Here is a 57,671-nt window from a genome sequence, read left to right on the forward strand (position 1 = left end):
CAGCGGTAAAATCATAAACGACGGCAAAATTACCTGGGATAGAAAATCACAGGATACGCTCAGCTACCGAATGCTGTTTGATGAAGCCCCGGCGGCCGTTTCTGAACCTGAGGAGGACGTCCCCGAAATTGATGTTGATGAAATCCTTCGGGAAAACAACGAGCAGTGGGAAGCAAAGCTTCGTGAAGCCCGGCAGGAAGCATTTGATGCCGGCGTTGAGGAAGGTCATGACCGCGGTTTTAAAGAAGCTGAAGTGCTGCTGGATCAAAAAGCGGCACGGCTTTCTGAACAGCTCAATCAAGCCCATGCCGATTGGCAGGAACAGCAGAAAATGCTCGATCCCGGCGTGTTAGACCTCGCGTTTGAGCTGGCAGAATCGATCCTGGAAATCCCGGTTGAAAATCCTGCCATCCGCGAAAAAATGAAGAGTGAGCTGGAGCCGATCATCCGGCGTATCGATGACTCAACCCGGCCTGTACTATGGGTATCAAAATCTGATGAGGATTTTGTGACTGCCATCAAAGAAGATAATGCCCCGCGGACGACAATTAATATTCGGATTGATAAAACCCTGAATCCGGGTGAATTTAAACTTGAGACCAGCCGGGAAAGCGTTGTTCATCAATTTAAAACCCTGCTTCAGGATCTCAAAGAATCTCTGAATCTCCCTTCATGGAAAGCGTAGGGTCGGCTCACATATCGAAGCATTTTAGCCACATCCGCAGTCACCTTAAATCGCACCGTCCGCGCTCCAAGCGATACGGAAAAGTCTCAACCGTTATCGGGACTATTATAGAATGTACCGGTCTGGAGGCGTGCGTGGGCGAAATATTTGGTATTCACACTATCACAGGAAAAATAGTAGAAGCTGAAGTGGTAGGCCTGCAGGAAGAGCGAACGCTGCTGATGCCTTACGACAGGGTTGAAGGAATGAAGTCGGGCTGCCTGGTGGAAAGTTTTGGCCAGGCGTTAACCGTACCGGTTGGCGAAGAGATGCTGGGCCGCGTGGTGGATGCAAATGCATGCCCGATTGATAACTTCGGCCCCATTCAGGCCAGCGGACACCAAGCAGTCCAAAACAGCCCGCCGGCGCCGCTCGAACGAAACCGAATTGAAGAGGTGATGTTGACCGGTATTCGCGCACTCGACGCACTAAATACAATTGGATCGGGCCAGCGCGTGGGACTCTTTGCCGGCTCAGGGGTGGGGAAAAGTGTGACGCTTGGCATGATCGCCAAACACTCGGAAGCCGATGTAAATGTCATCGCGCTGATTGGAGAGCGGGGCCGTGAAGTACAGGAGTTTATTGAAGACACCCTCGGAGAGGAAGGAATGAAACGGTCGGTTGTTGTGGCGGTGACGTCTGATATGGCCGCGATGAGCCGAATTAAAGGGGCGTTTACTGCTACAGCCATTGCGGAATATTTCCGCGATCAGGGAAAAAATGTCCTTTTGATGATGGATTCTGTTACCCGGGTTGCCATGGCGCAGCGGGAAATTGGACTGGCATCGGGCGAGCCGCCAACTACAAAAGGATATACGCCGAGCGTGTTTGCGATTCTACCCAAGCTCCTCGAACGGGCCGGCAAAACGGGTAAAGGCAGCATCACAGGAATTTATACGGTACTGGTAGATAACGACGATATGAACGAGCCGATTGCTGATGCGGTGCGGTCTATTTTGGATGGCCATATTGTGCTTTCAAGGCGTTTGGCGCATAAAAACCACTATCCGGCAATTGATATTCTTGAAAGTATTTCGAGAGTGATGCCAAATATTGTAACCAATGAACAGCGGGCTATATCTATGAAAGCCCGGGAACTCCTGGCTACCTATCGCGAGGCGGAAGACCTGGTGAATATTGGAGCGTATGTAAAGGGATCAAACCCAAAAATTGATGAAGCGATCAGAAAACATCCAAAGTTGGAATCATTTTTGATACAGGATATGAACGAAGCGGACTTCAGAGCAGACCTCTGGAGTGAACTGAAAAAAATTGTTGATTAATCACAGGCACAATGGCTTTTAAATTTTCACTGGAATCTGTTTTGAAAGTGCGAAAGCATGAGGAAAAAATCCAAAAGCAGAAGCTCGCTGAAGAGCTGATGAAGAAGAAGGAAATTGATGACGTGAAAGATGATGTTCACTCGAAATTAAAAAGCTATCTCAATAACGACAACATAGGGGAAGCTCAGAATATTCAGAAAATTCAGCGTCATGGGCGCCATATTCTCCAGGCTCATGAACTGATCCAGAAGCTTAACAGCGAAGCAGCAGAAGCTGAAAAGTTGGTCACCAGAGTAAGGGAGAATCTTGCAGCAGCACACAAAAACAGGCATATACTCGAGAAATTGAAAGAATCAGAACAGAGCGGATTTTCCAGAAAGCTACAGCGTGATGAACAGAAGACGATGGACGAAATAGCCACACAATCGTTTAGCCGGTAGTTATGAATAAGTCAGCACTCATTAAAATTGCGGGAATTCTGATTGGGTCATTTGCCGTGATTACGGTTGCCACATTCTTTCTCTACCCTTATATCAATGAAGAAAAGTATGAGCAGATACAGGCAGAGCGCGAGCAACAGATGCCGCCCGATGATTTGGAAAGGAGCAGCGATCCGGATTTGTCTGCAACTTATAGACCTGATGCAATACCTGCTGGTGAAAATGAAGCGGCTTCCGATTCAGTCTTTAGCCAGGTTGGAGGCCCTGAGATGATGAAAATTGATTCTCTATTCGCAGTGAATGACTCACTGACCCAGCAACTTGATTCAATTAAGAACAGTTTAAACAATCTTGAAAATGCACTGAGAGCATCCGGTGCGGAAGAGAGCCAGCTCGATAAAGTAAAACGTGGCGCAGAAAATGTGGACATTTTAGCTGCGTCTGACGTGCCGAAGGAAGAATTTGCTGAGCGCGTGAAAAGTTTGCTTAATCTCGATGAAGAAGATCTTACGCCCATTGCGAATCAGATGACGCAGCATGAGCTCGTGAAAATTTACAGCAGCTCAGGTAACATACAGCGTGAAAAACTGCTTCGCTCACTGTCGCCTGAACGTGCGACCAAACTAATGCAGGAGATTATGTTATGATAAATAACCAGATACAATCTCCCATTACGGGGAAAAACAATGTGGTGTCGGGTCAGGGTGGCGAGGAAACCAAGCGTGAATCTGGAAAGCAGCAGGGTGGTTTATTTAAACTGTTGATGAGTTCCATGCAGGCTGGAGATCAAGCCGGTAAAAAAGGACAGTCGGGAGCCGCTAATATATTAGGCGGAAATCTGACGCTGAACACATCAAAAGAGGATGAAGGCGATCAATCTGCGCTTCATCTGCTGGCCGGATCAGGCGAAGGAAGTAAGGAAGAAAAAATAACGCTGTCGAAACTTCTCGAGGGTGCAGACGCAACGGTCGAATCAACTGATGAGAAAGCGTCAGGCGACAATGTGAATGAAGACCAAGCGACAAATAGTGATGAGAGTTCGGCGGAATCCAACGGCCAGGGAGATATTCCTGTGGATACATCTGAAAGCGGAGAGGATAAACCAGATAGTGAAGCTACAGAATTGGCCGGTGATTTGGTTCAGCAATCTGCATCTGAGGCTCAAAGTAATGTAGAAGGCAGCTCAGCTGCTTCCAACCCTGAAAGCCAGGAAACGGAAAAAGTAGCCGGCAGTAGTTCCGGTGCGACAGGCGAACAAGCTGCAGTTTCTGGTCAGGCAGCTGCGCAGCAGCAAGCTGCGGCACTTGCGAGTGATGCCGTTTCAACCGGTTCAAAGGATGTAAATCAGCAAACAACAGCCGGTGATGCTAAAGAGCCGAACCCGTTGAATGGCTTAATTGCCGGGCAAGAATCTGCTGAAAAAGGCAAACAACCGGGTATTGGATCTTTGATTAACGGAGAGTCAGCAGCGGAAGGTAAAGGAATGACAGATGAACGTGCCCGTGGAGATGGTTCCGGTACCGTTCGTCCGGAACCGGTAAAGTCTGAAGGTCTTGTTAATGAATTACGGGCGCTTGCAGCAGCGAAGGGAGAACAGCTTAGAGCCGGGCAGCAGGAGCGGCATGTGCCTGCGGAACAGTTACACGACCCAGCTGCATCAGAGGAAGGGGCACTCATCCAGGAGATATTCTCCGCATTACAAAACGGCTCAATTGAACAGGTAGCAGCGGAGATCAGGAGTTTGAAAGCCAGCCAGCTGCGAGAAACAAGATATTCGAACTACATGTCGTCGTTCGCGAACCGGCAAGAGATTTCTAACAGCGGTTCCGCATTAAGTTCAGGTTCAGGAGCGTCTGCAGCTGCCGCGGCCGGCAGTAAAGCTAATATGATGCCGGTGTCGGCGATGGTTCCAACCGGTGCATCCGTATCGAGTGAGTTGTTTGATGAAAACGGCGCGGTTTTATGGAAGGAGCAGATCACCGAATATTTTGAATCTAATGAAAAGTCGTCGGCTGAAAACCAGGCGGCCGCCGCATTTGCGCGACTCGGTGATGTTCCGGTTACAAATATTTCAGTTCGGCGATCATTTGCAAAGGGGATCAGCCAGGCAATTATGAGTGCAGCCGGAGATGGTAAAAAAGGCTCCGACGTATGGCAAAAACACAATTTTGTACTTGAAGACGGAAAAAATATCCAGGTGTCGGCACGCGAGATAGAAGGCGTTCTTCAGCTGAAACTCAGCTCGTCGTATTCAGAGCTCAACAAGCTTCTGATGGAGCATGAAAATGAGATCCGGGACCTGCTTGAAAATGAACTTGAATTAAAGATCAATCTCCAGATGGACGGTGGGGCCGGCGGCAGTGCAGCTGATTTCTTCGGCGGCTCTTCGGGACAACAATCAGGCAGCGATAACGGCCCGCTTGATCTCGGTTCACTAAAGAAGACGAAAGAACAGACGGTAGACGAAGTGGTGCCCAAAGCAGTTCGGAAATTCGGGTACAATCAAATGGAATGGACAGTTTAAACCAACAGGACAACTATGGATGTAAGTAGTATAAATTCACTTACCGGCTTTGCGAATGCGCAGGGCGGCAGCAAAAAAAGCGAACTGGGGCAGCAGGAATTTCTGCAGCTTTTAGTTGCACAGATGCGGAACCAGGACCCCATCAACCCGATGGACGGCGCCCAGTTTGCCTCGCAGCTGGCTCAGTTTAACTCTGTAGAACAGCTTATTTCAGTCAATGGCGGTCTCAGCGATCTTAAAAACAGCCAGCAGCTGATGAGTGCCAGTATGACTAACTCAATGGCCGCCTCACTTACCGGTAAGCACGTAAAAGCACTCAGCAATGAAATTCACCTGGCATCAGGCGAAAGCACAAATGTGCAGTATAAGCTGAATAATTCAGCCACCGAGGTGGAGTTTGTTATCCGAAGTGAGAATGGCACCGAAGTCCGGCGTGAAACCGTAGAGGGCATTGCATCAGGTGATAATACCTGGGTGTGGGACGGTAAGAACGGAAATGGCGACCGCATGGCGGACGGGAATTATACTGTTGAAGTCCGGGCCACAAGCGACGGCACGAAAGTGGATTCCCTCGTCTATATAGAAGGGAATGTGGATAAAGTACGCTATTCAGGCAATGGGGTCTTCCTGTCGCTGAACAATGTACAGGTAGCGATCGGTGACGTGGAGGAAGTGGGTCCCGGCAAAAAAGAATAAAACAGTTTTTACCTGAGTTCGATTATTAAATCATAAAAGAAGGAGTCCCCCTTACAAAAGGGGGAAATAGGGGGATGTTTATCAGATTCTGTTAAAATCCGATGGACACCCCTCTAAATCTCTCCGCCAGCCGGCGGAAGACTTATGTTCTGAACTTTTAAATAAACTATTAATAGAACTTGGGCTTTAATTAACCAACGAATATAAACAATCAACAAAAGCGGCTTGCCATTGCGGTAAAACCAGCAGCGATTATGCCTGCCGCCGTTAACCAAACAAGGAGTACACTATGTCTTTAATCAGATCACTAAATTCCGGCGTAAGCGGCCTGAAAGCGTTCCAGACAAAAATGGACGTTATTGGTAACAACATTGCTAACGTTGAAACTGCCGGCTTTAAATCATCAAGAGTTTCATTTTCTGAAATGATGAACCAGCGCCTCGGCCGATCGGGAGCAGGCGGGGGAAACAGTCCTCAGCTGAGCAATGAAGTAGGTCTCGGCGTTCGTGTGTCGTCTATCGACAGGGATTTCAGCCAGGGAGCAATGCAGACCACCGGCCGGGAAACAGATCTGGCGATTGAAGGAGACGGTTATTTTATGGTGGGCGATGGAAACCAAAATCTGATGACACGGGCCGGTAACTTTGTATTTAATAAAGATGGACTGCTGGTTGACCAGGGTGGCCGTACCGTTCAGGGCTATAATGCCGACAGTAACGGTAATGTGCTTGGAGGCGGTGCAACGGAAGACATTCGCATCGATTTTGAAAATGCTCTCCCGCCTAAACAGACAGAAAATATTAAACTGGCCGGTAACCTGAATGCCACTACAAGTAAAGCACAAGTATCCCAGGGACAGAATGGCCTTACCGTTGACGGTGGCGGCTCTGCAAACCTGAATACTGAGATTAATGATCTGACACAGACGCTTGATGATCTTGCCAATGGTGATACCATTTCATTTGATGTGACTCTAAACGATGGAACCACCACCACGCTCGATTACACGTATGCGGCCGGTGATACAATGGAGAATATGATCAACTCTTTTAACACACAGCTTAATGGCGGCGGCGATGAAGGCCAGCTGACTCTTGTTGATGGACTGATGGTTCTCCGGTCATCAAATCTTGGAGACAGTGATCTTCAAATTAATGATGTGTCCATAAGCGGAACGGGTAACGTCAATTTCCCAAGCTTCCAGGTTACACAGGAAGGGGAAACCAACACCCGGACGATGAGCACCACCGTATATGATAATCTGGGGCGCGCGCATTCTATGACGCTTGAGTTCACCCAGTCAGATACAAACGAGTGGACATACGAAGCCAGTTTTGTGGATGGTGAGGAGATTACCAACGGTGCAACCGGAACTGTGGAGTTTGATGAACTGGGCCAGTTGTCTTCAGATAATATGCTGGAAATGACCTTTGAGCCCGGTAATGGCGCAAACGCAACAAGCTTCGAGCTTGAGCTTGGCGATTCAGCACAAGGCACACGGTTTACGCAGTATGCCGGAGCCAACACGGCAAAAGTAATTAACCAGGACGGATATACCCAGGGTGAGTTGGTCGACATCAGCATTGATGGCGATGGCCGCGTGCAGGGAATTTACGACAATGGAAACAATATGGTTCTGGCCCAGCTGGCTCTTGCGCAGGTACAGAACCGGAACGGTATGGAAATGGTAGGAAACGGACTTTTCCGTCCCACATCAGCTGCCGGTGAAACATTTATAAATACGGCAGACAACTTTGCCAACGCAAATATCAACTCGGGGTCTCTTGAAGGGTCGAACGTGGATCTTGCAAAAGAGTTCACCAATATGATCACCTCGCAGCGGGCGTACCAGTCAAATGCAAGGGTGATCAGTACATCAGATGAAATGCTGATGGAAGCTGTAAACCTGAAGAGATAATCAGGTCGTTTTAAATATTAGTTAGCGGTTAGGTTAAAAAAACGTTTCGTTCCGGCAGTGCTGAATATGGCAGGTCGGGCGAAGCGTTTTTTATTTTATGGGCGTTCCGATCGGCGATGATCCGGGGAAATTCAGGTTTAGGTTTTGATCCGCTACTTATCAAATAATTGTGATCCGAACAGTTTGTAAATATACAAGCAACTGTTTGACAGGCAATTATTTCGACGTTCAGAGATAGAAAAATATGTGTTAAAGCAGTACGATTTAAAATTAAGTTTCCAATTGCGGTACCGATAAGATCTATATGTTAGACAGATCAACAATTATCGGTTTTATCTTGGGCGTGGTGCTCGTGGTTCTCGCGATCGTAACCCAGGGAAGCTTGCTTATTTTTATAAGCTTCTCCTCTGCGTTGATTATTGGCGGGGGAATTATATCGGCCACAATGGTGAACTATAGTTTTGAGGATATCAAAACCAGTTTTACGGCTATTTTAAGCATGATGGGGGCCAAAGAGGTTGATCTGAGAACCGATATGGAACTGCTGAGTATGTTTGCGCGGCGAGTGCGAACAGATGGAATCCTGGTGCTGGACAGCGACATTCAGCACATTGAGGACCAATACCTGAAAACAGGACTTCAGCTTGCAGTGGATGGATTCAAAATGGAAAGTCTCGACAGCATCTTACGTGATGAGATTAAAAGCCGTGAACGAGAAGTAGACACGTCTATTAATGTAATGTATTCCATGGCTGAGTCTGCCCCCGCTTTTGGTATGATTGGTACGGTTATCGGGATGATTTTAATGCTTCAGAATATTTCTGACCCGGAAGCCCTTGGGGCCGGGTTGTCAGTTGCGCTCCTAACCACGCTTTATGGTGCTATTGTAGCCAATATGGTGATGGGGCCGCTGGCGGGTAAACTGGGCTATCTGAGTGAGCTGGATCTTAACAGGAAACAGATGTTTCGCACGGGTATACTGTCGATAGTTGAGGGTGAAAACCCGCGAATTATGGAAAAGAAAATGCTGATTCATATAGATCCAAAAAGCCGTGCAGAATATATAAAGTATCACGAAGGAGCTCGGATCAGCAAAGAGCGAGACGAAAAATTCTACAAACTCTGGATAGAACAACAAAATAAAGAATGGGACGATCTAAAGGCAATTCTGGAAGCTGGTTAGTTACCTACAGCGACATGGTGACACTGCTTCTGGTGTTTTTTGTTGTGCTTTACACAATGACGCCGGGGATCGACCAGTCACAGTTCGATAACTTTATCTCGTATTTTCAGAGTTCGGTGGGGGTTATCAAAAATAACTCGGTTGTAAAGCAGAAGAGCCAGGATAAAGATGAATACCGCAAAGAAATTGTAGAACAGTGGTCGGTTGTTGAAGATTTTCTTCAGCGACAGAATTTGAGCAGCCAGGTTGATATTGAACAGGTTGCTGAGGGTGTGAAGATTACATTAAGCGATTCACTGACCTTCAACAGCGGGTCGTCAGATTTGCTTCCGAATGCTGAACGTGTTCTCGATGAAATCGCCGGGGTTTTTACGGATGAAATTGTTGAAACGGAAGTTCAGGGCCATACCGATGCCGACCCGGTTGCCAGCAGCTCATATTATCGATCGAACTGGCACTTGGGAGCGGCACGAGGTGTATCGGTATTGAAGTATATACAGGACAGAAGCGGGCTGGAACCCGAACGTTATAAGGCCAGTAGTTTTGGTGAGTATCGTCCGATTGCTGAGAATACAACCCTTGAGGGGAAACGCCGGAATCGGCGGGTTGAAATTTACGTAAAATATAAAGGGTTGATGAGCCAGGATGAATTTGAGACGCCGGCAGTAAGCGGCGCAGAAAGTTCGGGCGACGTGCTGGCGGGGAAAGAAAATAACTAACGATTGGTTGCTATCATGGCAGAAAAAAAATCTGAAAAGAAGAAAAAGAAAACTAAAAAGGCAGGGGGATCAAAATTTCTACCCTTTGGAAAATATTTCCTGATTTTATTGGTATTGGCATCCCAGGTAATCCTTGCATATCAGATTGTCGACAAAAATTACGGCAGTGTGTTCAAAGTGGTCGACGACCTCACAGCACCAGAGGAAGGCACTTATCTTATGGAAGAGCTTATCGTGAACCCCTCGGGCTCGAACGGGCAGCGGTTTCTTGTTGTAGAAATAAGCCTTGAACTGCATGATGCAGCCCATATTGAACTTATTGATCAGAATATTCAACGTATTAAGCATAATATGCTGGAAGTGCTGTCATCACGCACAGTAGGGCAGTTGAGTCAGCTATCAGAGAGAGAAAAACTGAGGAGTGAACTTGCCGGAGTAACAAATAAAGCCATCGGTAAGCGTTCGGTACGCAATTTGTATTACACCAAATATGTAATGCAATGATGTTAACAACCGAACGGCACAACCCTTATGAACTCAGTGTCCCCCCAGCGCAAATCTGGGAAGCGTAAATATGTAGAACCCTACGATTTCAAGCAGCCCAAGCTGTTCAGTAAAGAGATTATGCGCACTCTGCGCACTCTTCACGATGTGCTTGCCCGGAATTTAAGCCGGGTATTCAGCAGTGCGCTTCGCCAGAAAGTGGATGTTCATATGAACAAGATCGATCAGATCTCCACAAGTGACTTTATCCAGAATATTGCCAGTCCAAGCGTTATATACCTTCTGTCTGTGAAACAGCTCGGAGGTGATGTGATCGCCGTAATCCCTCCTGAATTTTGTATTCATATGATCGAGAGGCAGAGCGGCGGACGAGGCGACAACCTGAATGAGCGGCGAACGCTTACTACAATTGAAGAGAAGATTATTTCCCGGATCATGAAGGCCGTCAACAAAGAGATTATTGTTGCATGGGAGCCATACATGGACTTTAGCATCGATTCCGCAACCTATGAGAGCAAACCGGAGAACATCCACCTCATGTCGGTTGACCCTACCATTGTTGCCAAGTTTGAGATAGATCTTGGTGTTCACAAAGTTGAAATCCAGATCTCTTACCCATACAGCCTTTTGAAAGAAGCGATGAATGAATCGGTTCTGAAAAAAGGGAATCAAGCTAAAACAGAAAAGTTATCTCCGGATGCGCTCGATTCCTACAAAAGAACCCTTCTCAACGCATCTGTGCGGATTCAGCCCCTGCTGGGTACCACAAGACTTTCGGTAAGTGATATACTGGAATTAAAGGAAGGGGATACAATCCCACTCAATCAGCGAACAGACAAGCCGCTTGCAGTACGTGTAAATAAAGTGGAAAAAATGAAGGCCTTTCCCGGTATTGTGCAGGGCAGAAAGGCAATTAAGATATTTGAAATCATCGAAGAAATTAACGAACAAGAACTACTGTAACTATGGAAAACTGGAAAGAAGAGCTTCAGAAATATTTACCGGATGTTGAGAAATTTTTGACATCAGTGCTTCTCGAAGATACAAAAATGGACATTGTATCAGATGAAAGCGTTGAACTGGAGGCGGTTCTCAGCAAAGGGGCCAAATCGGATATCTTTCTTTACACGAGGGATAAAGCACACAATTCCGAATGTATTATCGTACTTGAGGAGGAGTGGTTTGGCCTTCTCTCCAGTATTATGCTTGGCGTTGAAGAGAAGAAAAACAACGAGATTACCCGAGATCTACTGAAGAAATTTTCCTCTGAATTGTCGGAGACCATTGCAAAGCGGATGGAAGACAATGAGATGATTGTGGACCTCGAAGATGTTCAGGTATTGACCAGTGCGCAGGTTGAAAAACAGCTGTCGCATACGGAGTACTTTTATGCCAGGATGGAAATTGAAGGTGTTGCTGATGAAAATGTGCGAGCTGCATTGTTCGTGGGTAACCCCGAAGCAGTTATCGAAAAAGAAGAAGCTGAACCGGAAACCGCAGAAGAAGGAAACGACGAAGCAGATACAAAAAAGTCATCTTCCACGAGTAACGTGATTACAGCAACTGAGCAGCCTGAGGAGGATTTTTCATCTGTTGAAGCGGAAGAGATGGAGGAGCTTGGGCAGATGGAGGATATTATCTCCGGCCGGCATGTTGAGTTTGAAGACTTCGACGAGCCGTCGAACGGCAACGATGCACTAAATGGCAACAGCAGGAGCATGGATCTCCTTAAGGATGTGGAGATGGATGTGTCTGTTGAACTCGGCCGCATCGAACTGCCGCTTGGAAAAGTGCTTCAGCTTGCAAAAGGATCTGTGATTGAACTCGAGAAACTCGCTGGTGAGCCGGTAGATATTCTTGTCAATGGCCAGTGCATAGCCCAGGGTGAAGTTGTAGTAATCGACGAACATTTCGGTGTGCGGATTGCCAACCTGGTGACAACGCGTCAGCGAATCGCAAAACTTCAGTAATGGATTTCAAAAAATACCTGTCAAGCGGTTCGACCGATCCAAAACAAATACTAAAATTTGTCCTGGGCTTTGCAGCTGTGATGCTGGTACTCTGGTTGGTGATGGTGTCACAAATGGACTTCACCGGTTCGGGCGGCCCGTCAACTCCTGAAGACCGCATGAGAGCCGACAGCCTGCGATCTGCTATCTCACAAGACAGTGTCCAGGTTCAGCCGAGAGAGTCTGAAGAAGAGTCGCCGGATATTTTTTTCAACGCTCTTACCACGTTCCTGATTCTTATTACGCTGCTTGGCCTTGTCTGGATTTGGACGCGATCGAAAGGGAATTCGCCTCAGCAAAGAAGCAACATGTTCAATGAGGTGGGCGGACAAATGCTAGGGCAGGGTGCACAGCTAAAGGTTATAGAAATTAATGATGAAATATGGGTCATGAGTGTCACCGAAGGTTCCGTAAGCCTGCTACATCGCTATGCAAAAGAAGACTGGAAAGGGAAAATTGAGCACGGTGAACCCATCGAGTCAAGTTTTTATAAGATGTTTAAGGGGGAAAAGAAGTGAGTATTCCGCGAATGACCGGGTCTTTTGTCTCAAAAATAGTGTTTCTTTTAGGTCTCATTCTGCTTTCAGTTCCCATGGCATCCTATGGCTCATCAATGACTTTTACTATGCCGGTGTTTGCGCAGGCGCTGCCTCAGATTGATCTGTCGATAGGTGGCGAGGCCGAAGATTTTTCGATGGCTATCCAAGCGCTTATTCTTATTACGGTGCTGTCCTTCGGGCCGGCGTTTGTTACGATGATGACAAGTTTTACTCGGATCATTGTTGTGTTCTTTTTCCTTCGGATGGGGCTTGGTACACAACAATCTCCGCCAAACCAGGTATTGGTCGGGCTCGCCATTTTCCTAACGATATTTATTATGATGCCGACCTTTGACGAAATAAATGAGCAGGCCATTCAGCCCTATGTCAACGAAGAGATGACACAGGCGGAAGCTCTCGTTCAAGCGGCTATTCCGCTCAAAGAGTTTATGGTGGCGCAAACGCGCGATAAAGACCTGCTCTTTTTCATGGATATGGTAGAGATAGAAACAGTAAATAGTATTGCTGATCTGCCGCTATATGTAGTAGTTCCATCGTATGTGATGAGTGAGCTGCGGATCGCGTTCCAGATTGGATTTATGATCTACCTGCCATTTATGGTGATCGACCTTGTGGTGGCTTCTATTCTCCTGGCAATGGGTATTATCTTCCTGCCGCCGGTTCTGGTGTCGCTGCCATTTAAGATCCTTGTATTTGTACTTACCGATGGCTGGTACCTGCTGGTGCAGTCGCTTGTAAGAAGTTTTAATTAATAATGGGAATCTGCTCCAACTTGCAGTCAATCCTATAGAATAGATGATTTAACATGAATATTGATACAGGAATTTACTGGCTACAGGAAATGCTGACGGCCGTTGTAGTACTGTCGGCCCCGGTAATGATAGGTGCACTGATCATTGGACTGAGTGTTGCCATATTCCAGGCGGCCACGTCCATCCAGGAAATGACGCTAAGCTACATTCCAAAAATGATTGTTGTGGTAGTGATTCTCTTTTTCACATTCGGATTTATGCTTCAGTTTGCCATCGATTTTACACAGCGGATCTTTGAATTTATACCACAAATTGCCAACTAATTGATTCTCCTCTATCTGGGAGAGAGTTGTTTAATAGATTTTTAACCGTGCTGAGTAAACATCCCCTTAAATCCCCATTTATTCACCACGGACATCTTTTGGTGAAAGGAAAACTTTTCAAACCAATATTCATCAATAAACTGAAAACACAAAATATTCAAACCGGTATAATGAGCGGGGTATAATGAATGGAAATTCTTTCAGTTGACTATATACTTGCTTCATTTCTGATTTTTGTGAGAGTGAGCAGCCTTTTCCTTACTGCTCCATATTTCAGTTCGGCTGCATTTCCGGTACAGGTCAAAATCTTTTTTGCCCTCCTCACAAGCATTCTTTTGTACCCGGTGATTCCGGCTCAGAATGTTGGAATTGATCCGCAGTCGGGTGTAATTTTTATCACGACGGCAATCATGATAGAAGTGCTTGTAGGAGCTGGACTTGGTATGGTGGGGAAGATCGTGTTTGCAGGACTTGAACTCGCGGGCCGCCTCATCAGTTTAAAGATTGCACTTGGGTTTGCCAGTATGGTCGACTCCATGACCCAGCAGCAAAGCACCGTCGTTAGTAATCTGTTTAATATGCTGGCTGTGCTCATCTTTTTGTCCATCGGCGGGGATAAAATTTACCTAAGCGGTCTGATTCAGAGCTTCCAGGTTGTGCCGCTTCAGCAGGCCCAGATTGAGCTTGCCGGCCCCTTTATGCTGGAAATTGCAACATACCTGTTTGTCATAGGCGTGCAAATAACGGCGCCGTTTATAATTGTACTGTTTCTGGTTGATCTGTCCCTGGCTATTTTCGCCCGTATCATGCCGCAGGCAAACATCATGTTTATTGCACTGCCGATTAAACTTGGAGTAGGTTTTATACTGCTATACTTGGTAGCGCCCTATCTGCCAGTAGCTTTCGAAATGATGTTTACGAGGATGTTTGAGTTTCTCGAACAGTTTATTTTACTCATTATGCCTGAGTAGCAGCACTATTTAATTCAAATATGACATAGCTCCCGGATACTTGTTAATGGAAAGGAGGAAAGTCCGACTTTGCAGGTACACTAGTACACTAAGAAGCTAACTCAGTAAACTAACTCGGGCCAGCACCCAAGAGGCCACAACTTAGATTCCATAACTATTTGATATTTAGGGTTGATCAAAAAGAAGGTAATTCTGAAGTACCTCCTTTTCCGGACGGGATACTCACGGGATTAGGGAGCAATGGTGAATGATCTCGTGTGCTTTATAACCCGGAAATAGATAATTCTAAACTCTGAAAATCATCCCGTGCTCTCTCCGTTTGCTTCTTCACCGGCGAAGTGTCTTATCTTTTCCGGTCAAAAAAGGGGCTGGAAAATAAATCATTTATGATTACAACAAGAAAAAGAACCGTCGAAAACGTGATCAACAGATTGTAGCCGGTTGGGTTGGTATGGCCGACGTTTTTTTGCGTATGGGTAAAATTACTTTGAAAGAGGAACCGACTCCCGGCTCACTTTCAACTTCAATATCACCATTCATGGCTAGTATCTGGTACTTGGTAACAAATAGCCCAACACCCGACGAATCTTCTTGCTTGTGAAAAGTTGTGTGTAACCCAAAAAGTTCACTTCTGTATTTGTTCAGGTCGAGGCCCAATCCATTGTCTTCAACAGCGAACCAAATACTTTGTTCATCTTTATTACCGGCATTAATTATTACGTAAGGTTCTTTTTCAGGATCTCGATATTTTATGGCGTTGCTTATCAGATTGTGTAAAATGCTTTCAAGGTATCCTTCTACAGCATCGACCCGTAAATCTTCCGGAATCTGGTTTTTGATTTCGATACTGGAGAGCTCATCAAAATGCGTGATAGCTTTCAATGAGCTATCGGTAACTGATTTCAGGTTGATTGATTTATAATCTTCCTCACTAAATTCGTCTCCAAATGCAATGCCGCTTAATTGAACAACTGTTTCAGAAAGCTTTTCTGAAGCCATTTTTAAGTACTTAAATAGTTCATCTTCAGCAATACTTGAGTTATCCAACTCCAGCAGCTCTACAAAAGAATTCAAGGCACCTACCTGTGAGCGTAAATTATGGGAAATGGAATGGGCAAAATTGGTCAGCCGGCCATTTTGTACTTCCGTTTTTTTGAATAGCTCTTCAATCCTCATTGAGGCTTTGACCCTCACATCGATATCCCGGAGGGTTCCAAATAGTTTGGCACATTTTCCTGCCTGAAATTCGGGAATTATCAGTATCTCACACCACTTTTCGTCTCCCTTATCTGTCGATATCAGGGCTTCCGCTTTTTGTTCGGCTTTTAAATTTATTGCATCAGAGAAGGCTTTCTTTACCTTGGTCCTGTCTTCTCCCTCCTTGAAATACGCGACGGGGCCCGTTGGATCCGGGGCTGACTTATGTGGCACGCCGAGAATAGTATTCGTCATGTTGCTAAATGAAGCCTGACCTTTTTTAAAATTGACCTCCCAGTAGCCTATATTAGCTACGGTGTTACACCTTTCCAGTATCTTTTCATTATGTTTTGCAGCTGATACATCCGTATGAGCACCAAGCATTCGTATTGGAGCGCCGTCTTCATCTCTCATTATCATTCCACGACAACGGATCCATACTGTATGGCCTTCAGCATGAGTATATCGCGTAATCTGGTCATAAGGCCTGTCGGGATGTTCTATATGTTCCTTTATCTTTTGTTTGGCGATTTCCAGATCGTAAGGGTTAATAATACCCATCCAGGCACTGGACTTGGGCGGCATTTTTTTTGGATCATATCCCAGCCTCTCCCAAAAAGTATCATTCATCCACTCCTCCTCAGGATTTGTCAAATCCCAGTACCACAGCCCATCGAGTGATGATTCTTGAAGGAAATCAAATATTTTATCGTCATTCTTTACCAGTGCACGGAGTTCATTTTCCAGATAATTCATAGTCATACCTTCTCTTGTTTTCGATTAGTCTGCCGGATACGTGACTTCATTTCGCAATCAATTTGGAGTGTTTGCTGACGGCACTAAGAATTCTATCGGGTATATCATTCAACGGAAGCTGTTCACACACTGCCCCGATCTCGAAAGCCGCTTTTGGCATGCCATATACGACACTCGATAACTCATCCTGACCAATTGTAAAAGCACCGTTATTTCTCATCTTCAATAATCCTTCTGCGCCGTCTGATCCCATGCCTGTCAATATAATCCCGGTTGCCTGAGGCCCAAATTCTTCAACTACAGAATCAAATAGAACGTCCACACTCGGACGGTGGAAATTTATTCTTTGCCCGTCTGATACCCGCACATAATTTTTCTCCCCCCTTCTCTGAACGGTCAGATGCTTATCACCTTTTGCTATGTACACGCATCCGGGTGTTATTGGTTCGTTATCAGCTGCTTCCCTGATGCTTAATGGTGAGTGCTTATTAAGCCTGTCTGCAAAGCTCTTCGTAAAAGACTCGGGGAGGTGTTGTACAATTACAATTCCGGGTAACCCTTCTGGCAAGTTGTTCAGTAAAAACTCCAGCGCCTTGGTCCCCCCTGTAGAGGAGCCGATAGCTATAATTTTTTGGCCGGCATTTCCGACGCTGACCGGCGCCGGACTTACTGTCTTATTAATTTTTCCAGGCTGCACCCTGGCTCCCGCAGCCCCGCGAACCGTTTGCACAAGTCTTTCAGAAAACTGTTTTAGATTATATTCAAGGCCGGGTTTGGAGATTGTATCCAGGGCACCCATTCGGAGAGCTTTAAGAGCATAGGAACTCTCTTTGGGAGTGTAACAACTCACAATGATGACCGGATAAGGATGCGATTTCATGATCTTTCCTAAAAAGGTCAATCCATCCATCCGTGGCATCCGTAAATCCAGCGTAATTACATCCGGTTTTAACAGATTGATAAGGTCCCTTGCCACATAGGGATTTTCAGCGGTGCCGACGACCTCAATGCCAGGTTCATCATTTAGCGCGTAGGAAATAAGTTTTCGGTAAATCTCTGAGTCATCAACAATGAGCACTCTAATCATACTACTATAACAAGATCTTATTAACTGTTTGCGACATAAATAACCACAATAAGCTAAGGCAGTTTGAGTGCTATATGCGGATTTACTGAGGATTTAATGTGATAAACGTAATGTTATATTTTATCGGCTTTATCTATTTTTTCTGAAGAAAGGGGGAATAGGATTCCGGTAAAAAATGTTTTTTTGTAAGTGATTGGCGCTCTGTTGAATAGGTTGGTTTAAAATAACTATCCATCAAATGTATGATATCATTCAAGTCTATGTTTTTTTGATTTGTGCGGGTGGGTTTCCGGACGAGAATAATTATATCCGGTAAAAAAACATCACTCATTGCAAATGGATCTAAAACAGTTCGGTGATATTACATAAATCACCATGTACCCAAAACACCATGATGTTATCCTCAATTACATTATTTGAAAATTTACACATTGGAATACTGGAGGAAATGAACTCAAAGATACAATTGATCGAACACAGAGCTCGCAGATACAGAAACACGGCCAATTTTATCGACATGATTTATTTTACCAGTAGTAAACTTCAATTGGATTACTCACACCGATCAACATCGGCCTGTAATAAATCGTGTGTTAATAAAACGCGGGCCACCGAAAGTTCAGACGGGGTGAGCTCACTGAAAATAATCTCGTCAGTTGATTAAATGAATATCTCATCATTAATTACAGGATCGATTATTTCGCCCGCTCATATTTAATTCGCCAATTAAGCGTCCATGTATTGCCGGCATCACGAGACACTTCCCAGTCCCATGTAAATGAATCTTCCCGGATGTCGTAGAAAATCATGCGCTGCATGATCGGGTTGCCATTTAGATCAATTCCGGTTCGGGTAAACAATCGACGGTTGTCAACAAACTTACCGGTGAAATCCAGGTATCCGCCGTTGTTGTCCACCCACGTCTGTTTCCATTCGCCACTTGCCGGCTGGTATACCGAGTAACTCTTACCGATGAAGCCGGCATAAACGCCCGTTAGGCCTTCAAAGTTCTCTTTAATGACCGCATCATTCAATATCCGCTCTATTTTGTTGACTCCCGTTCCCGTGCTGCCGTCCGGATCTTCCCATGTCAGGTTCCACTCGCCAATCCAAAAATCGAAGTATTTTTCAGGCGGAATATCTTTAAGGCTCGTTTGGCTGTAGACCGGATCAGCAGACAGAACAAGAAACAGGGAGCTCAGAAGAATAGGCAGGAGTGATGGTTTCATGACGGAAAGCGTGTTGGTTTAGTAAAGGAACAGTGCATAGTATCTTGATTATACATCATTCCAATAAAAAATAACATGCTTGTGCCATTTACCACTTGCCGGGCCGATTTAAAAATGCATAAAGCTACTCAGATGCAGATCGCGATAAACACAGGAGGTCCGGCTTATTTAATCTTTTTTTCTTTTCCCGCTTGAAACCGCCAGCACGCCCGACCACAGCGCAATAATCATCAAGCCGCTAAATTCACGCGCCGCTTCCACGCCAATGTAGCTCATGCCGATTTCCTCCAGAATATTCTGAAAGCCTGATAGTGTAAGGTCCGGCGTGATGGTGAGCGCCCAGATACCGGTAACGAGCGCGAGAATTGCTGCAAGCATCCAATGTAGCTTCTGAAGGGCATAAAGCACAGAGATGACACAGGCCGCGGTATAGATAAACGACCAGAAAAACGGATCAGGATCGTTAATTTGTGCAATTGCAGAGAGACCGAAAAGAAAAGCCATCAGGTAGTTTGTGTAACGGAGTGCCATGGAACGCAGATGTTTATGTTCGTAGAAGTAACATTAATTCAAACAAAATTACGAAAGACACCGGACATACAGAAACAAGAGCGCGGGATTAATTCCGGTAAATTAGTTTGTAGAATCATAAGTGGTTTAATTCTGCGTCCTGGCGGGTGTGCGGCGAGGCAATCAATTTTCAAAAAACCCCGAACCGAAAACTCATCCGCTTGAGCAGATTTGTTATAAAGCGGGCTTAGAATTCTGTTTTATGTAAATTTCAATTATGATTAAATATTTTGCGTGTATTAGAGTCGCCGAAGTTGATTTGAATGATATCACAGCACGAACCAGATACGAGCTGTCAGGCGTTACGCCGCTATACTCATTTAATCAGGTAATATATGCTTTGCAACTACCACCCCAACTGGCAACCTCACCATAGACATTTTTGTTAAATCAACGATTTGAAAACCGACATCTTCCAAAGACTCCTGACAAATATCGGGCGGCAACCAACATACTTCGGAAGGTTCGCATGTATCCATTCATACAGCCTCATCATTACATTAGCCTATCCCTTTTTAAACATTGCCACAACAGAGATACGCCCGCAACTTTTAAGAACCCTTTGGCACTCGTGTAAAACAATAGGAATTTTCGGTGTATTGAATAGTTCTAACGTCATGACAGGCTTTAGAGTTATAACCACTGATGTATAGATGTGTCGTGACATACTGCAACAATCCTATCCGGACAGAGAAAAAACTTTATGATCTGTACAATTCAAATTATGTGGCTTTATTTGAACTATCCATAAAATCAAAGATCCGGGAGAAGTCTTCCCGATCCCGCCCATCACTTTTCGCCTGCCCAAACAGCTCCTTGGTAATATTATTCAGGAAATACGGATGATCCTGTTCATATGCTGAAAGAGCAGCAAGGTGAAGGTCTTTATGCATCAACTCAAGGGGAAATTGTGTTTCCTCATCACCATTTTTGATCATCTCAGCTTTGGCGTTTAGAAAAGGGGCTGAAACGGGAAGGTCTGGAAGGGTATTCAATAAAAAATCTTTAGAAATTCCCATTTCCTCACCCAGAAGAACGGTTTCAGAAAAAGAAGCCATTGCAACAGCCAATAAAGAATTTACAAGCATCTTCATGGCAGTTCCTTTTCCAGTTTCACCCACATGCACAATCTTCGATCCCATATATTCGATCAGCGAACGCGTTTTTTCCAGATCAGATTGATATCCTCCTATTAAGAAGGTCAGCTCTCCATTCTCGGCCGGGCCTTTGCTTCCAGCAACGGGAGCATCCATGAATCGCACGTTGTGTTTTTTAGCCTCCTCCGCCTCTTTCAGAGAAAAGGAAGGATTTACAGTCGTACAATCAACCCAAAGAGCTTGTTCCTTCATGAAAGATAGAAACCCGGTTTCTCCAAAAGCCAGTTGTTCAATGGCATCGGGATCTGAAACCATGGTGAATACAATATCTGCTTCCTCAACAGCATTTTCCAGTGATCCGGCGCCATGCGCACCGGACTCAACCAGAGGATCCATGGCCGAGCGGGTTCGATTATAAACCGTCAGATTTACATCATTCTTTTGAAGATTATTTGCCATTCGGCTTCCCATGATTCCTAATCCGATAAATGCGATTTTTTCGCCCATAATTGCAACCTGTTTTTTTATGAATATCTGTTTTCTAAGAACAAGCAAAAATGCAGGCTGATTCCATCTTCACGGCAACCAGCCTGGATTATTCACCAAGAAATTTGTTCGTGGGCATGGCGAAGTTGAAATGGAAAGTGTAGCGTATGAACATACGCCGAGTGCGTCATTTCCACTTCAATGAAGCAAACGGTCAAATTTCGAAGCTTTTTGGCATACACTCAAATTTCGGTTACGGCTCATTTGACACAAACTTAGTCAAATCAACTACCTAATTGTTCTATCTTTATTTTTCGTGAATTATTCGGGCCAGATGCCAGCAGAACTCAGCTATCTGGTGTCTCATTTCCCGACCGGGAAACCGGTATTTGGATCTTCGATAAGTTCACTTTCCCAGGATGTCCAAAAATGGTTGTCTGCCTTGCACACTGCTTATATTTTATGTCCAGAGATAAATTTTCATCGTTCTGGCTGCAGATTTACAATAACATAAATGATAACGCCATTGCAGTAAGTATTGGTAATCAGAACTATCGCGCAGGTAACCCCGATGTCACCTTCACCTATGCCATGCGAGGCATATCCGCGTTAATGCGTTGGTTATCCCGTCTGTTGTTGGCAAAATTGGCATCAATGCTGATTGCACAGAACAGGCTTTATATCAATTACAGGGGTGCCGTCGACTGCTTCTAAAGGACTTACTATTAAATTTACAGACTCAGCAGTCTCCAGTACCTGAACGCGGTGTAAACCAATGGGATTTGGTCGATCCGGCGCACGTGTAGCGAAGACTCCTTTCAGCGGATTATTGGGATTATTTCGGGGATGTACCTGTAATACATTACGGTCACTCAGGTGAAGCCATGTAAGCAGGATGATCTCGCTGCCGGCAACAATTCCATCAGTCGCCTTTGTAAACTCTTTATCTATCTTTATGCACGCTTCCGGTGCCCCTTCTGAACCTTGTTCAGGAGCGTCTTTTTTGTCAATAAGTTGAGAGTGAACAAAGCCGATTGGCCGTATTGAATAGGTGGTTGTAGAGTTCATTGGCTATATTTCTCTGTTAGGTGGTATAACGCCCTGGCGCATAAGGGGCGTGCAAAATGACCCTGAATTTGTTTCAAAATGTACTGCGGAAACTGACAAATTAAAACCGGTAGCCAACGGCGAGGCACGTTCAACTTAATGCGCGGGTTATATTCTCTTCCACAAGTTTACTGCTTGTTCAATAAACTCATCAATTTTGGTATCTGGAATAGCAACTGTTTTTTCAATCGAATACATCCTTTTCCTATATCTAATCCCTTAGTTAATTCACCAGATCCATCAATTTTCTCAATATTTCCAACATAAAGGCTCGCGTAAATTTTTGAGTGTTCAGATGAAAAACAGTTGTTTTACTATCGCCGTACCGTAGCATTTTATATTCAATGTTATCCGCTATTCAGGGTGCCTTAGAAAAAATCATTTCACGCAGAGCTAATAGTATTTCCTTTCTCCAATCCTCGTCCAGGGATTCTAAATATTCTGGAGGTGTTTCTACGTTATATTGAATTGGATATCTATGATTTAGTACTAAAAAGTTTGGTATAACGACAATGCGCTTATACTGCGACTAACCAATAATTGAAGCAACATTCTTTATCCCATTGCTCCTAATTGCATTATTAGACCCAAATTATCTACTATTCCTTTTTCTTCTACAACCTTTCCATTTTGAAATTTAAGCACAGTCATACCCTGCACAGCCACGTTCTTTCCTGATGCTTCAACGCCAAATAAGTCGCCATTTTCATGAGTTCCATTGTATTCCCAATTAATTGTGGCGCTACGTACATTTTCACTTGGAATTATTTCTTTTATTGAAATTTTTAAATCAGGAAAAAATTCGTGGGTTTGTTTTAGCATTGCTTTGTATTCAGAAATGCTGTTATAAGTTTTTTCAAAGTGTGTGTAGTTAACTTCTAAATCATCATCGGCAAATTCATTGAGTAAATTTTCCTTTCCGGCATTCCAAATTTCCATGTAACTCGATGATAGTTCTTTGATTTCTTGAGCATTCATAAATAAAAACCTTAAAAAATGATGTTTGATTTAATTGAATGAAAAATCTCAGTTGTTAATCTTGAAAGATTTACTATTTCTTTATTTTCAATTTCTTTACGTACTATTTCATCCGCAAACTGGAAATAGCATAACTGATCATTAACAAAGGCTATCTTGTCAAAATATTCATTCTTTAATTTAGTTTTTTGCATGAAAATAGATTTTGCTCAAAGATGCCTAACGGTTTGGCAATTATGCAGCGAGTCGATACATCCATATGGCCGCTTGCGAGCGACACCCTTAGTGCTGAGGAAAGGCTAAAAAGAATCAACCCACAAAACGAGCGGGAATTGTCAAGTTCGTTTGGACCTTCAAAAAAGGACGATGCATGCACTCACACTTCTACATTTTTGCAAGCCTGCTGAATAGCTTTGCGAACGACACCCCGACTAACGAGCTGTGGCTGAGACCACACCTGTCGGAGACGTAATCGCCTCTGGCTCCTTCTTGACGTAGAGGACCAAAATGATTGTGAAGGCATACTTGGCGATGATGTCCAGAATGCTGTATCCCCACGAGGTAACGCCCACATTCAGCAGGGCCAGGCCTTCGTTGCCAAGCGCCCAGATGACCGGATAGCCGATCCACATGAAGACGGTCAGGAGCTTAAGCGTGTTAAAGATATTGCCGGTTCCCTTGGCCTTGGCCTCCTTAGGCCACTCGGCGAGCAGATAGTACAATACCCCTACGAAGAAGGCGCTGCTGAGCAGGTACCAGAACCAGCGCATGGCGTAGCTGCTGGTAGTCAGCGCGGCGGCCAGGCCGGTCAGGCACATGAATACGTCCAGCACGATTGCTGAGAAAATCTTATCGCCTGTAGAGCCGGCCATGAGACCGAGCGCCAGCAGAATGAACGGAGTGGACAAGGTCCATGTCAAATACCGCCCCCACAGGGAGAGTGTCTCTTGGCCGGCCAGCGCGTGACCGTCCGGCATCACTAAGGTATCGATAGTGAGTCCAGAAGCAAGTCCCATGTAGCTGGAAATGGAGACCACCGAAATCATCATCGTAGCATAAGTGATCAGCCGGGCACGAGAGTTTTGGATACTGCGTGACCAAAAGGCGATGAGCATCAGGGTGATGCCGGCAAGTGCAATATTAACGTAGATTGATGAGGCAAGTGCAGTATCGTCGATTACAGCAAGATATATATTTTCCATGGAGTGATACCTGACTATTTAAATTTTTTTAATAAAAATAATATCTTAATAAATAACCGTTTAAACTTCAAATAATTGCAACAGCAGGGGTAGACACCGGCGAATGGATTTTGGTTATTCGGCAATTGACAACTTGTCCTCAGGAAGAAGAGAGACTGCCTGATGAAACAAGTTTGTACAGGGTTGTCCTGAAGCCGCTCAGGACTCGATCGAGCGATAGTGATGTCGCACGCAAACGGTCATATGGATGTCTTGACTCGCTGCATAACGACGAATTGTTATACCGCGGTTACTCCTTGATTCTCTTTCAATCAATTTCACCATTTTTAAAATGTGCAAGTTCTATAGCACCCATGCCGTAATCATCAATTAGGGAAATTTCCAGATTTCTATTTCTTACCAATCCATTAAACTTTGTCGAATTTTCTCTTAAATAGTTGAAAGTTTTCTCAGCTTCAACAAAATCTTTTTTAGCCTTTTCTCTATCTAAATTTGCAGGCTTCCAACTGCTTTGAATATTACATTGAACACTGCTATCGTCTAACAGTACAAAAGAAGCTTCTTGCATGTTTAGGTGGTCTCCCCCTAAAAAACGGTCAAGGGCTAAGTCAAGGCGTTCACCGGATAGTTTAGTAACTTGCATAATTGATGTATTTTGAAAGTATGTTATACTTCATGCCTTTCTATCGAACCTATTACCCAATAATCAACATCATCTGGAGAAAATTTTTCGCCAACTTTTATCTCTTTATCAGGTAATATTCTTGAAATGCCTATCATACATTCAGAGTCTATCATTTTAGATATTGTGTCCTCATTGTTTCATTGATGATGATGCCATTGTCATATTGGAGGTGTTCGCGAAGAAAACACAAAAGACGCCGCAGGAAGTAATTGATGTATGCAAAAAGCGGCTGGCTCGTTACAAACAGTAGCAAGGAATAGGAAATGTCATGGATAAGAAGAAACAAAAACAACTGGAAGATAAAGGATTTCTAGTAGGCTCTGCCGCAGATTTTCTGGAACTGTCGCCGGAAGAAGAAGCCTATATTGATATTCGATTGGATATCAGCAATTTGGTAAAAGCCCAACGTGCGAAAAGGGGATGGACCCAGGAATAACTCGCCCGTGCAATCGGATCAAGCCAGTCACGCATCGCCGAGCTTGAAGGGACTGATCCCGGTATTTCTCTGGATCTCATGATTAAAGCAATTCTACGGCTTGGAACATCAAAAAAGCAGATTGGAAAACTGTTAGAAGGAGAGTTAGAACCAGCCTAATTCGAAGAGTACTATACGTGGCGGCGTTTATGCAACGATGCGGGGTTTATTCTTTTGAGAAGTCTCTGTAGAAACCAGGACTATCCGTCGGTTTGAGTACCCTCGACTCAAAGCTACCCTTGTGTCCGTCGTTGTAGTCGATAGAAGCAGAAATTATTTTTAATTTCCCATCTTCATCGAACTCAAGATGATCATAAGTCAGGTCAATATTCTGTGATGCTAAATCTGCTTTGATCATACTAAGATCGTCTTTTGTTAATTCAGTAGTGAATTTCACATCAATGACTCCGCTACGCTCTTCGGTACAACTGTTGATGGTGATGATGATAAAAATTGATATAAGAATGCTAAAAACCTTATTCCACATGATTTATTATTTGGTTTTATTTTATGTGTTGCTTCAAATTACAGCCAGCATTGGCATAACGGTCTGGCGTTTAACCGGTTTAGCAATTGTAAACTATTAAAGTGATAAAAAGCAGGAATTACTGCAACTCTGATGATCTTTACTATCAGCTGTGAGCGGGCAAAATCCGGTTGAAACGCTTGTGTGTGCCCGGCATGGGTGCCTTGGCTTACAGGAATGTAAGTCATAAATCTTGAGGGTGCCACAACGTGATCCCTCGGGAAAAGTCCCTTATGGGCCCCGCTGAGGAGCGGGGAACCATTAGCAAGTCGCAAGGGCGTTGCGGGTAACCGTAAGTCTGCCCCGAAGGTATGGCCATGCCAAAGGAAGCGAGACTGCCCCGACGGGATGCCGGTGGCACAAACTCCGGTCCTGACGAACAGGAACCGCATAAGAGGCTTGATGAACTGGACGAGCAAACACATCATTGTGACGTCCGAAACACCGCGAGGTGCATGTTCAGTAAGTAGATGCGGCAGGCATTGGAGGAAAGAAGGCATCCTTACCCGGGGAGATCCCCGCCTTATGGTGTGGGAAGTCAGCCGACGTCATAGTAGTCCCAACTGGCTGGTTGGGATGAAGGACCGAATGTTACCAGGCATCCGATGGAGGCCAGAGTTCGGGCTCGCCAAGGATAGATGTCCTTGAGTCCGGATAGCTGCCGCTAAACGATGCCGCCTGAATAAACCAACGATGATAGAATACGTAATCCAACAATGGAATCTGAACAAAGCCTACCAGAAGGTCTGTGCCAATAAAGGAGCAGGTGGCGTGGATGGGGTGGAAACACCCTAGCTGAAAGCTCACCTGCAAACTCACGGCCCGACCCTGGTAGAGCACATCCGCAATGGAAGCTATCAGCCCAGCCCAATCAAAGGCGTGGAAATACCCAAATCCAACGTCAAGACACGGATGCTCGGCATCCAGACGCTGACCGACCGGGTATCCAGCAAGCCCTGCATCAGGTGCTTGAGCCTGTATTTGAGCCGGACTTCCAGCCCCGCAGTTACGGATTCCGCCCCAACCGCAACGCCCATCAGGCCGTGCAACAAGCCCAACGGAACATCAATGACGGCTATCAGCATGTGATAGACATTGATCTGAAGTCCTTCTTCGATCAGGTCGACCATGCCATATTGCTGGAACTGATCCACCGGAAGGTCACGTGCCGGCTGACGATGAAGCTGTTGCGAAAATTCCTGCGCGCCCGAAGCAGATCAACGGAAAACTACACAAACGCAGACAAGGAGTGCCGCAAGGCTCTCCTTTAAGTCCGCTGCTGTCCAACATTCTGCTCAATGAACTTGACAGGGAGCTGGAAAAGCGCGGGCATCGCTATGTGCGGTATGCCGACGATTTCAGCATCTACGTGCGCAGCAAACGCGCCGCCCGACGGGTAGGCAACAGCATCTACCTGTTTCTCAGGGATGTGCTTCGCCTGCCTATCAACCGGGAGAAAAGCGGGATTCGCCGCCCCTCGACATTCGACATACTGGGCTATCATTTTGTCCCGGTATTCAAGAAAGGGGTCAGAGGTCAATATCAACTGGTGGTGAGTGCGAAGAGCAGGAAAGCCTTCAAGCGAAAGCTTAAAGAAGCTGACCCCCAAAACCATTCCCATAAGTTTTGCCGAACGAATCCGGCGGCTCAACCGGCTGATACGAGGCTGGCTGAACTACTTCAAACTGGCCAATATCCACGGCAAATTACAAGCACTGGATAGTTGGCTGAGGAAACGGCTGCGGTACTGCATTTGGCACCACTGGAAGAATCCGGAACGCAAACGGAAGAACCTGATGCGTCTGGGAGTAAATCCTGAAGATGCCTATGCATGGAGTCGGACCCGGATGGGAGGCTGGCGAGTCGCTCAAAGCCCCATCCTGAAAACGACCATTACCTTAGCCAGACTGAAGAAACGGGGCTATATCGCTATGTTGGACCTCTATCACCAAATCAGGCCAACGTAACAAACCGCCGTATACGCGATCCGTACGTACGGTGGTGTGAGAGGCGCACCGTGAGCATATTGCTCACGGCCGTCTACTCGATTATAGCAACCTCTACTTGATTTCTAAAAATTTACCGGGTTCATAAGCCTTGATGACTGATGGTAATTTCTCAACCAATGGAAGTAAATCTTCATAGGTATTGGTTCTCGCTTTCAGAAGCACAACCTGGATAGAAGAGGAGGGGATAGATTGTTGAAAGCTCAGATTTTTGTCACTGGTAATAAAAACATCAAATTCTTTTTCGGCCACTGACAATAACTCTCCATTCGAAAGACTTGCCCATCCCATTTCAGGTGTGGTTTTTGCGAAGAATTCCCGATCTAATTCTTCAATTTGATACTTTAATTTTTTTGGAAGGCATTCATCCAGCAGAATCTTGATCATTGCGGCTGAAGTAGTTGATCCTTAAATTTTTCAAGCACCTGAATAGCTTGTTGTCTGGTTACGGTGGGAAAATCTTCCAGAAATTCGTTGAGGGAATGGCCAGCCTCTAGGTATTCAAAAAAGGTGCTTACCGGGACACGGGTTCCCTTAAACACAGGTGTGCCTCCGAGAACATCATTTCGCCTTTCAATAAGATTCTTTGGAGTAGACATTTCTGTAGAAAAAGAATTTATCGGTTATAAAGTAATATAGTTAACGAATGGACAAGTTGGAAATTTTTGGATACGACTGCTTTAGAGTTAGGGACATATTTGTGAAGTTGCTATAACGGCTCCGCAAATAACCGGCACCGTTTCAGATAGTTGATGAACGTTGATTCTTAAGCTACCACAGAATACCGAAAAAGCAAGGCGGTGTCCGGTAGATTTGCCTTGTGTGTGCCCGGCATGGGTGCCTTGGCTTACAGTAATGTAAGTCATAAATCTTGAGGGTGAAAGTCCCTTATGGGCAGGGGTGGGACCCTGAACCATTAGCAAGCCGCAAGGGCGTTGCGGGTAACCGTAAGTCTGCCCCGAAGGTATGGACATGCCAAAGGAAGCGAGACTGCCCCGACGGGATGCCGGTGGCACAAACTCCGGTACTGACGAACAGGAACCGTATAAGAGGCTTAATGAACCGGATGAGTAAGCACATCATTGCAATGTCCAAAACACCGACAGGTGATGGCTCATTAAGTAGATACGGCAGGCATCGGGGGAAGAAGGCATCCTTACCCGGGGAACGTTGTTCTCTTAGAAATTGAATTGGGAGCAAGATTGCAAAACGTATAGTTTTCCGGCAGTCATGTAGCCCAGTATGAAAGTAGGAGATAGCTTCAACCGGTGAAAAGAGCGGTTGGGATGATGAATAACGAACCGCCGTATACGCGATCCGTACGTACGGTGGTGTGAGAGGCGCACCGTGAGCATAATTGCTCACGGCCGTCTACTCGTTTATGCAACTTACTTAATTGCATTCTATATCCAATTATTCACCCTTAAAGTATTTCTTTGTATTATTCAATAGTAAATTCAACGATCTTGGTAACTTAACGGCTGCAATTTTTATTAAATTAAAGAATGATTCATCATGAATTTTACTAAAAAATTTCAGAATTACTGCTGTTATTACTATATAGTTCGTAAGAGAGAGGAACCATAAAATAGCAACTCTCCATGGTGAAGAAATAAGTGACTGTACATAATAGATCGTAATAAAAATGCAAAGGAATACAGTTAGAAAAAAACCTCCTATAACCCATATTTTTAGAGGACAATTATAAAGAATATCATCCAACGATTCAGCAAAAAACTCTATCTCGGAATCTGACGTACTATCTTCAATCAAAGAATCACCGCTCATAGAACCTACTAATCCTCCAACATCAGATCGTTCTGGTGAACCACGCATTCTGATTTTAACCTGTGAATGAGACCCTCTTATAGTGCCGCCCTCCATTCTTCCAACTAAGCCACCTACACTTGCTCTTGACTGATTCTTAACTAAATGAGAGGGTTTTTTCCAGAAAATTACTATAGCTGATAGAAGAATTAGGCAAGCTAAAAGAATAATCTCAATCATTAGTATTCCATTTTTTGTGTAAATGAAAAATATTTCGTTGATGCATAACGGCTCTTGGCTTGTGCTGCCAGTCCATTTATTATTAATCGACTCCGAGCCCTTAACTGGTCAGCACGAAGCCATGGTTATTTTTGATGATGACATTTATTAGCAAAACCCCAGTAATTTTTCACCAGATATGAAACATCAAGCTTTCGTGTCGAATAGTGTATACAAATGCAGTATCTGATCTATTAATCACATGACCTGAATACCCTAATCTAGATTCTAATCCTTCAGCCCACCAGAAATGTTTTAACTCTGTTTGATACGCATCTTCAGGTTTATCAGACACACATTCAACTGGTCGGATTCGATCAATTAACTGAATGCTTCTTCTCTTTGTCATTTCAGATAAATTAAGTTCAAAATCATCATATCTTGAGTCAAGTCCCATATATGGTACAAACTCACCGGCAGTATATTTGTCATTCATATCTATCCGAAAGCTCTTGGGACTTTCATATAAATCAAGCTCGATTTTGCACCCATTTTCTATCGCATCAAAATTCTCGAATGTCAAAACAGCCACGTAAGAGAAATCTGTAGTGTAGAACTCATAGTACTCATGTGGGTCTTCAATCGTATTGCCAGACAGTCCTGTATTTTCTTCACAAGCGACAAGAAAAATCAATAGAATGTAGAATAATCTTGTCATATTATATCAGAGAATATTTTTAAGAATAACCGTCGATTTAAAAAAATAACATGTATTTATGCCGCGTTGGAAATTCGCAGAAGTGATCATCTCACATTGTACTCTACCATTTGGCGAAGGGACACTCTAAAATAAATCAGGCAAATACGTCGAGCCGGCGTCCGATTCCGGCCCGGCGGGCACGAATGGTCTGCATCTCGCGTGCAGAGTCATAAGATTGGCTTGCACTGTAGCCATTTTGTTTCGTATTAATCCGGTGGTTGAATGGGAAGGGTGGGCGGTCGGAAGAATCTTCTTTTTTCTTTCTCTCTTGGAGTTCCGCTTCTCTCTTCTTGTTCAGAAGCTGGGGGATACGGTTGAGTTTTGATATTTTTGATATTAAAGCCAAAACGGTCGGTCTATGATTACCGGTACTCCGGAGTAGCGCTCATTTTTCCGGATCATAGTGATATCACCATGATTATTCTTCATCAGAATACTCATATTATCGGTTTAACCAAAGGGAACTCAACCGTTTGGCCATTAGACTTTTTTAAGGAAAGGCGGGTGCACTGAAGTGATGTGTGGTTTTGTGACAGTGGCGGGCTACAAAATTGATAATGTCATCCCGGGCCTGAGCCGGGGTCTCTCGTTCCGGTTCAAACCATAAACCTCGCAAATAGCTAACTTTTCACTGTTGCAAATATGGGAGATCGCGGATCAAAGTCCGCGATGACGGTGGTGACACTGGCCGGTGTTAAAAAAAAGACTTCTCAAAGATCAAAAACCGAATCAATAACTTTGAAAAACCTCTTCGCCCATCAGGTCAGATTTCAGCTGAATCAGCAGCTTGCCGACGATCTGCGAGATGCGCGCTTCGGACAACTCAAGAAGCAATGCAATTTCACTCATCGTCATATCTTCGTAATAGTAGAGGGTTAAAATGAGACGGTCTCGTTCTTCAAGCTGACCAATTTTACGCTTCAGGCTTTCGGCCACTTCCTTCCGCTCCAGGTTGCTGTCGGGCGTGACGCTGTCCGGATCGGCATGAATCTCGTAATAGGTGCCGGAATCTTCATCGAACGTGTTATCGAGGGAGAGCGCATTCCGCTGCTGCACGTAGGTGAGAAGCTGTTGGTATTCGTCAAGCGTCATATCCATCTCCGTCGCAATCTCATCTTCGCTGGGTTCACGCCCAAGCTCCTGAGATTTTCGCTGGATGATCTCCTGAACCTGCCCGTAATTCTTTCGCTGTTTACGGGGAAGCTGGTCGATCTTCCGAAGATAATCAATCACGCTGCCTCTTATGCGATAGTAGGCAAATGTATTAAACTGGATATTTTTTGTGCAATCATAAGAATCCAGCGCCTGTATGAGCCCGCTGATTCCGGCACTCTCCAGATCTTCCCGCTGCGTCAGCGGCTGATCGGGCCGGTTAATTTTGCCGATGATACTGCGAATCAGCGGCATGGATTTGCTTATAATTGAATTTCGTAATCCCGGTGCGGGATGTTTACAATATGAGTCGATGAGATCCTGTAATGATACATTACCCATGGCTACCCTCCGTTTTGGTTTGTTGCTTGTTCGCTTGTTCGCCGTTTGCTTCTGATTGTGTTGATTGTGTCTGTACTGAACTCCCTCTGATTACGTTCAGGAAAAAGATTCCCAGATAGACGACGGCAAATAAAATCGTAAAGACTAAAATACTCCTGTACAGCGCTGTTCCGGTATCGGTACCCGACAATAGAAGCAGCATAAACTGGAAAAGAGAAATAACTGATATAAGCCGTATCAACATGAGTATCTGTCTTAAAGGTTAAAGTGTTGGTTTTGCTTCAGTCTGAAGTTTGGGTGACTTCCCGGCGAGGCTTGTTATATTTTCCGCGATGAATTTAAAATCTTTCAGAATAGGGTCACCGGGATTCGATTTGATAATCGTCCGCTGATCTTTCACTGAATTTTTTATCGCTATACTGGCTGGTATATACCCGAGATACGTGATCTTTTTCTTCAAAAAGTAATCTAAAATGTTATTGAACCGCTCGCATGTACTTTGGGCTGACTCTTCGTCGTTCGCAAAGTTGATGATGCCCGCAAACTGGTAATCCGGATCGATGCCGTACACATATTTGCACAACCTGTAGACATCAGAAATGGCCGTGGGTTCATCTACAAGTACAAGCGAGCTTACGTGTGACCTGTCAAGTCCCCAAAGCGTCATTTCCCCTGCGCCCGCCGGTGTATCTATAATAATAAAGTCGTGATCCGCGGCGAGGTAACCGACAACCTGGTCAAGGGCGTCAATCATAAGATCGGAATCGAATGTATGGTGCGCGGGATCGTCTGAGCCGGTCACCAGCGTAATATTACCGCAGCTGTGCGGCAGATCCTCGAGGCCGCATTCGCCGCGTATCCAGTGGGCAACGCTGTAGGAAATCTGTTCATTAAAAAAGGTTGAACAGTTCGACAGGCCGATATCAGCATCGATCAGCGCCACACGAAACCCGATGCTTTCCAGCATTTCTGCCGTGTTCACACTGGTCATAGTTTTACCAACGCCGCCTTTACCGCTGACCACAGATACAATAAAAGGTTGATTCGATTGAGTTAAATTCTTCATAGACTATCAGTTTTTAAGCACGTTTTGTGCGAACCATGTCGGATCAAATTTATGGAGGCTTTCAGGCAGCGTATCGCCGTTGCTTACAAATCTCGATGGGCACCCCATCTGTTTCATAAATGGAATAATGGGTCCCCACTGGCTTACCTCATCCAAATGCGTAATCGCGATAAAATCGGGCTGCAGAGGATGATTAATGGCAGAAGACTCTTTGAAATAAAATTTGTTGAGTGATGCATTAACCACATAATGAACCTCCAGAGGCTTCAGTGATGCAAGCACCTGCCGTACTTTCCAATACTGCCGAAATGAGGTTTCCTGTTGTGTGCTGATGGATGGTGAGTCGATCAGGACATGATCATATGCTTCCCACTCTTCCTGGTACTCGGTCACGTCAACACCCGTTTTAATTGTGTAAAACGGAATATTGTGATCCTCGCAAAAAGGCCTCAAAATAGTGTAATAGGGAGACGTGGCTGCTGATTGGGGCAGAAGTGACACCACCGCTACATTCTTCTGCTTCAGGAATCCGGGATGCTGCGTCAGTTTCATGATCAGCTGCGTTTTGCCCGCTCCGGCCGGCCCTGTAAAGAGCAGGTATTTCTGTAATTTCTTATCTGTTTCGCATTGAATCGCATCACGTATAATTCCCGACAGGTTCGACATGAACAACTCGGTTTGATCATACGGGTCAATTCCTTCTTTAATAATGGAGCTAAACCAGCCTGCTACAACACTCGTGCTGATTCCGGTCTGTACCAGCTGCTGAAAGGCTGGATGAGAAGCGTAATCAAGGTTCGAGCTGATGAGTGACGATCCCAGCAATGCCTCAAGCTTATCAAATCGTTTGTGGAGTGCGGTAATTTCCCGCTGCTCACGTCGTGGGCCAGATGTTGGTACCGATGAGGTTCTGTTAATTTTCGGGCCGGCGCTTCCAAAACGGGACAGTAAGTCCGGTGTCTCAGATTGCGGACGGTGTGATGAATTCTTTGCAGGTTCAGTGACCTCAGCCTCAGATGCCTGCTGTTTTTCAGGCTGACTGGCCGGTTTCGGTTCCGATTCCGTCTGCGGTTGAGTTGGCTGGAAGGAGGTCGACGGACGGGCGCTTGCTCTGCTGTAAAGCGATTGTTTTTGGGGAGCTTGCGACCCATTATTTTGCGACGGAGAAAAAGCAGTTTTTTTGAACGGAGTTTTTTCTGAACTCCCTTTTGAACTGTTATCAGTGATATTTTTTCCGTTGAAGGGCTCATTTTTTTCCGCAAACTTCCGGAGCTTCTCCAAATTAGAGCTTACACTGTCTGATTGCTCGTCCTTTTGATCGGGTGTTTCGCCTGATCGCTCGAACTGAACACCATTTTGTTGCTCGCTCTCAGAACGCTTTTTGGGCTGCTCAGACTCACTATCGGTCTGATCAACAGCAACAGTAATCTGACTTTTGCCGTCGGTATCGTTGCTGTCCAAAATCACAAAGTCATCCCCGTACATCTGCTGGGCACTTTTTTTGGCCGCTTCAATTGTTTTACCTAAAAATTTCTTGAGTATCATGCGGGACTCGGTTCTTCAAGTTCTGCTTGTTGTATCCGGATTCTGTCAAATGTTTTGAACTGTACATCCGAACTGATGTCGTTATATGACAACACATTAATCTCAGGCAAAATGGGTGCCAAAAACTCAAAAAGAGTGAATCGGAGAACCGGTGAGGTCAGCAATAGCGGCTCGTATCCCTGCCGGATCATCGAGTCGAACACCTTACTTGAGTTCTGGTAAAGAACCTCAACCATGTCGGGGGTAAGTCCCAGCGTATTGCTGTTTAAGCTGCCCTGCTGAGCCTGCCCGATGAGGTGAGACTCCAGGTTAGAATCCATCATCACTACAACTACTTCATTGGTCTCAGTGGCAAACTGCCGCGTGATGGTTTCAGCCAGCGCCGCCCGTGAGTACTCCGTAAGTACATCGGTGTTGTTGGTTTTCTGGCAGTGATCAGCCAGCGTTTCCAAAATGGTAACCAGATCTTTCACAGGAATTCGCTCACGGAGCAGTCTCTTAAGCACTTTCTGGATGTCGCCAATCTTGAGGCCGTCCGGAATGAGTTCTTCAACCAGTGCGGGATGCTGCTCTTTAATATTGTCTATCAGGCGCTGTACCATCTGCCGGTCAACAAGCTTATGTGCATTTTTCTTCAGAACTTCCATCAGGTGGGTAGTGATAACCGCCCCGGCTTCAATAACTGAAAGCCCGTATTTTTCCGCCTGTGACTTATTTTTTCCGCTGATCCAGATTGCGTCCATTCCAAATGTCGGGTCTTTTGTTTCAATCCCCTGGATATCCGGTTTGAAATCAGCCGGCAATAGAGCGAGATGATACCCCGGCAGCAGTTCTCCTTTCCCCTGAACGATACCGCGCATTTTAATAACGTAGTTGTTGGCATCAAGCTGAACGTTATCGCGAATCCTGATAGAAGGGATGATGATCCCAAACTCAGAAGCCAGCTGTTTACGGAGCGATGTCATCCGTTCAAGCAGATCGCCGCCATTTTCTTTTTCTACCATGGGGATCAGGCTGTAGCCAATTTCCAGCTCAAGCGTATCAAGCAGCAGGTAATCCTCTACTTTATCTTCAGCGCTGTTTTCAATCTGATGACTTTCCTGCTCGTCACTTTCAATTTGTTCAATGGTCTCGGTTTTATGCTTTTTGTAAGCGAGGAAAGCGAATAATCCGGCGATCGACCAGAAGGGAATCACCGGCAATCCGGGGAGCGCACCGATTGCAAACACAAAGACAGCTCCGATCATCACGGTTTTTGGATTGCCCAGAAGTTGCCCCGTGATTTCATCACTAAGGTTACCTTCTGATGCTGCCCGCGACACAATAATACCGGCGGATGTTGAGATCAGCAGAGCCGGAATCTGAGAGACCAAACCGTCACCAATTGTGAGCAGCATGTAGAGCTCAGCTGCTTCCCCGATCGACATGCCCTGCTGGGCCGTTCCGATAATCAAACCGGCAATAATGTTGATGAAAGTGATAAGGAGTCCAGCAATAACATCGCCACGCACAAACTTACTGGCACCATCCATAGCTCCATAAAAGTCGGCTTCCCTTGAAATTTCTTCCCGTCGCTGCTTGGCCTCCTCGTCGCTGATCAGCCCCGAGCTCAGGTCCGCGTCGATCGACATCTGTTTCCCCGGCATAGCGTCCAGGGTAAATCGTGCAGCTACCTCGGCAATACGCGTGGCACCTTTGGTAATCACCACAAAGTTGATGATCACAAGCACAGCGAACATAATAATTCCGATCACAAAGTTACCCTGCACAATAAACCCGCCAAACGATTCAATAATCGATCCGGCGTACCCCTCACTCAAAATCAGCCGGGTGGTGCCCACGTTGAGGGAGAGGCGGAAAAGGGTTAAGATAAGCAGCATTCCGGGGAACACGGCAAACTGAAGCGGTTTGAGCGTGTAAAACGCCACCAGCACTACGATGAGCGAGAGGGAAACATTGAGGGCCAGGAAGAAATCCATCAGCGCCGCAGGCAGCGGCACAATCATAATCATCAAAATGATGATGACACTCGATGAGATCAGCACGTCCGTTTTAAAGAACATGCCTTTCATATTATCAAAACTAAATCCTTGTGCTGCCATGGAGGAGCTTAAATGTTGGTTTTATTCTTCAGTTTGTAGATGTAGCCAAGAATCTCGGCTACTGCCTTATAAAGATCAGCCGGGATGTACTCGTCTTCCTCGGCTGTGGCAAAAAGTGCTTGTGCAACCGGTTTGTTCTCTACAATTGGTATGCCATAATGCTTAGCGAGTTCTTTTATCCTCAGTGCTTTCAGCCGCTGGCCTTTCGCCATCACGATCGGCGCATCATTATTGTCGGGGTCGTAACGGAGGGCAATGGCGTAGTGTGTAGGATTGGTGACCACTACATCGGAGTTCAGCACCGCATGATCGAGACGTTTACGCTGCCTCAAAGACATTCCAAATTTTTTCCGCTGAGATTTCACATGCGGGTCACCTTCCATCTGCTTGTACTCATCTTTTACTTCCTGCTTGCTCATCCGCAGATCTTTATGATGCTTAAACCGCTGATAAACCGCATCGGCTACCGACAGGATAAAAAGTGCAGCGAGAATGCGCCCCACGAACATCAGCACATATACACCCGACTCGCTGATGCTCGACTCCATTGGCAAAAGCATAAATGAAAGGAAGTGCTCGATATCGTTTTTCACGGTATAATAAACCACGATCGACACAACCATCAGTTTGATGATGCCCTTGGCAAGTTCAACAACCCCGTGGGAAGAGAAGATTTTCTTGATTCCATTAATGGGATTCAGTTTGCTGGCCTTAGGAGCTATCGCTTTCGTGCTGAAGGCAGCACCTGTCTGGGCAACATTTACAATTACGGCCGTGAGCATAAGCACGATGAGTGCCGGCGCCATCATCTCAAACCCTAAAATCATCGCCTGTTCGAGATACTCCATGGCGTGGTCCTGGTTATCAAGAGCCATTCCGGAATTGATAAAAAACGTTTCAAACAGCTCCTCTACTTTCCCGTAAATCATGCCGCCTGAACCTACAAAAACCATGATCGAAACAATCATAAGCACCACGGACGAGACTTCCTTACTGATGCTGACATTCCCTTCCTCGCGAGCTTTTTCAAGCTTGCGCTGCGTGGGTTCCTCCGTTTATTCCTGGTCGCTGTTTTTGTCAGACATAATACATAGTGGTTGATCTCTGTCTGTATAGTTTCAAATACAGTACCAATCTTCTATGTGATGCTGACGGGCTCAGGGCCACATTCCCCGGAAAGGTATCGGGATAAATTCTCCATCATAAGGAAAAGATTTCCAACCCCCCGGATGAACGGATACAACGCTGAACAGACGGTAGCGGGAAAAACTTTCTGCTTGCAGGAAATCCGTGTTGCCGGTGGCAGAATCATCTATTTAAATAAACCTGCACTAAGAATGCGCTAATAAAATGCCGTCAAACGGTTGCTGAGGGGTGATTACTGGACAGCAGACTTACCAGAGCTGAGGGTTGTTTAGGCACTGAAATAGCGGATGGCATAGAATTTGATCTACACGAGGGGCAGGCCGTTTGCATGGCTGCAACATTATTGACGCTGCGACTATCGCGGCATTAACAGATTTTCAAAACGCTATGATCGACAGATTTCAGGCTCAGATGCAGGCATTGCAGATGCTCTCACGGGCACAAGATGTAACTGCAGACAATCTAGCAAATATCAACACGCCCGGTTTTAAAGGGAATAAGCTGTTTCACCGGCTGATGTCGGAGCAAATTAACGGCCAGGATGTACAAACAACCGTTGATATGCAGCAAATTGATCTCTCGCAGGGCGTATTAGAGCCCACTGGCAATACCTTCGACTTTGGAATTGACGGGAAGGGATTTTTTGCGGTTGAAGAAAATGGCGAATCATACCTGACACGTGACGGACGCTTTAGTCTCGACTCAGACGGCTACCTGCTGAATAGTAAAGGAGCAAACGTAATCGGGGACTCAGGCGCCATTCATATACCTGAATATTTTCAGGCAACAGGTGATGGCAGCGGGATAGATCTCGCCGTTGGTAAAGACGGCACGCTTAGGCTAAACGGGGAAGTATATGATCAGCTCAAAATTGTGGGTGTAAATGACCCTTCAAGCCTTGAAAGAAAAGGATCAAACTATTTTTCAGCACCGGCATCACAACTGGTGGATGTGTCTGGTGAAAGCAATGTAATGCAGGGATTTTACGAGAAAGGAAATGTTGAACCGCTACAGGAAATGGTGGATATGATGCGAAACTCGCAAATGTTTGAAGCCCAGCAGCGGGCTATGAGAACAACCGATGAAACCCTTGCTCAGGCAACTTCCAGCCTCGGCCGATTTTAATTTAAATAACAGGTAAAACGTATGTTCAGAGCATTAACAACCGGCGCACTTGGAATGAGTGCCCAGCAAAAATCAGTAGATAACATCGCGAATAACCTCGCGAACGTTGGTACAACAGGTTACAAGCGCACGACTATTGCGTTCCAGGATCTGTTCTACGAAAATGTGGAATCATCAAAACATGGATCGGCGGCAAACCGAATCTCCAATGATGCCCCGTCACTTCAGATTGGCCACGGATCACGCGCAGTAGCAACGATTCGAAACTTTTCCCAGGGATCTATCACGGAAACCGGCAACGCGCTCGATCTTGCAATCAGCGGATCAGGTTTCTTCCAGGTGGAAATGCCTGATGGATCTGTCGCGTATACACGGGACGGAAATTTCAGCCGTGATTCTACCGGTATGCTTGTCAATAACTCCGGGTTACCACTGGCCGATCAAATTGAAATACCAGAAGATGCTGTGGGCGTGAGTATCTCACAGGAAGGCATTGTAACCGCACAAATGGCGGGCGATGGCACGGCTATAGATTTGGGCCAAATTGAACTTGCCAAGTTTGTGAACCCCGGCGGGCTCGAAGCACTGGGCGACAACCTCTTTTCAGAATCTGAAGCATCGGGCCTGCCTTTCTACGGCACGCCGGGAATGGAAAGTTTTGGCGTCATGCGCCAGGGTTTCCTCGAGCAGTCGAACGTGGATATTGTGAAGGAGATGGTAAACCTTATTGAGGCGCAGCGTGCCTACGAAACCAATTCCAAGATGGTTCAGACGGCAGAAGATATGATGTCAATGACCAACCAGATAAAACGATAACAGACCCGTGATCCTCATAATTATGATGACACTTTCACTCCTTGGGGGGCAATCTCCCGCAGAACCGCACATCAGCCCGCAAACGCCGGATGCTGCACATACCTGGCAGTTTGAACGAACTGATCTCGATATTGCAGATACGCCCTCAGCCCAGAAAACGGGTGGCGAAACAAGAGAGGTCATTATCAGGAAAGCGTTAAATGCTTTAAATACCAGCCACGATTCAGATGCGTACCGGTTCTCGGTAACACCGCGATGGATACCCGGCAGCCTGGAGCGGGTTGATGCAGCCAAAATCACCTCGGTTGAGCCGGAAGGCAATGTTGAGCGCTATACCAACTTCACGGTCACCTATCGCGAGAGAGGCCGAACACAAACGGCAAACGTACAGCTAATGGTGGAAACAGAGCGGATGCTTCCGGTTGCGACTCAGCGAATTATGAGTGGTGACATTCTGGAGAACAGATCACTTGAAATGCGCTGGGTGTCGGTTCCATACGATCGCGGGCAGCTGGTGGAACAGATCAATGAAATTGAGGGGAAAACACTGCGGCGAACTCTTTCTGATGGGCAGCCTATTCGGTATGCCGACATCAGCTCAGACTACCTGGTGGAAGCAGGCGATACGGTAGAAATGATTTATGAACAAAACGGCTTGCGGATTGTAATTGAAGGAGAAGCCCGGCAGAGTGGTGCCCAAGATGATGAGATTACGATTTACAACAAAGAAACCCGAAAACGATACGTGGGCAAAGTAAGCAGCCCGGGAGTAGTACTATGGAAAGGAACACTATGAAATTAGGATTTGCAGTAACCATTTTAGTTCTGCTGCTGTCGGCTCAGTCGGCTGCAGTTGCGCAACAGTCGCTGTTCAGCGATGTAAAAGCCAACCAGGTGGGCGACATCATCACCGTTGTGCTCACTGAAAATATTTCGGGCAGTTCTACAGCGGATAATCGCCGCTCGTCGAACTCAAACGGTTCTGCATCGGGCTCGGTGTCGGGCAATTTTATCCCGTTTGAACCGACCTTTGGAGGGGATGCCCAGGTAAACTACGGGGCCGATGCGCAAAACCGTTCAAACCAGCGCCAGCTTCTGGAAGGTTTGATGAGCGTTCAGATTATTGAAGTTACAGCTCTTGGAGACCTGATTGTTGAGGGCACGCGGTCAACTGAAATTAACGGGGAAACCCATGAAATGAGCCTGACCGGCATTATTCGCCAGAATGACGTGGACAGCCGGAACCGGGTGCTGTCATACCGGGTGGCTAACGCAAATATCAGCTACCAGCAGAAAGGCGGACTGTATGAGATCACCAAAAAACAGGGGCGCATTCGTCGAATTGTGCTTGGCGGTGTTGGACTGGTACTTGGTGCTGCAATTTTTATGAACCAGTAATTTGCGAGATTCAGACAATGACTCATCAAAATAAATTAATGCAACATCTGCTCAGGTCAGCGTCCTGTTTGCTGATATCACTTTTTGTGACTCTTTTTGTCACGGAAGCAGCACTGGCACAAACGCAGCTGAGTGAGCTGGTAGAGATTCAAAATGCTCAGCGCAGGGAGCTGATCGGCTATGGACTCGTAACAGGCCTCGACCGGACGGGTGACCGAACCATCAGCAGCCGGGGATCGGTTTTCACGGTGCAGTCGATTGCTAACATGCTTGAGAATTTTGGGATCACGGTTGATGCAGATCGTCTGCGAACGCGAAACGTGGCCGCCGTCATGGTTACGGCAACCATCGGCCCGTATCATGCGCCCGGCAGTGAGATTAATGTAACGGTATCTTCCCTGGGCGATGCAAGCAGCCTTCAAGGCGGAGTACTGCTCCAAACGCCACTATTCGATCCCGATAACGAAGAGATTTCAGCCAAAGCACAGGGGTCGTTAATCGTTGGTGGCATCACCGCAGAAATACCCGGCGCGCGGGTGACAAGAAACCAGACTCTCACAGCAACGATTCCAAGCGGCGGCGTTGTAGAATCAAATAATGAATTTTCACATAATACAAATGAACCGCTGGGCCTTGTGCTTCGTGCCCCAAACTACACCAACGCCCGCAGAATTGTTGAGACAATCAATGAGCGGTTTGATGAAGAGCTTGCCATTGTTCACCATCCCGGCGTGGTACATGTAGAATGGCCGGAGGCGTTTCGCGAAGAGGGCGCACGGAACATTTTTACCAGCCTTATTCTCGAAGAAGAAATTGAAGTAGACACACCGGCGCGTGTGGTTATCAACGAACGGACCGGCACAATTGTGGCCGGCGGCAGAATTATAATTGATGAGGTGATGATTGCCCACGGAAATATCCAGGTACGAACGCAGGTGAGCCCGTTTGTGAGCCAGCCGCAGCCATTTGGCGAAGGGGAAACAGTAGTGGTACCGGTACCAGAGGTGGGTATAAGTGAAGAGTCGGCTCAAACAATTCTTCTTGATCCGGATACGACGGTTCAACAATTGTCGGGCGCGCTGAATTCGCTGGGGCTTAGTCCTCGCGATATCATCTCCATTTTCCAGGCGCTGGATCAGGCCGGGGCGATGCGCGGGAAATTGATTGTAATGTAAATGAAGTTATTCAGACCAGATATCAGCATGTATATGACTTTTACTTATAAAATGAAATTGTAAAAAGTCCCCCTTAATAAAGGGGGAATGCCCCGAAGGGATCCCTTACGGGAAGGGGGGTGTTCATTAGGAATTTAGTGAATACAATGAACACCCCTCTGTATCTCCACTTGTTAGAGGAGACTTAGGAACTCATTTGAAGAAATGAACTATCTCGAGGCAGAGCTGCCAAGATGTCAACGTGAAACCTATAACTTTTGGTCAATTATGAAGTTTATTCTGGAGTGTCCCCCTTCGAAGGGGGCAATGGGGGATGATCTGTTAAGGATCAGAACTAAAATATGGACAAATCGAAACTTGGAAAGTCATCCCCCAGCTCTCTCCGTTCGCTTCCCCCTTCGAAGGGGGACTTCTATCTATTCCAACCCAGAGGGTCAGGGAATTAATCCAATTATCATTAAAGGTCAATTACAGGCAGCATCAAACATACCCAGCAGACAACTATGAAGGTTGAAAATTTTCTAAATATTGCACAGAGGCAGGTTAGTCAGAATCGCAGCGAGGATATCAAAAAGGAACAGGCTGCAACGGATTTTGAAGAGATTTTTGCCCGGCATCTGGTCAATGAACTCACTAAAGACTCATTCAAAATGGCCGATAATGAAACTGGTATGGGCAAATCGAATAGTTTGTACCGGGAGTTTATTACGGATGCTCTTGCCAGCGAACTCGCAGAACAGCGAAAGCTTGGAATGGGAGACCTGGTCTCTAAATATTGGAATAATTCATCAGAAAAAGTTTAAGAGCAACACATAAAACCCAACCAACTATGAACACCCAAACAATCAGCACCGACCAGCTCCGCGATATGGATAACATTGTTCTGGACCTTCGGGAAACATCCGAACAGCTCATTTATGTAATGGAAGAGCAGATTCAGGCGATTATATCGTCATCACCGGAAAAAATTGAAGAACTCACGGAGAAGCAGACGGCGATTCAGAGCGAATACAAAAAATATGAGCGCGCTTTTATTGTAGAGCTGGAGCGAAATGTGGAGGGGAGTGACGACGGCGGACTACCTAAACTGGGTGATTTAGTGATGAGATTTCCCGGCGAAGAGCAGGTTATTAATCAATGGAAAGCGACACTCTCTCAGAATGCAAAAAATTTACAGCGGAAGAACAAACAGCTGGTGGATCTGCTCGAGTTTGCGCTTAACAGAAACACCCGTCTGATGCACTCTTTCTACACGTTATTTAATAATAAAAACAGCCATTATAGCCCTACCGGCCAGAAATCTCATGTGGCGTCCGGCGTAGCTGTAAACCAGGAAGCATAAAATTATGAAAACACTTTTTGAAATTTCGAAAAGCGGATTGCGGGCAGCCGAGCGGTCCCTGTCGGTCACGTCCAATAATATCATCAACGCGGATACACCGGGATACACCCGCCAGCGGGTTGACAAGGAGTCGGTTGGAATGCGTATGACCGGGTTTCATGCCGGCCTTGGTGTAAATATCACCAGTATTACACGGATGAGAAATGATATGACTGACGTGGTGCTGAATGAGAAACGCCAGGATATGGGTTTTTTGCAGGAGAAGTCACAAATTTTTGATCAGCTGGAAGCATCTATGGCGTCTGATAGCGGCGGGGACCTGGATGTAAGAATCGGTCGGGTATTCGATATGTTTTCATCACTTTCCTCAGATCCGCAGGATATGAGCGTCAGAAATTCTCTGCTGACTGAAGCCGACCAGCTAACGAGCAAACTTAGTGATATCAGCCGAAATATTGACCGGACAAGCAATCTTGTTCAGGATTCTGCCAACAGTACGATTGAAAACATCAACCAGATATTACAGGATTTAGATACGCTGAATAGTGCGATCACTAAAGGCGAGTCGTCCGGTAAGCCCGATCACGCCAGCCTTGATATGCAGGTAAAGAAACTGGAAAAGCTATCGGGCCTGGTTGATTTCGAGAGCCAGGTGACGGAAAAAGGAGCGCTTCAGCTTCGGGTAGGTGGTGTGCTTGTGCTCGATGAAGACAAAGCCTCGACGATGCGTGCTGAAATTGATGACGTCAATAAAACATTCAACCTCAGGTTAGACAGCGGCAAGCTGGTTGAATCTACCGGCGGTAAGCTTGGGGCCGATATTGAGATGTACGAAAATGGAATTCCGGAATTAAAGGAGCGGCTTGATGAGGTTGCTTCAACTCTTGTGGATGAGTTTAATACAATTCACAGCCAGGGGTATGGCCTGGAAGATGGAAATACCCGAAACTTTTTTGATCCGTCATTTACGGATGCATCAAATATAAAAGTCAGTGACGATATTCGTGCAAACGTAGGACACATTGCTGCCTCATCAGCCGATGGCGAAGCGGGGAATGGAGAAATAGCCGGTCAGCTGGCAGACCTGAGAAATGAAAATGTGATCGGTGGTCGAAAACTGGTCGACTATTCCGTAGATCTGATCAGTACACCGGGACGGAACCTGAGTGAGATTCGATCAGGTATGGAAGTTCGGGACTCTGAAATTTCTATGCTCACCGCACAACAGGAACGCGAGGCGGGTGTAAACGTAGACGAAGAGCTGAGCATGATGATTCAGTACCAAAATGCATACCAGGGTGCGGCTCGCGTGATGTCGGCCGCCCAGCAAATGTATGACACCTTAATTGGCTTAACGAGGTAAGAAAATATGAGAATTACACAGAAAATATTATTCGGCAACTTTATGCGGGACGTAAACCGGAACCGCAGTGAGCTTGCAAGCGTACAGTCTGATCTTTCAAGCGGAAAACGAGTTCGGATTCCGTCGCAGGGACCTACCGAATTTGAGCGGAGTCGTATTATTGAAGAGAACATCCGGAAAGAAGAGCAGTATCAAAGCAACATCAGCGGCGGACTGCGCCAGGGCCGAATGGCACAGGAAGCTCTTGATGAAACAACCGACCGGCTGATCGATATCAAACGAATTCTGACGCAGGGAGCAAACGGTTCGGCTGATGCGGACGTACGGACAAATATGGCCGATGAAGTTGCGGGAATCCGCGATAGTATGGTGTTTACGCTAAACCAAAGCTACGGCGACCGATACCTGTTTGCCGGTACCAATAGTGACGAGGAGCCATTTGTAAATGATGGCGTTGGCCCTGGTGGTGTAACCAATAACAGCAATAACACACCTCCCCAGGTAACGGTGGCAGATGGCGTTAAGCTCGATATCAGTATTACCGGAACAGAGTTGCGGGATACTGATTCCGGGGATCTGTTTGAGGTGATAGGCAACATCGAGCAGGCCCTTCGGAATAACGATGCTGATGCACTGTCTGGAATGATTGACGGCATTGACGATTCTATTGAGCATGTTACAACGGTTACTTCGAGGCTTGGGAATAATATTAACCGAATGGGTTATGTGTTTGAACAGTACGAATCCACAAGAATTTCCCAGCAATCTGACGTGAGCGAAATGGTTGACACAGATTATGCAGAGGCATTTTCTGAAATGCAACGGATTCAAGTCGCCTTTGATTCTGCCATGGCTGTGCACAGTAAAATGTTTGGGAACTCGCTGCTTAATTACCTGTAGCCTGTATTTGTATTCGTTTAGAGGTGAATAAACCGGTTATTTAAACGGATATACAAAAAAATATCATATAATTATTGACATAACCTTAGGTTCATATGCTTTCATCTGTAAACAGTGTCAAGGGCGAATTTCGCAGAGATTACTCCTGGATAGAATGTGTATTACACTTTCCGGCTGCATCACAAATATTTTCTGATAAGCTGGATACGCTAAAAAATGAGTTTGGAGCTGTAACGATTCTCTCGCCTGAATCAGGACACGGTAAAACCGAAGAGTCTATAACATGGGTCCAGTACGACCCGGAAACGGAAGGTGTTGCCGGTAAGTTGAACGATCACCTGAAGAACGCAAGCAGGGAGTGGGTTTTGTTTTTGGAATCCGGAGAAGATTTGAGCTTTTACACGCTTCCGGAAAAAGAGCAGCTTACATCTAAAACAATGGTATCGGCAAGCATTTGCCGCGAGGATGCAAAATCAGTTCAAACCATCTACCAGGTGCGTTTAGTCCACCGCTCGGCAGATAACCCGTTTGCGGGAAAGAACCTGCCTGACTGTACAAGCTATATAGTTGAAAACGACATTACTCTCTTCGGACAGCCATTGCTGGTCGATCGTGCGTCTGATTTGATTGGGTCAATCAAAGTTGAAGACGAAATGTCAATTCGTAAAATTACTCCTGCTGCATATCTGCTTCAGGCGGAACGGCTGATGGAGGCCAGGAAATATGTAGAGGCTGCTGCCCAGTTCAGGAATATCTTAAAGATTGAAAGGCTTCTTCCATTCGACAGACTTGGAGCTGTGAACGGTCTCACCAGGTGCTATACCGAGCAGTATAAGTGGCCAAAAGCCCTGCAGCTGGCCGATAAATCTCTTGAGGCAGAGCCTGTCCAGCGGCTTCCGTACTTGATTCAGTATCGTATCCACCAGCTAAATAAGCAGTGGGGCAAAGCATATGAATCCCTGAAAGCCTATTATGAGTATCTTAATCAGCCGGGCCGGGCCACCTACGACAAAGCGATGGATGAGAAAGAGACCCTGGAACAGCTTGGTGAACTGGCAACGAAAGCCGGTCATAAACAGGACGCTTTCCGGTACCTGGAAGAAATCTACTCTGCGCAGAGCAAGGGCGACGGTGAAGAAGATCGCCATCTTCTGCGAAAGATCCTGATGATCTCGATAGAGCTGGGCAAACGCGAACGCGCTATATTTTATTTTAAAGAGATGTTTGAAAAGCATCTGCCCAATGAACTTTCGGACCGTCAATTAAATGAACTTGATGATTATATGACACTGTTCATGACCAATAAGTGGTACGCCTTCGTTGCCGAATTATATGAGCGGCTGTATGATGCGGAGCCGAAGAATGCAGAATACAGACGCCGGCTAATCGTTGCGCTATCAAAAACAGACAGAATTGAACGTGCCCGAAAACTCATCGCGATTTAGAAACTGAAGACCTGCAAGAGTCCGGAGCGGAGCGGAGGTCCTGGCAGAGTCTGGGATCAGGAAGCAGAGGACCTGACAGCGTGCGAACGGAGTGAGTTCTTGCAAGCGTCTGGATTGATGAATTGTTGAGAGTAAATTTACGCCACAATGAGACGCTGTCAGGAATCCGCACGAAAGACGCGTGCGGCTACGCTGACAGGTCTTGCAAAAGATCTGTCAGCGTTGATCCTGTTCTTTGATTACATGCTTTGATTGAAACATTGCATGTCTGTCTCGAATTGCACAACACTATGGATTGAAACCGGTTGATGGATGGCTTGTTGTGTGTGGGTTGAAAAGACATGCCATGTTTGTCCGGTGCTTTGCGCCGGCGCTGACAGAAGTCCGCAGAAAGCGCGGAAATGCTGTCAGGTCACGCAAAAAGTGGCTAATCCCTCGGTTTGCGAGGATTAGAGATCGCGAATCAGAGTCCGCGATGACGGCCGTGCACCCTGCACCCTAATCCCCTTCCTCAAGATTCTTCAGCTTATTCCGAATCGTCCGGTCAGAAATGCCGAGCAGTTTGGACGCCTCTTTTTGATTTCCCTGCGTATGCTCCAGCGTTTTCTTGATCATGTGAAGTTCCATGTCCTCGATTGACATCAGCGGCATATCGGACAGCACCTCACGACTCAGCTCGTCATCCACGTTCGAAAAGAGCTGATTATCGATATGCTCAATGGTGATTTCTGTGTCTTCACCGGAGAGGATCACACCGCGCTGAATTTTGTTGTCGAGCTCCCGGACGTTCCCGCGCCACTCCTGCCTCATGAGGTAATCCATGAGTTCATCGCCAATTTTTTTCTCACCCAGGTCGTACTGTTTAGAATAGCGCTCAACAAAATACCGGGCCAGCAGGGGAATATCTCCTTTTCGGTATCTCAGCGGCGGGATGGAAATGGGAAATACATTCAGGCGATAGTAGAGATCTTCTCTGAAGCTGCCCTCGACAATGGATTGGCCGATATTTCTATTTGATGTAGCCAGGATTCGCACATCAGCTTTAATCGGCTTTTGGCTGCCCACACGATAGAACTCTTTCTCCTGGAGGACGCGAAGCAGTTTGGCCTGGACATTAATTTCAATTTCGGTAATCTCATCAAGCAGAAGTGTTCCGCTGTTGGCTTCATCAAACGCCCCTTTCTGATCGCTAATGGCACCTGTAAACGAACCTTTTTTATGCCCGAATAATGTGCTTTCAACCAGCTCAGATGGTAGGTTGGCGCAATTAATTTTAATGTAGGGCGCTTTTGCACGGTTACTATTAATATGAATCTGGTGCGCAAATACCTCTTTCCCGGTGCCGCTCTCTCCCTGAATCATCACTGGTGCATCATTGCGGGCAATCTTGGGCAGAACACGCATCAGTTTTTTGATATTCGGATCGTTGCCAACAAACTTCATCTCGCCCTCAATCACATCGTCATTCAGCCGCTTGACGTGTTCCGATTTTTTTAATTCCTCTTTTCTCGGGGTCGATTTAGGAGATGCAGGTTTGCCGGGTCCAATTTCGTCCGGGTCAGCAGTGAAGTAGCGCTCGACCCTAAAAATAATCTCTTTTGCCTTGAACGGTTTGGTGATGTAGTCAAAGGCACCTTTTCGGAGGGCATTAACCGAGTGTTGAATATTTCCAAAGCCGGTAATCATGATCACGCCTGTGTCAGGATGATGTTTTTTTACGAACGCCAGGATTTCGTCTCCGGTCATCTCGTTCATTTTTACATCGGTAACTACAAGGTCTACCTCATTGTCTTTCAGGTAGTCGGTCGCCTTAACAGGATTGTCGAATGCAATGGTCTCAAAATCGTGATTAGACAAATGCTCATCCATAAAACCGAGCAGGAGTTTGTCATCGTCTAATAGCAAAATGCGTCCTTTCATACACAGTGAGGTAAATTAGTAGGATATGATAAGTGTGGGGACAGCCAGATGTTTTGTGAAATATTCAGTGTTTGGGTATAGCACACAAGACAGAGATGAATATATCTGATGTCTATCGAAAGTCGTTTATATGTATTCTGTTTAGGCCATAACGTCTCAAAAACTAGGTCGTAATGTACAAATTTGCCAAAATTTGACAGGCCAAAAGCTAATTAAAAATGGGGTTAAATAAAACAGGCGAGTCTTTTGTATTTAGTGTATTAGGGAATTTGGGTATTGGATATGGAGTTTATTCTAGAGTGTCCCCCTTTGAAGGGGGCAATGGGGGATGATCAGTTATGTTTCTGAACCAAGTTCAGGGCACCTCGAAACTAAGAAAGTCATCCCCCTGCTCACTCCGTTCGCTTTCCCCCTTCTAAGGGGGACTTATATTCTTTCCGACCCAGAGTGTCGGGGAATTAAACCACTTTTGATTAAAGCACATAAAAAAGCCCGCCAACTTTTTATAGCTGACGGGCTGAGTATTATTTGATACTTAAAAAGGCAGAGATAAAGTCTGGCGACAAACAGATGTTAATCTAACATTTTGTTGGCTATCTCTCCCCAAACATCGGGATTGTTTAATAGTTGGCCGATTTCGGTCTGGTCTGCTGCCTCTGAAGATACCTCTTTGGCGGCCTGGTATTCGGATATTTTCGCCTTCATTGTTTTCAAATTATCGAACGATGACTGGTTTAGCTTTTCCATTTCAATTTTGGCAAATAGTTCTTCACCTTTATTTGAGCCATAATTCTTTATCGAAACCCGGTCAGAAATCGGGTCATTAGATTTACTAATGGAGATCTCTGATGCTGAATTGCTTCCGTTTGAGGAAGTTGATTCGTTTAATTGAGTACCGATCTTGTTTGATATATTATTGATATCCATAATTGTTCCTGCCTTTTACTTAAAAATGTGTGATGTCTGGTTTTGCCAGCACGCGATACTTATCATCTGCCTTTCGTGTTGTGGTTGCAGCCGCTAAATTCTCACGGCTCTTGTTAAGCGCATCCTTTAATGCGCGGTCAATTTTAGAATTTAGTCGTTCGAATTTATCGAACAGAGATTTGATTTCCTCTCTGTCCTCATCACTGAAGGAACTATTGTTCAGATCCTCTTTGTGAGCGTCAAGCATCCGGATTGTATTATCTCGCAAATCCATTTTTGATGCCAGCTCCTCAACCGATAACAGATCGCTGTTCAGGTCACTGAGTATGCTGCTGCTCTGTGAAACAAGTGTACTAAGATGTTCAGTAATGCTCGACATATGTTATGAATTTATGATGCTAAATACGGTTATAAGTCTCTTAAAAACCTACTGAATTTCGGTATGCCATTACCCTTTGAAATTGGGCGTCACCCTGGTCGATAACCTGCTGCAGCTTATTAAATATTGCTCGCTGACGCTCTTCAAAATCTTCCAGAAAACGCTCTTCGCGGGCAATACGGGTGTCCAATCGTGAAATCTTCTGATCAACTCCGGATTCGAGTGATGAAATAATACCCCCCGACTTGGTAAATGCCTCAGCCTGTGTTTTCATTTTTGCGATAGCTGAATCTTCGCTTCTAAAAAGCGCTGCAATCTCTTCAGGCCGGGTAGAAAGAGCATCGTTTAGTAACTCCTCATCTTCAACAACCATCTTACCGTCATTTTCAAATCCAATTCCGATTTCGGTTAGCCGCGACAAAGTGTTGGGGTCTGCACTGTCTGTTTGAAGCAGGCCGGTCTGACGTAAATCGAGCGTCAGGTTTCTGATTGACCGGAAATTTCTTAGCGGCCCTCGCGTATTTGAATCGCTGTTGATAAATGAACGTTCACGAATAATTTTGTTCATGTCGTTAAACGATGCCATAAAATCATCAATCGTTTCACGACTCGATTCCAGATCTCGCTGTGCAGACATCTGAACATTTCCGGTGCTTTCACCACGGAGAGTGAACGAAAGGCCTGTAATAGCGTCACTCACCGTATTCTCACTGCGCAAAAATGTGACGCCGTCAATCGTAAACTGCGCATCAAGATTAGCTGCATCAGGCACCAGTTTGGTCATAGGATCCGTGACCCCGGCAAGAACGCCGGTTGCGCCAGAGAGCGTAAATGCGCCCTCAGAGCCTGACTTTGAGCTCCGAATAGAGAACTGAACATCGGTCCCCGATACATTAAAGACACTTGCGCTCGCTTCAGCGCCAAAGGTTTCGCTGATCGCAGTTGCAAAAACATCGAGCACTTCACGGTTGTTCATGTCCACCATCACGCCATTTTCGTCTTCTTTTTGTGTGGTGATAGAAAGTGTTTCCGTTTTGTCACCGATCGTCATTGTTACCGACCCGGCTCCCTGTGCTGCGAGATCAAAAGCTTCGCCATCCATAATTTGTCCCAGGCCAATGTCATTACTCGCCAGCCGGTCTACCTGGATGTTGTAGTCAGATGGTCGGTCAAGGCCATCAGCCGAATTCATGGACACAACAGATTCATCAGAAGACGAGATCTTAATCGGCTGAAACCCGGTATTCCCCGGATTCTGAAATTCATCAATCTTACTCACAAATTTTGAGATCGCTTCACTTACATCACCCAGTGCCGTCTTACGCGCTTTCTGGTCTTTCTGCTGATCTTCAAACAGTAGTTTCTGGCGGCTTTCTATCTGCGTGAGCTGCTGTACGAAACTCTCATACGGGTTGTTTTGTCGGAATAAGCTTTGTACAGAATTCATGGGTCAGATTTTAATGTGTTAGATACGATTATAAAAATTGGCTTACCCAATCTTTGCCTTGTTTTGCCCTGCAACTTCCTGCCAGGCATCTCTCAGGGGTTCAAGAACTTCCCTGATCTCTTCGTACTGGCCTTTTCGGGACAAGCCCTGGCAATACTTGTAAAGAGAAAATAGCTGGCCGGCCGGTTCATAATCGAAATTTAGTCCGGTAATAAGCGTAGAGAGAATCTCCCGTACCCGCTTGTCGTCTTCTCTGTATGTGGCCTGCAGAACTAAGTCGTACATTTTTACCACCAGCTGGAGTGGTGAAGCATTTTTTACAGATTGCTGCTGATATACAAGTTGTGGATTACGCATAAGTGATTGTCATAATGTTTAAATCAAGACTTAAACCGTCTGTCTGAGGCATTTATCGGCGATCAGCAGGGAAGGTTAAGACTATGTGCGGTTTATGAGAAATTTATAATATTTCTCCGAAAACGTTGTCAGTCGCAAAGTCCGCAAGCATCATGCCTACGTAAAAATTGTGACTGAAAATATTGTTTTGAATAGAATTAGCGATTTAGCCATTCCAGTTCAGGCAGAAATGAAGTTAAATTTATGTGATGCATGATTGATGGCTCCGCAATGCCCGTTTTTTTTCCTGCGGAGTAATTGCAAATAGGTACGGCAGTATTTTATCGTCCATTTGTGAATTTTATTAACGAAAACGGGCATCACCAAGGCGGAAAATATTTACCCTTAAAGGAAAAAATGGCATTCACTTTACCAGGTAGCATCAGAAAATAGACGTTACAAAAACAGGGAAATAGCTGATATTTAGTGATATGACGGCATTTGTTTGAACGAATAGGTGAGACGGCATCCTGTTTGCAAATCAACAGTTCGGAGACTTCATAAATATTCCCAAACCGATCAAACCGAACCGTTTTGAAATTACAACTTGCCAGAGCCCAAGCCCTTCTGAACCAGTCTAAACCAAAACCGGATGAAGCGATGAAAGTCCTTAAGCCGCTTGTGAACCGGAAAAATGCGCCGTGGCCGGTGTATCATTTTTCCGGCATCGCCTTTTTGCAGAAGAAAGAGTATGGCACAGCACTAAGTTTTCTGCTTGAGTCGGTACGGCAGGGAGCTGACGAGCCGGAAACCCATCACTCCATTTCTATCTGCTACTTTAACCTCGGCAGTTACGAGGAGGCTGAAGAACACGCAAACATTGCGCTCGAAAAAAAACCGGAATTCTTTAAAGGCTGGCTGCATCTTGGCTCTATCTACAGGGCACAGGCTAAGCTCGAAGATGCATTGAAATGCTACCAAAAGGCGAATGCGCTTGATCAGAAAAGTGCAAGCGTAGCTTACAGAATTGCAGAGATTTATAATGATCAGGGTGATTTAAACAAGGCGCTGGAACTGTATGAAATCACAGTTAAGGTGGACCCTGAATATTATGAGGCCTACCTGGCGAAGTCGCAGGTGCTTCGGAAACAGCGTAAATATGATGAAGCGGAAGAGTGTATTTACAAGGTATTAAAAGACGATCCAAAACATCTGGCTGCCCGGGTGGAACTGGGTGAACATTTTAAATATGCAGGAAACTACGAGAAAGCGATTGAGCTCTATGAAAAGATGATCCAGGAGTTTCCCAAAGTTGGCGGCATAAGGGTGAACTACGCGCTATGCCTGCAGGAGCTGGGGAGATTCGACGAATCTGAAAAACATTATATGATCGCGTTCAAGGATCAGCCTGAGTCATTTGAGTCACTGTCGAACTATCTGATGGGGGTTCATTATAACCCTGAGAGAACCAAAGAAGAGATTTTTGAGGCTCATAAGCTTTGGGACCAGCACTTTTCACCTGCCGAAAAACCTAAGCGGCCCGTGCCGTTCAACTGCAGCAAAGACAAGAAAATACGACTGGGATTAATTTCCGGAGGATTCAGAACGCACCCTGTGGGCTGGATGATTACAAAGGCGCTGGAAAATTTGCCTTCCGATCAGTTTGAGGTGTATTGCTATACAACCAATAATTCGTACGATAAAATTACGCGCAGAATCCACGAAGCCACGGATAAATGGCAGTCGGTTATAGGGTATAACGACCAGGTAATTGCCGGCATGATCAGAGAAGATGAGATAGATATTCTTGTTGAACTCTCTGGTCACTCAGCGGATACCCGTCTGAAAACAGTAGCACTGGAACCGGCACCCGTCATAGTAAAATGGGTTGGCGGGTTGTTTAACACAACCGGACTGAAATCAGTCGACTACCTGCTGACCGATCACTACGAAACGCCCGAAGGCGAAGAAAAATATTACACGGAAAAGCTGATTCGCATGCCGGATGATTACATCAGCTTTTTACCGCCTGATTATGCTCCGGAAGTGTGTGAACTGCCTTCATTGAAAAATGGATATGTGACCTTTGGTTGTTTTAACAATCCGACGAAGGTTAACGATGAAATTTTGGTGAAATGGGCACAGATCATGAATTGTGTACCTGAAAGCCGCCTCTTTTTGAAAAGTAAGCAGTATGACACCGAGGCATTGCGGGAGAGGATCATCAATACCATGAAAGAGAATGGGATCAGTGAAGACCGGCTTAGGTTTGAAGGATTATCTCCGCACGATGAACTGCTGGATAAATATAATGAAGTAGATATTGCTCTCGATCCATGGCCATACTCCGGCGGACTAACTACGTGTGAAGCGCTCTGGATGGGTGTACCGGTGATCACGAAACCGGGACCAACATTTGCGGGCCGCCATTCAACCACACACTTAATAAATGCCGGTCTGCCGGAGCTGGTGGCAGATACCTGGGAAGAATACATTGAGAAAACAGTAGAACTAGCAGCCGATCTTGAACAACTGGCTGAACTCAGAGCCGGGCTTCGAAGCCAGGTTGAAGGGTCTCCGCTTGCGGACGGACCAAGATTTGGTGCCCATTTCGCAAAAGCGATGCGAGCCGCGTGGCATCAGTGGGCTGATGGTTTTGAAGATAACAGCGAGAACTGGGCTAATCATATTGATGTGGATGCAGTTGACGATCAGCATATTGAGAGGACTGTTCAACCCACGAAACCGTCTGACGATATGCAGGGAATGCTGGATAACATTGAACAGGAGATAAATGGATCTGCAATAAATGATTCGATGCATGCAGTTGATAAAACTCCGGTAAATGGAAGTTTAAATGGTGTTCATGAAAATGGATCAGTCAGAGCTAATGGTTCGGAAAACAGTTCAGTAGCAAATGAAAAGAAGCCTGATGAATATAAGATTGAAACGACCGATGGCGTGACAATCTGTACTCCTGCAGACCTGGAAATGATGACGCCATACGTTTTGCTGGAGCAAAAGCAGTGGTATGAAAACGAGCTGGATTTTGTACGTGACTTCTTAAAAGCCGGAATGAGTGTCGTGGATATAGGAGCCGGATTTGGCGTCTATGCGCTGCCGGCTGCTAAACTTGTGGGTGAATCAGGAAAGGTATTTGCATTTGAACCCGGCCCTGTCACGAAACATCATCTTGAGATGAGTAAGCTCGAAAACGGTTTCAAAAACCTGGAGGTGATCGGGAAAGCTGTGTCTGCAAAAAATGGTAAACACGCCTGGAAAACAGCCGACACACCCGAGCAGAACAGGCTGGATGAGACCGTTGAGGGAGAGGTTCAAACGATTAAACTGGACAGCTGGTGGCATTTTGAGGGAGAGCCGAAACTGGATGTTCTGAAAATAGATGTAAACGGAGCGGAAGCCGGGGTTCTGAAAGGGGCATCGGAGGTATTGCAACAGGAATCACCCGTGCTGTTGATTTCAATCACAGATCAGAGATCAAATGCCTTTGTGAGTGAGTTGAAAGAACACGGTTATGCTCTTTATGAATACATCCCCGGCCCCGGAATTTTAGCTGAGCACGACATTGAGGCAGGTGCCGATCCTTATATGCAGAATTTGATCGCCGTCCCGGACACTCGAACGGAAGAGTTCAGGAAAGCCGGCTGGCTGCATGATGAATCAGTTCAACTTATAGATGTAGAACAAGATCTCTGGAAAACAGAACTGGGTAAACTTCCATGGACCCATGAGCTGATGGAACAGTGGGAAAATCACGGTAATTCAGAAGGAATTGTAAGCTACCTGCAGGCACTGAACTATTTAATTGCCGCGGAGCAAATTGATGTCACAGATTCTGGAATTGATCAGTCCAGAAGCCAAAAAGCAGGTCTGCTGCTTAATGCGGCTCAAATTTTGATCGGCCTATACAACCAGGGTGCCAATAGCTCGTCAGTTGTGTTTACGCTGGTTCGGTCGCTGAATACCCTCGGCAAACGAAGCCAGGCCGTTGAAGTGATGCAAAAGCTGATCGAAAACACTAAACTTGGCCAGGAGAACATGAACGTGGACCTGCCCTTCATGCTGCCCATCCCCGAGCAGGACAAAGCCTCCATCAAAACCGACCTTAGCAAATGGCTGATGGTGCGTACCGTTGAAGCGTGGATCTTGCTGAAAGATTGGACGACGTATTTGAGTGGGGAGCAGGAGCAGAAGTTGTTGGAGGTTTTGGAAGGGAATGTGGAGGTAAGTGATACCTTCGATCGCTCGATCCAAATGCATCATTATCTAAAAGATGAAGAAAAAGACTTTGTTCTGATCAGGGATTTCTTTAGTTCAAATCCTATATATCCTGTTACTTCAAAAGAGATTACTTTCAGTCCAGATCGGAGTGACTATTTTAAAACTATGGTTAAGATGATCCTTGAAAAAGGAGCTGTCGGATCTTCATCACACTCTCTGCCAGGGGAATTGGTGGTTTCTCTTACTTCCTATCCAGACCGGTTCAATCACCTGCCATTGACACTCCTAAGTTTGATCAAGCAATCTGTATCACCTGATAAGATCATACTTTGGATCGCAGAAAAAGATAGAAATGCGTTGACCAAAGATATTCTTCAGTTTGAAGATTGTGGAGTAGCTATCCGTTTTTGTGAAGACTTGAAGTCTTATAAAAAGATCATTCCTACCTTAGAGAACTATCCGGAAGCGTTCATCATTACAGCAGATGATGACCTCTACTACAATAAGAGATGGATTCAGGGATTGGTTCAGGATTATGAGTCAAATGAATGTGTTGTTGCTCACAGAGTTCATCGAATCCGGTTTGATAATACTGAGCAATTACGACCATACAAAGAGTGGGGATGGCAATATCGCGAAAGTTTTAAGCCATCAGAATTGAATTTTCCTACTTCTGGAGCGGGTACACTATATCCTCCTGGAATTTTCCATAAAGATGTAACCAATACTGAGTTATTTCAGAGATTGTCG

The 57,671-nt window shown here is 45.7% G+C and carries 54 protein-coding genes and 3 pseudogenes (2 of these 57 only partly in view); 31 read left to right on the plus strand and 26 right to left on the minus strand.

Annotated features, from left to right (window positions below):
* From AABW11_RS04110 to fliR, 16 genes are all read left to right on the plus strand, one after another.
* A protein-coding gene (locus AABW11_RS04110) for a FliH/SctL family protein (RefSeq protein ID WP_340103513.1) crosses the window boundary here: on the plus strand, nt 1-685 show its 3' portion. 5 nt of this gene lie to the left of the window's left edge; 685 of the gene's 690 nt are visible here — the last part of the coding sequence; its start codon lies off the left edge, out of view; the stop codon is at nt 683-685.
* Nucleotides 673-2,007, plus strand: coding sequence for a FliI/YscN family ATPase (locus tag AABW11_RS04115; RefSeq protein ID WP_340103514.1), 1,335 nt, complete (start codon nt 673-675; stop codon nt 2,005-2,007). Before AABW11_RS04110 ends, AABW11_RS04115 begins: the two co-directional genes overlap by 13 nt.
* Before the next feature lie 11 nt (nt 2,008-2,018).
* Nucleotides 2,019-2,447, plus strand: coding sequence for a flagellar export protein FliJ (fliJ, locus tag AABW11_RS04120; RefSeq protein ID WP_340103515.1), 429 nt, complete (start codon nt 2,019-2,021; stop codon nt 2,445-2,447).
* Nucleotides 2,448-2,449: 2 nt separating this feature from the next.
* Entirely contained in the window at nt 2,450-3,094 is a 645-nt protein-coding gene (locus AABW11_RS04125) for a hypothetical protein (RefSeq protein ID WP_340103516.1), read from the plus strand.
* Nucleotides 3,091-4,971 carry a hypothetical protein gene (locus AABW11_RS04130; protein WP_340103517.1) on the plus strand — a complete coding sequence of 627 codons (1,881 nt, stop codon included), beginning with the start codon at nt 3,091-3,093 and terminating at the stop codon, nt 4,969-4,971. The genes AABW11_RS04125 and AABW11_RS04130 overlap by 4 nt, the downstream gene beginning before the upstream one ends.
* Before the next feature lie 15 nt (nt 4,972-4,986).
* The gene (locus tag AABW11_RS04135) at nt 4,987-5,667 is read left to right on the plus strand and encodes a flagellar hook assembly protein FlgD (protein WP_340103518.1); all 681 of its coding nucleotides are present in this window, start codon (nt 4,987-4,989) and stop codon (nt 5,665-5,667) included.
* A gap of 289 nt (nt 5,668-5,956) precedes the next feature.
* Nucleotides 5,957-7,585 (plus strand): flagellar basal-body rod protein FlgF, encoded by a 1,629-nt coding sequence (gene flgF / locus AABW11_RS04140; protein ID WP_340103519.1) that lies wholly within the window; start codon nt 5,957-5,959, stop codon nt 7,583-7,585.
* A gap of 304 nt (nt 7,586-7,889) precedes the next feature.
* The gene (locus tag AABW11_RS04145) at nt 7,890-8,768 is read left to right on the plus strand and encodes a motility protein A (RefSeq protein ID WP_340103520.1); all 879 of its coding nucleotides are present in this window, start codon (nt 7,890-7,892) and stop codon (nt 8,766-8,768) included.
* Nucleotides 8,732-9,487 carry an OmpA/MotB family protein gene (locus AABW11_RS04150; protein ID WP_340103521.1) on the plus strand — a complete coding sequence of 252 codons (756 nt, stop codon included), beginning with the start codon at nt 8,732-8,734 and terminating at the stop codon, nt 9,485-9,487. Before AABW11_RS04145 ends, AABW11_RS04150 begins: the two co-directional genes overlap by 37 nt.
* A 15-nt stretch (nt 9,488-9,502) precedes the next feature.
* On the plus strand, nt 9,503-9,991 hold the full coding sequence (locus tag AABW11_RS04155; protein WP_340103522.1) for a flagellar basal body-associated FliL family protein: 489 nt from the start codon (nt 9,503-9,505) through the stop codon (nt 9,989-9,991).
* 27 nt (nt 9,992-10,018) lie between these two features.
* Complete coding sequence (locus tag AABW11_RS04160) at nt 10,019-10,954, plus strand: flagellar motor switch protein FliM (protein WP_340103523.1); 936 nt, start codon at nt 10,019-10,021, stop codon at nt 10,952-10,954.
* Between the two features lie 2 nt (nt 10,955-10,956).
* Entirely contained in the window at nt 10,957-11,961 is a 1,005-nt protein-coding gene (gene fliN / locus AABW11_RS04165; RefSeq protein WP_340103524.1) for a flagellar motor switch protein FliN, read from the plus strand.
* Entirely contained in the window at nt 11,961-12,518 is a 558-nt protein-coding gene (locus tag AABW11_RS04170; protein ID WP_340103525.1) for a flagellar biosynthetic protein FliO, read from the plus strand. The genes fliN and AABW11_RS04170 overlap by 1 nt, the downstream gene beginning before the upstream one ends.
* An 11-nt stretch (nt 12,519-12,529) precedes the next feature.
* Nucleotides 12,530-13,312, plus strand: a complete 783-nt coding sequence (gene fliP / locus AABW11_RS04175; protein WP_445263739.1) for a flagellar type III secretion system pore protein FliP — start codon at nt 12,530-12,532, stop codon at nt 13,310-13,312.
* 53 nt (nt 13,313-13,365) lie between these two features.
* On the plus strand, nt 13,366-13,635 hold the full coding sequence (gene fliQ, locus AABW11_RS04180) for a flagellar biosynthesis protein FliQ (RefSeq protein ID WP_340103527.1): 270 nt from the start codon (nt 13,366-13,368) through the stop codon (nt 13,633-13,635).
* 188 nt (nt 13,636-13,823) lie between these two features.
* On the plus strand, nt 13,824-14,606 hold the full coding sequence (fliR, locus tag AABW11_RS04185; protein WP_340103528.1) for a flagellar biosynthetic protein FliR: 783 nt from the start codon (nt 13,824-13,826) through the stop codon (nt 14,604-14,606).
* A 423-nt stretch (nt 14,607-15,029) separates the two neighbouring features.
* On the opposite strand, the gene AABW11_RS04190 is transcribed toward fliR, so the two are convergent.
* Both AABW11_RS04190 and AABW11_RS04195 read right to left on the minus strand, forming a co-directional pair.
* Nucleotides 15,030-16,565 (minus strand): PAS domain-containing sensor histidine kinase, encoded by a 1,536-nt coding sequence (locus AABW11_RS04190; protein ID WP_340103529.1) that lies wholly within the window; start codon nt 16,563-16,565, stop codon nt 15,030-15,032.
* A 40-nt stretch (nt 16,566-16,605) separates the two neighbouring features.
* On the minus strand, nt 16,606-17,646 hold the full coding sequence (locus AABW11_RS04195) for a protein-glutamate methylesterase/protein-glutamine glutaminase (RefSeq protein WP_340103530.1): 1,041 nt from the start codon (nt 17,644-17,646) through the stop codon (nt 16,606-16,608).
* A gap of 433 nt (nt 17,647-18,079) precedes the next feature.
* Between AABW11_RS04195 and AABW11_RS04200 the strand changes: the two are divergent.
* Nucleotides 18,080-18,202, plus strand: a pseudogene (locus AABW11_RS04200) (ISL3 family transposase); the annotation flags it as partial.
* Between the two features lie 139 nt (nt 18,203-18,341).
* On the opposite strand, the gene AABW11_RS04205 reads toward AABW11_RS04200, so the two are convergent.
* The 7 genes from AABW11_RS04205 to AABW11_RS04235 all read right to left on the minus strand — a co-directional run bounded on the left by AABW11_RS04205 (nt 18,342) and on the right by AABW11_RS04235 (nt 24,958).
* Nucleotides 18,342-18,875 (minus strand): hypothetical protein, encoded by a 534-nt coding sequence (locus AABW11_RS04205; RefSeq protein ID WP_340103531.1) that lies wholly within the window; start codon nt 18,873-18,875, stop codon nt 18,342-18,344.
* A 168-nt stretch (nt 18,876-19,043) separates the two neighbouring features.
* Nucleotides 19,044-19,406 carry a transmembrane 220 family protein gene (locus tag AABW11_RS04210; RefSeq protein WP_340103532.1) on the minus strand — a complete coding sequence of 121 codons (363 nt, stop codon included), beginning with the start codon at nt 19,404-19,406 and terminating at the stop codon, nt 19,044-19,046.
* A 761-nt stretch (nt 19,407-20,167) separates the two neighbouring features.
* Nucleotides 20,168-21,049, minus strand: a complete 882-nt coding sequence (locus AABW11_RS04215; protein ID WP_340103533.1) for an NAD(P)-dependent oxidoreductase — start codon at nt 21,047-21,049, stop codon at nt 20,168-20,170.
* A 630-nt stretch (nt 21,050-21,679) separates the two neighbouring features.
* On the minus strand, nt 21,680-22,096 hold the full coding sequence (gene tsaA, locus AABW11_RS04220; RefSeq protein WP_340103534.1) for a tRNA (N6-threonylcarbamoyladenosine(37)-N6)-methyltransferase TrmO: 417 nt from the start codon (nt 22,094-22,096) through the stop codon (nt 21,680-21,682).
* A gap of 594 nt (nt 22,097-22,690) precedes the next feature.
* A complete protein-coding gene (locus tag AABW11_RS04225; protein ID WP_340103535.1) occupies nt 22,691-23,113 on the minus strand; it encodes an ester cyclase in 423 nt (140 codons plus the stop codon).
* 431 nt (nt 23,114-23,544) lie between these two features.
* The gene (locus AABW11_RS04230) at nt 23,545-24,315 is read right to left on the minus strand and encodes a bacteriorhodopsin (RefSeq protein WP_340103536.1); all 771 of its coding nucleotides are present in this window, start codon (nt 24,313-24,315) and stop codon (nt 23,545-23,547) included.
* A 307-nt stretch (nt 24,316-24,622) separates the two neighbouring features.
* On the minus strand, nt 24,623-24,958 hold the full coding sequence (locus AABW11_RS04235) for a hypothetical protein (RefSeq protein ID WP_340103537.1): 336 nt from the start codon (nt 24,956-24,958) through the stop codon (nt 24,623-24,625).
* A 163-nt stretch (nt 24,959-25,121) separates the two neighbouring features.
* On the opposite strand from AABW11_RS04235, the gene AABW11_RS20080 reads away from it, so the two are divergent.
* Together AABW11_RS20080 and AABW11_RS04240 are read left to right on the plus strand one after the other, a co-directional pair.
* Nucleotides 25,122-25,250 (plus strand): type II toxin-antitoxin system RelE/ParE family toxin, encoded by a 129-nt coding sequence (locus AABW11_RS20080; protein ID WP_445263736.1) that lies wholly within the window; start codon nt 25,122-25,124, stop codon nt 25,248-25,250.
* A gap of 18 nt (nt 25,251-25,268) precedes the next feature.
* Complete coding sequence (locus tag AABW11_RS04240; RefSeq protein WP_340103538.1) at nt 25,269-25,436, plus strand: hypothetical protein; 168 nt, start codon at nt 25,269-25,271, stop codon at nt 25,434-25,436.
* 205 nt (nt 25,437-25,641) lie between these two features.
* Here AABW11_RS04240 and AABW11_RS04245 read toward each other — a convergent pair whose 3' ends face one another.
* Nucleotides 25,642-25,962 (minus strand): hypothetical protein, encoded by a 321-nt coding sequence (locus tag AABW11_RS04245; protein WP_340103539.1) that lies wholly within the window; start codon nt 25,960-25,962, stop codon nt 25,642-25,644.
* A 732-nt stretch (nt 25,963-26,694) separates the two neighbouring features.
* Between AABW11_RS04245 and ltrA the strand changes: the two are divergent.
* Nucleotides 26,695-27,968: pseudogene (gene ltrA / locus AABW11_RS20085) on the plus strand (group II intron reverse transcriptase/maturase).
* Nucleotides 27,969-28,061: 93 nt separating this feature from the next.
* On the opposite strand, the gene AABW11_RS04265 reads toward ltrA, so the two are convergent.
* From AABW11_RS04265 to AABW11_RS04315, 11 genes and pseudogenes are all read right to left on the minus strand, one after another.
* On the minus strand, nt 28,062-28,394 hold the full coding sequence (locus AABW11_RS04265) for a DUF5615 family PIN-like protein (protein WP_340103542.1): 333 nt from the start codon (nt 28,392-28,394) through the stop codon (nt 28,062-28,064).
* Nucleotides 28,391-28,606, minus strand: a complete 216-nt coding sequence (locus AABW11_RS04270) for a DUF433 domain-containing protein (RefSeq protein ID WP_340103543.1) — start codon at nt 28,604-28,606, stop codon at nt 28,391-28,393. Before AABW11_RS04270 ends, AABW11_RS04265 begins: the two co-directional genes overlap by 4 nt.
* An 814-nt stretch (nt 28,607-29,420) precedes the next feature.
* Nucleotides 29,421-30,014 (minus strand): hypothetical protein, encoded by a 594-nt coding sequence (locus AABW11_RS04275; protein ID WP_340103544.1) that lies wholly within the window; start codon nt 30,012-30,014, stop codon nt 29,421-29,423.
* Between the two features lie 169 nt (nt 30,015-30,183).
* Complete coding sequence (locus AABW11_RS04280) at nt 30,184-30,711, minus strand: hypothetical protein (RefSeq protein ID WP_340103545.1); 528 nt, start codon at nt 30,709-30,711, stop codon at nt 30,184-30,186.
* Nucleotides 30,712-30,847: 136 nt separating this feature from the next.
* The gene (locus AABW11_RS04285) at nt 30,848-31,099 is read right to left on the minus strand and encodes a hypothetical protein (RefSeq protein WP_340103546.1); all 252 of its coding nucleotides are present in this window, start codon (nt 31,097-31,099) and stop codon (nt 30,848-30,850) included.
* Nucleotides 31,100-31,482: 383 nt separating this feature from the next.
* The gene (locus AABW11_RS04290; RefSeq protein ID WP_340103547.1) at nt 31,483-32,247 is read right to left on the minus strand and encodes a sigma-70 family RNA polymerase sigma factor; all 765 of its coding nucleotides are present in this window, start codon (nt 32,245-32,247) and stop codon (nt 31,483-31,485) included.
* Entirely contained in the window at nt 32,240-32,491 is a 252-nt protein-coding gene (locus tag AABW11_RS04295; protein WP_340103548.1) for a hypothetical protein, read from the minus strand. Before AABW11_RS04295 ends, AABW11_RS04290 begins: the two co-directional genes overlap by 8 nt.
* 18 nt (nt 32,492-32,509) lie before the next feature.
* Nucleotides 32,510-33,313: a P-loop NTPase gene (locus AABW11_RS04300; RefSeq protein ID WP_340103549.1), complete on the minus strand. Its 804-nt coding sequence runs from the start codon at nt 33,311-33,313 to the stop codon at nt 32,510-32,512.
* Between the two features lie 6 nt (nt 33,314-33,319).
* Nucleotides 33,320-34,858 (minus strand): hypothetical protein, encoded by a 1,539-nt coding sequence (locus AABW11_RS04305; protein WP_340103550.1) that lies wholly within the window; start codon nt 34,856-34,858, stop codon nt 33,320-33,322.
* A complete protein-coding gene (gene flhA, locus AABW11_RS04310) occupies nt 34,855-36,960 on the minus strand; it encodes a flagellar biosynthesis protein FlhA (RefSeq protein ID WP_340103551.1) in 2,106 nt (701 codons plus the stop codon). Before flhA ends, AABW11_RS04305 begins: the two co-directional genes overlap by 4 nt.
* 8 nt (nt 36,961-36,968) lie before the next feature.
* Nucleotides 36,969-38,003, minus strand: a pseudogene (locus AABW11_RS04315) (EscU/YscU/HrcU family type III secretion system export apparatus switch protein); the annotation flags it as partial.
* A 490-nt stretch (nt 38,004-38,493) separates the two neighbouring features.
* Here AABW11_RS04315 and AABW11_RS04320 point away from each other — a divergent pair.
* From AABW11_RS04320 to AABW11_RS04365, 10 genes are all read left to right on the plus strand, one after another.
* Nucleotides 38,494-39,231 (plus strand): flagellar hook-basal body protein, encoded by a 738-nt coding sequence (locus AABW11_RS04320; protein ID WP_340103552.1) that lies wholly within the window; start codon nt 38,494-38,496, stop codon nt 39,229-39,231.
* 21 nt (nt 39,232-39,252) lie between these two features.
* Nucleotides 39,253-40,047 carry a flagellar basal-body rod protein FlgG gene (gene flgG, locus AABW11_RS04325; RefSeq protein WP_340103553.1) on the plus strand — a complete coding sequence of 265 codons (795 nt, stop codon included), beginning with the start codon at nt 39,253-39,255 and terminating at the stop codon, nt 40,045-40,047.
* A gap of 7 nt (nt 40,048-40,054) precedes the next feature.
* Nucleotides 40,055-40,843, plus strand: a complete 789-nt coding sequence (flgA, locus tag AABW11_RS04330) for a flagellar basal body P-ring formation chaperone FlgA (protein ID WP_340103554.1) — start codon at nt 40,055-40,057, stop codon at nt 40,841-40,843.
* Nucleotides 40,840-41,445, plus strand: coding sequence for a flagellar basal body L-ring protein FlgH (locus tag AABW11_RS04335; RefSeq protein ID WP_340103555.1), 606 nt, complete (start codon nt 40,840-40,842; stop codon nt 41,443-41,445). Before flgA ends, AABW11_RS04335 begins: the two co-directional genes overlap by 4 nt.
* A gap of 38 nt (nt 41,446-41,483) precedes the next feature.
* Nucleotides 41,484-42,620, plus strand: a complete 1,137-nt coding sequence (gene flgI, locus AABW11_RS04340; protein ID WP_340103556.1) for a flagellar basal body P-ring protein FlgI — start codon at nt 41,484-41,486, stop codon at nt 42,618-42,620.
* Between the two features lie 503 nt (nt 42,621-43,123).
* Entirely contained in the window at nt 43,124-43,423 is a 300-nt protein-coding gene (locus tag AABW11_RS04345; RefSeq protein ID WP_340103557.1) for a hypothetical protein, read from the plus strand.
* A gap of 26 nt (nt 43,424-43,449) precedes the next feature.
* Nucleotides 43,450-43,962: a flagellar export chaperone FlgN gene (flgN, locus tag AABW11_RS04350; protein WP_340103558.1), complete on the plus strand. Its 513-nt coding sequence runs from the start codon at nt 43,450-43,452 to the stop codon at nt 43,960-43,962.
* 4 nt (nt 43,963-43,966) lie between these two features.
* Nucleotides 43,967-45,325: a flagellar hook-associated protein FlgK gene (gene flgK, locus AABW11_RS04355; protein WP_340103559.1), complete on the plus strand. Its 1,359-nt coding sequence runs from the start codon at nt 43,967-43,969 to the stop codon at nt 45,323-45,325.
* Between the two features lie 6 nt (nt 45,326-45,331).
* Nucleotides 45,332-46,225, plus strand: coding sequence for a flagellar hook-associated protein FlgL (gene flgL / locus AABW11_RS04360; protein WP_340103560.1), 894 nt, complete (start codon nt 45,332-45,334; stop codon nt 46,223-46,225).
* A 95-nt stretch (nt 46,226-46,320) separates the two neighbouring features.
* Entirely contained in the window at nt 46,321-47,670 is a 1,350-nt protein-coding gene (locus AABW11_RS04365) for a tetratricopeptide repeat protein (protein ID WP_340103561.1), read from the plus strand.
* Between the two features lie 498 nt (nt 47,671-48,168).
* Here AABW11_RS04365 and AABW11_RS04370 read toward each other — a convergent pair whose 3' ends face one another.
* From AABW11_RS04370 to AABW11_RS04390, 5 genes are all read right to left on the minus strand, one after another.
* Nucleotides 48,169-49,590 carry a sigma-54-dependent transcriptional regulator gene (locus AABW11_RS04370; RefSeq protein ID WP_340103562.1) on the minus strand — a complete coding sequence of 474 codons (1,422 nt, stop codon included), beginning with the start codon at nt 49,588-49,590 and terminating at the stop codon, nt 48,169-48,171.
* 573 nt (nt 49,591-50,163) lie between these two features.
* On the minus strand, nt 50,164-50,517 hold the full coding sequence (locus tag AABW11_RS04375; RefSeq protein WP_340103563.1) for a hypothetical protein: 354 nt from the start codon (nt 50,515-50,517) through the stop codon (nt 50,164-50,166).
* A 19-nt stretch (nt 50,518-50,536) separates the two neighbouring features.
* On the minus strand, nt 50,537-50,896 hold the full coding sequence (locus tag AABW11_RS04380) for a hypothetical protein (RefSeq protein WP_340103564.1): 360 nt from the start codon (nt 50,894-50,896) through the stop codon (nt 50,537-50,539).
* A 40-nt stretch (nt 50,897-50,936) separates the two neighbouring features.
* Entirely contained in the window at nt 50,937-52,343 is a 1,407-nt protein-coding gene (gene fliD, locus AABW11_RS04385) for a flagellar filament capping protein FliD (protein WP_340103565.1), read from the minus strand.
* Nucleotides 52,344-52,385: 42 nt separating this feature from the next.
* Nucleotides 52,386-52,700: a flagellar export chaperone FliS gene (locus AABW11_RS04390; protein ID WP_340103566.1), complete on the minus strand. Its 315-nt coding sequence runs from the start codon at nt 52,698-52,700 to the stop codon at nt 52,386-52,388.
* A gap of 573 nt (nt 52,701-53,273) precedes the next feature.
* Between AABW11_RS04390 and AABW11_RS04395 the strand changes: the two genes are divergently transcribed.
* Nucleotides 53,274-57,671 carry the 5' portion of an FkbM family methyltransferase gene (locus AABW11_RS04395; protein WP_340103567.1) on the plus strand. The gene runs 879 nt beyond the window's last position, so the window shows 4,398 of its 5,277 coding nt (coding positions 1-4,398); its start codon is at nt 53,274-53,276; its stop codon lies beyond the right edge, outside the window.

The organism is Rhodohalobacter sp. 8-1 (assembly GCF_038150125.1).
Classification (GTDB): Bacteria; Bacteroidota; Rhodothermia; order Balneolales; family Balneolaceae; genus SW132.

Bases quoted from the DNA above. Each gene is read 5' to 3' on its own strand.
- flhA (WP_340103551.1), bottom strand. From the start codon at position 36,960: ATGGCAGCACAAGGATTTAGTTTTGATAATATGAAAGGCATGTTCTTT.
- AABW11_RS04160 (WP_340103523.1), top strand. From the start codon at position 10,019: ATGAACTCAGTGTCCCCCCAGCGCAAATCTGGGAAGCGTAAATATGTA.
- AABW11_RS04240 (WP_340103538.1), top strand. From the start codon at position 25,269: ATGGATAAGAAGAAACAAAAACAACTGGAAGATAAAGGATTTCTAGTA.
- AABW11_RS04210 (WP_340103532.1), bottom strand. From the start codon at position 19,406: ATGGCACTCCGTTACACAAACTACCTGATGGCTTTTCTTTTCGGTCTC.
- fliJ (WP_340103515.1), top strand. From the start codon at position 2,019: ATGGCTTTTAAATTTTCACTGGAATCTGTTTTGAAAGTGCGAAAGCAT.
- AABW11_RS04215 (WP_340103533.1), bottom strand. From the start codon at position 21,049: ATGGGCGAAAAAATCGCATTTATCGGATTAGGAATCATGGGAAGCCGA.
- AABW11_RS04195 (WP_340103530.1), bottom strand. From the start codon at position 17,646: ATGATTAGAGTGCTCATTGTTGATGACTCAGAGATTTACCGAAAACTT.
- flgL (WP_340103560.1), top strand. From the start codon at position 45,332: ATGAGAATTACACAGAAAATATTATTCGGCAACTTTATGCGGGACGTA.
- AABW11_RS04335 (WP_340103555.1), top strand. From the start codon at position 40,840: ATGAAATTAGGATTTGCAGTAACCATTTTAGTTCTGCTGCTGTCGGCT.
- AABW11_RS04365 (WP_340103561.1), top strand. From the start codon at position 46,321: ATGCTTTCATCTGTAAACAGTGTCAAGGGCGAATTTCGCAGAGATTAC.
- AABW11_RS04225 (WP_340103535.1), bottom strand. From the start codon at position 23,113: ATGAATGCTCAAGAAATCAAAGAACTATCATCGAGTTACATGGAAATT.
- flgF (WP_340103519.1), top strand. From the start codon at position 5,957: ATGTCTTTAATCAGATCACTAAATTCCGGCGTAAGCGGCCTGAAAGCG.
- AABW11_RS04190 (WP_340103529.1), bottom strand. From the start codon at position 16,565: ATGACTATGAATTATCTGGAAAATGAACTCCGTGCACTGGTAAAGAAT.
- fliQ (WP_340103527.1), top strand. From the start codon at position 13,366: ATGAATATTGATACAGGAATTTACTGGCTACAGGAAATGCTGACGGCC.
- AABW11_RS04320 (WP_340103552.1), top strand. From the start codon at position 38,494: ATGATCGACAGATTTCAGGCTCAGATGCAGGCATTGCAGATGCTCTCA.
- AABW11_RS04270 (WP_340103543.1), bottom strand. From the start codon at position 28,606: ATGTCTACTCCAAAGAATCTTATTGAAAGGCGAAATGATGTTCTCGGA.
- fliP (WP_445263739.1), top strand. From the start codon at position 12,530: ATGACCGGGTCTTTTGTCTCAAAAATAGTGTTTCTTTTAGGTCTCATT.
- fliN (WP_340103524.1), top strand. From the start codon at position 10,957: ATGGAAAACTGGAAAGAAGAGCTTCAGAAATATTTACCGGATGTTGAG.
- AABW11_RS04135 (WP_340103518.1), top strand. From the start codon at position 4,987: ATGGATGTAAGTAGTATAAATTCACTTACCGGCTTTGCGAATGCGCAG.
- AABW11_RS04290 (WP_340103547.1), bottom strand. From the start codon at position 32,247: ATGGGTAATGTATCATTACAGGATCTCATCGACTCATATTGTAAACAT.
- AABW11_RS04375 (WP_340103563.1), bottom strand. From the start codon at position 50,517: ATGGATATCAATAATATATCAAACAAGATCGGTACTCAATTAAACGAA.
- AABW11_RS04145 (WP_340103520.1), top strand. From the start codon at position 7,890: ATGTTAGACAGATCAACAATTATCGGTTTTATCTTGGGCGTGGTGCTC.
- flgI (WP_340103556.1), top strand. From the start codon at position 41,484: ATGCAACATCTGCTCAGGTCAGCGTCCTGTTTGCTGATATCACTTTTT.
- AABW11_RS04130 (WP_340103517.1), top strand. From the start codon at position 3,091: ATGATAAATAACCAGATACAATCTCCCATTACGGGGAAAAACAATGTG.
- AABW11_RS04280 (WP_340103545.1), bottom strand. From the start codon at position 30,711: ATGACAAGATTATTCTACATTCTATTGATTTTTCTTGTCGCTTGTGAA.
- AABW11_RS04125 (WP_340103516.1), top strand. From the start codon at position 2,450: ATGAATAAGTCAGCACTCATTAAAATTGCGGGAATTCTGATTGGGTCA.
- tsaA (WP_340103534.1), bottom strand. From the start codon at position 22,096: ATGAACTCTACAACCACCTATTCAATACGGCCAATCGGCTTTGTTCAC.
- AABW11_RS04390 (WP_340103566.1), bottom strand. From the start codon at position 52,700: ATGCGTAATCCACAACTTGTATATCAGCAGCAATCTGTAAAAAATGCT.
- AABW11_RS04345 (WP_340103557.1), top strand. From the start codon at position 43,124: ATGAAGGTTGAAAATTTTCTAAATATTGCACAGAGGCAGGTTAGTCAG.
- AABW11_RS04275 (WP_340103544.1), bottom strand. From the start codon at position 30,014: ATGATTGAGATTATTCTTTTAGCTTGCCTAATTCTTCTATCAGCTATA.
- fliR (WP_340103528.1), top strand. From the start codon at position 13,824: ATGGAAATTCTTTCAGTTGACTATATACTTGCTTCATTTCTGATTTTT.
- AABW11_RS04265 (WP_340103542.1), bottom strand. From the start codon at position 28,394: ATGATCAAGATTCTGCTGGATGAATGCCTTCCAAAAAAATTAAAGTAT.
- AABW11_RS04115 (WP_340103514.1), top strand. From the start codon at position 673: ATGGAAAGCGTAGGGTCGGCTCACATATCGAAGCATTTTAGCCACATC.
- flgK (WP_340103559.1), top strand. From the start codon at position 43,967: ATGAAAACACTTTTTGAAATTTCGAAAAGCGGATTGCGGGCAGCCGAG.
- flgG (WP_340103553.1), top strand. From the start codon at position 39,253: ATGTTCAGAGCATTAACAACCGGCGCACTTGGAATGAGTGCCCAGCAA.
- AABW11_RS04380 (WP_340103564.1), bottom strand. From the start codon at position 50,896: ATGTCGAGCATTACTGAACATCTTAGTACACTTGTTTCACAGAGCAGC.
- AABW11_RS04245 (WP_340103539.1), bottom strand. From the start codon at position 25,962: ATGTGGAATAAGGTTTTTAGCATTCTTATATCAATTTTTATCATCATC.
- flgN (WP_340103558.1), top strand. From the start codon at position 43,450: ATGAACACCCAAACAATCAGCACCGACCAGCTCCGCGATATGGATAAC.
- AABW11_RS04155 (WP_340103522.1), top strand. From the start codon at position 9,503: ATGGCAGAAAAAAAATCTGAAAAGAAGAAAAAGAAAACTAAAAAGGCA.
- AABW11_RS04230 (WP_340103536.1), bottom strand. From the start codon at position 24,315: ATGGAAAATATATATCTTGCTGTAATCGACGATACTGCACTTGCCTCA.
- AABW11_RS04300 (WP_340103549.1), bottom strand. From the start codon at position 33,313: ATGAAGAATTTAACTCAATCGAATCAACCTTTTATTGTATCTGTGGTC.
- AABW11_RS04295 (WP_340103548.1), bottom strand. From the start codon at position 32,491: ATGTTGATACGGCTTATATCAGTTATTTCTCTTTTCCAGTTTATGCTG.
- AABW11_RS04205 (WP_340103531.1), bottom strand. From the start codon at position 18,875: ATGAAACCATCACTCCTGCCTATTCTTCTGAGCTCCCTGTTTCTTGTT.
- fliD (WP_340103565.1), bottom strand. From the start codon at position 52,343: ATGAATTCTGTACAAAGCTTATTCCGACAAAACAACCCGTATGAGAGT.
- AABW11_RS04150 (WP_340103521.1), top strand. From the start codon at position 8,732: ATGGGACGATCTAAAGGCAATTCTGGAAGCTGGTTAGTTACCTACAGC.
- AABW11_RS04370 (WP_340103562.1), bottom strand. From the start codon at position 49,590: ATGAAAGGACGCATTTTGCTATTAGACGATGACAAACTCCTGCTCGGT.
- AABW11_RS04305 (WP_340103550.1), bottom strand. From the start codon at position 34,858: ATGATACTCAAGAAATTTTTAGGTAAAACAATTGAAGCGGCCAAAAAA.
- AABW11_RS04170 (WP_340103525.1), top strand. From the start codon at position 11,961: ATGGATTTCAAAAAATACCTGTCAAGCGGTTCGACCGATCCAAAACAA.
- AABW11_RS04235 (WP_340103537.1), bottom strand. From the start codon at position 24,958: ATGCAAGTTACTAAACTATCCGGTGAACGCCTTGACTTAGCCCTTGAC.